This window comes from Streptomyces sp. NPDC043746, from assembly GCF_056436485.1.
Genome location: NZ_JBWKCM010000012.1, coordinates 1 through 55324, shown reverse-complemented (window position 1 = coordinate 55324; position 55324 = coordinate 1). Strand labels below are relative to the sequence as shown.

Sequence of the window (55324 nt, the reverse complement as noted above, 5' to 3'; positions counted from 1 at the left end):
ACGGCTCTCGGTTTGATCAGTTGGTCGGGGTCTCGGCCCCACGAGTTCGCAAGCACGTGATCTGGTCCTTGAAGACAGGGACGCAAGAAGCGGTCGACGCCTACGAGTTCAGCAAGTACAGCGACGGCCACACCTTCGGGACGAATCGTTGGCGGTTCACCGTTGGTGCGCTCAAGGACCAAGACCAGCTAGAGGCCCTTCCCGAGGCCAAGCCGCTGCGGGTGCGAAGCACCTTCATGCTCGGCGTCGGAAACGCCATCCTCTACCCCGTTTGCTACGCCAGTGACTCGACGACGGATGTGCGGGGGATGAAGATCCGGACCTCGCAGATCCGCAGCGAGATGTTCGCCGCCTACGGTCAGCTCGCACCGCAGGTGCAGACCGCGCTTCGCATCAGCGACGGTATCGACGGTCAGGAGTGGGCCTTCGAAGACCTGGAGGAGACACTCGAGGAACTGCCCGAGCAGCCCAAGATGTTGTTGCTCGCCTACGCGAGTAACCGGGAAGGTGGCCTGCTCAACTGCTTCGTCGGGGAAGCCAAACTGGACTTGTCGGGCTCGGTGTCCTGGGAGTGGCTCGAACCTCTGGCCATCACAGACGCTGAAGGCGGTACCGGCGGGATCTCCGTCGTGTCGCCCATCGACCCCTCTACTCCCGGATTCGGTGCCGGCGCGGAGCCCCCCATCAACCTGGAAGACGCGGACGACACCGCGAACGAAAGCAATGAGCACTAAGCGATCTTCACTCTCGGTGGCACCCGTTCTGCCACTCGACCTCTCTGCGTCGGTCGCAGCGGCATTCGATGGCGCTCGACTTACGCAGGCCAGGCGCCTGGCTGGTTGGACCAAGAAAGAGCTGGCGACAAAGATCAACGTAACGCCCGCCGCGGTCGGCCAATATGAAGCAGGAGCTATCCGGCCCCGGCCGGAGCAGGTCCGCCGACTGGCAGAAGCTCTCGGTATGCCAAGCGCCTTCTTCACCGCTGGCAGACCCCGAGCCGGCCTGGATACGGCAGCCGTGCACTTCCGCTCTCTGCGCTCGGCTCCTGCTCGCGAGCGTGAGCGGAGCGTGTCTTTTACCGAGCTGTTGTGGGAGCTGGTGTACGAGCTGGAGAGTTATATCCGGCTGCCGGCGGTTGATCTGCCGGGCTGGGATGGCGGAGAAACTATCCCTGACCTACCCAGCGATCCCCAACAGGCTGCCCGCGCTCTTCGTGCACGCTGGGGCCTGGGGGATGGCCCGATCTCGCACCTGGTTCGATTGCTCGAATCGCGCGGCATCGTCGTGACAGCTCTTCCGTTTCCCAACGCGGACAGCAGGAAGCTGGATGGCTTCTCCACGACTAGGTTGCCTACCCGTCCTGTCGTAGTGCTCAACGACGAGCGCGACGACGTGTATCGCCATCGGTTCAGTTGTGCGCATGAATTGGGTCACCTTTTGCTGCACGGTGAAGCGCACCCCGGAGATGTCCAGCACGAACGTCAGGCAGACGCCTTCGCGGCTGAGTTCCTCACACCAGCGGCACGACTGACGGGTTCGCTTCCGACGCGGGTCGACTTCACGGTCCTAGGGCGGCTACAGCAGACCTGGGGCGTGTCGTTGGATTCTCTCCTGGTCCGCTGCCGAGAGCTCGGCCTCCATACTGAAGCGGTAAGCAGTCGAGGATGGAAGCGCCTCAGAACCCTGCGGGGGCAGGGGCTGTTGCCGCATACGCCGGTGCAGGGCTTTCCGGGAGAGGTTCCCGTTCTCTTGCAGCGAGCCTTCGAGATGGCTGAACGCAAGGGCATCACTGTCCAGCGGCTCGCTGATGAGCTGCGCTGGCCTGCAGACCTGGTACTCAAACTGCTCGCACAAGATCCTCGCCCGGATCTGCACCTCGGTGCAGCTCCGTCTGAGGCCAGACAGCCTTCGGCCGGGGGATAGACGCCGGCATCGGGGCTCACGGGCCCCGATGCCGGTAGCAGATGTCCTCGACCATGCGTTCCTAGAGGTCAGGCGGAACGATTCTGCTGTGCCGCGTCGTCCTTACGCGGCGGCGCCATCCTCGGCAGGCGAGACGAGGGGTCTACCTGCGGCACGACGTCCGGAACAGCCGCCAGCGCCTTACGCGCATGAGGGACGAGCTGCACGACCTTCTCGGCGGCGTCACGCGCCAGGTCGTCGAGGACCGACTGGTAGATGTCCCGAGTGATCCGCGTGTCCGAATGGCCGAGGGTCTCCGAGACGACCTTGATGTCGACGCCCGCCGCGAGCATCAGCGTCGCAGCGACGTGCCGGAGGTCATGAAGGCGGATCGGCGGGAGGCCAGCCGCCTCCACGAGGCGCTCGAACAGATCGCTGACCTTGCCCGGGTGGAGGAGAGAGCCGTCCTCCTGGGTGAAGATCCGACCGGTGTTCTGCCAGCCCTCACCCCATGCCTCGCGCTCGGTCTGCTGGCGCGCCTTGTGCGTGAGGAGGCCCTCGTTGGTCTCGCCGTCCAGGGCGATCAGTCGGAGGCCGCTGTCGGTCTTGGGCGCACCCTCGTGGACCTCCCAGCCGTCTTGGACGAGCTGCGTGGCGATGGCCAGCGAGCAGTGCTTCGCGGAGTAGTCCTCCCAGCGGACACCGCACGCCTCTCCTCGCCGAGTACCGCGAAACGCAATGAGTCGCCAGAGCAAGTACAGCCGGTCTCCCGCGACGAAGTCGAGGAAGACGGCGGTCTGCTCCGGGGTCCAGACCATGACCGGCGACGGCCGCTTACCGGTCTCCTGCCAACGAGCGATGCGCTCTTCGGTCCAGACGAGGGCCTTCGGCTTGGTACCGGGCAGCAGCTCGACGTGAGCGGCCGGGTTGAAGGCGGGCATGACCTGCTGAGCGATGGCGACGTTGAGCGCGGCCCGGAGCGTGTCGCGGATGTGAGGCTGGGTGTTCAGCCCGGTGACTCGACGGAACGGCGGCATCGCGTCGAGCTGTGCGCGGAACCACTTCCGGCGCGCCCGGTTCTCGGCTCCCTTGTTCGGGGTGGCCTTCAGCTCGTCGGCGACCGCGCGTCGCTGGGCGTTCTGCTCCTGGATCTCGATGTTCCGCTCGTTGATGGCGTCGAACATCTTGTCGATGTGGTGGACTCGGAGCTTGTCGAGGCGAAGGTGCCCGAGGTGCGGCTTGAGGTGGACGCGGATGTCGCATTCGTAGCGCGACGCACCGCCACGGCGCAGACGTTTCCGCCCGGCCAGCCAGGTGTCGAGCCACTCCCCGACGGTGGTCTTCGAGTTGAGCGACTGACCCGTCTGGAACCGGCGACGGGTCTCGTCGTAGTCCGGCAGAGGGGTCTTCTCCTTGACGCAGTCCTCCAGCAGGTCGCTGATCTGCGTCCTGCCCCACGCGTCGTCTTCTTCGGGAATCGCCATGAGGGCGCGGACCTTGCCCAGTTCCTCCTGGGCTTTGGTGGAGGTCTCGAAGCCACCACGACGGAACCGCCGTCGTCGGCCGTCCTGGGCGGGGTCCAGCTCCTGGAACACCCCGAAGGTCCCGTGCCGTCGCGACTGGAGCTTCGGGCACGCCGCCCCGAGGTCCTTGCCGGTCTCCGGGTCAGTGCACCGGCACCGCCGCGTGATGGTGCCCTTCTTCATTCACGCTCCCCGGCCTCGGGGTGTATGTCGGGCTCGTCGACAAAGGCGAGTCGGTCAGGAAGGGCCGGAGGAGTGAGGCCGCGCTGACGCATCCGCTCTCGGTACGCGCGCAGCTCTTGGGCGTCCTCGAAGGCGTGCGCCTCGTATCCCTCGGCCCGCTCAAGAAGCGTGGTTCGGCGACTGCGGTCCAGAGTGGTGCTGGCTACTCGTCGCCGCTCCTGCGCCAAGTCGTACGAGGACATCGACGCGGCAACGAGGTCGCCATGGTGTCGGAAGCTGTCGAGCACGTCCCGGGGCGAGCCCTCGGGGGCCGCATCATCCAGAGGTGTCTCACCGGTGAACCACGCGACCGCGTCCCAGGTGGACAGCTCGCGGCCCGGCAGAACCTCGACCGCCGCCGAAGAACCGAGCGGGAACAGCAGGGTGACCGGCGGGACGCCCAGTACGTCGGCAAGCATGACGACGTCCGCCACGCTGACGCTCGTCTTGCGTCCGGACTCCAGGTTCTTGATCGAGTGCTCGGTGATTTCCGGCATGCCGCGGGCCGCGCACTCCTGCGCGACCTCGGCCATCGTGAGGCCGGCGGCCCGGCGCGACTCTCGTAGGCGCTGAGCGATCCGACCGGTGAACGCTGTCGACCATTGATAAGGTGTCATGATGACACCCTAAGAAGCGAAAAGGCGCTGCCGCAACTCCGTGATACATCTTGCGCGTCACTACGGCACGCGTAAACGTCAGGAGAGCGTCATGGCAGCACCTAAGATGGCAGGAGCGGGGCGGGGACTGACGAGCGACGAGCTGCTCGCTCTTCCGGCGGTGATCGATCTCGACACCTCGAACAAGGCGCTGATGATCGGACGGTCCACCGGGTATGGGCTCGCCAAGCAGGGTGAGTACCCGGTCAAGGTGCTGCGCCTCGGCAACGCCTACCGAGTGGTCACGGCCGACCTGCTGAAGTTGCTGGGCCTTGAGCGCCAGCAGCCCGGCGGCAGTCGAGAGCCCGAGGGCAGCGAGCGGCACGACCTCGCCGCGTAGGGGAGTTCCGCGCACCCCTCGGAGGCGAGCTGCGCGGTCCAGTGGGCCGAAGGCCGACGGGTACGTTCGGCCCGGATACGGGCGACCAGCGCTTGTCGACTGCGTCAGCCCTCTGGGTAGGGTCGCGGTACCCGAGCTGGAGAGGTAGCCGCATGGACCCCGAGATCGTGATCGCGCAGACGACGAGTGACGACGAGGAGCAGGCGAAGGCCCTCGCCAGAGGCGCTGTTGAGAGCAAACTGGCGGCGGGCGTCCACATCGATGCGCCCATCACCGCCTTCTACTGGTGGCAGGGGAAGGTCGAGGCGGCTCAGGAGTGGCGGATCTCCTACATGACGTCGTCGGATCGCCTCCCCGCGCTAGAGGCATGGCTGCACGAGAGGCACCCGTACGACGTCCCCCAGTGGGTCACGCTGCCTGTGACCGGAGGGTCGGAGGCGTACCTGTCCTGGGTCGTCGACGAGACGCGCCCGGGGTAGAGGTCTCCACTACAGCGCCTTGCTCTCGCTGAGCCTGTGCGCTTCGACGCTTCACAGCGTCGCGAACGTCAGCAGGTGGCTGGCCAGGTCATGCTCAGTGTCGGGGAGCCCGGCAGCGATGGCCTGAGCCCGCTGCCGGCCCATGGTGTTGGGCTTCGACTCCGCTGCTGCGGCGAACTGGTGCGCTACGTAGGCTCCGCGATCTATGTCGCCGCCGCGCAGAAGGGCGGACGCCAGGTCACCCAGGACGACCACGCCGGACTCGGGTAGTTCGCCGCCGAGGCGCTCGACTGCGGAGTCGGCCGTGGCGGTCAGCTCCTGACGCGCGAGTTCGCCATAGACCGAGAGGGTTAACGAGTCCATGCGGTATGGCGTCACGAAGCGGACCCACGCCTGCTCGCTCGTATGGTCGGCGAAGTCATAAGCGAACTTGGCCTGATCGAGAGCACGAAGGGCGCCAGCGTCATCGCCTGACTGGGCGGCTTCCTCCGCGTACCGGCCCAGCGCCCACGCTGCGGCGGTTGCGTTGCCACGTCCGCGTACGTCCTGAGCTGCCTGCGAAAGCATCTCCAGCGCCTTCGCCGGGCTGGCGGCACCGTAGCTCGCGTAGCCCAGAGCGAGAGCGCGCAGCGGAGGGTGTCCGGCCCTTTTTGCGCACTCCGAGGTCACTCCGTAATAGGAAGTGGCCTTGTCCTGCTGGCCGAGGTCCCAGGCGACCCACCCAGCAAGAGCGGCAGTCTCCCCGGCCGCGATGGTCAGGGCTCGCTCGTGGGCTCCGGCGCGGGGAAGGGCTGCGGTGATCGCGTCCAAGTGCGCCTCGACGCGGGACTGCAGGCTGAGCGCACTCTCGTTCAGCTCGTCCACGTGCAACGTGGCGGCATGATCAATAAGCACCGCCGCGGACTCAGGGTCGATCTTGGAACCCTTGCTGAGTGCGTAGGCCAGTCGGCCCCAGGGCTCGGCAGCCGCAGCCGCACCGACGACTGCGCCTCCCAGCAGCGTTCGGCGTTTCACGTCGTCCAGGTCCTCCGCCTCGGCCTTGTTCTTCTCTCGCCGCCTGGCGCGGGCGGCTTTCGCCTCGCGCAGTAGTGGCTCCAGCGGGACGCCATAGGCCAAAGCGATGTTCCCCAGGGTGTGGTCCGTCGGAACGTTCGCACCGTTCTCGTACCGGTTCACCTCCCGGCGGGTCACCGTTGCCCGGCCGGAGGCGGCGTTGATCGCACCGGCCTGCTCGTCCTGCGTCCGATTCGCGTTACGCCGCAGGTGACGGAGCAACTCGGCAAATGGATCCACCGCCATGAGTCTGACCCCTATCCGTGGGAGAAAGCCAATACTCCCCTCAACTCCCCCCTGGTTTCCCCCCCTTGACAAAGATTTCCCCCCTCCGGTTTCCCCTGTCCCGGATCGCGCAGCCACGGTGCGATGTGCTCATGACCACGCACCGGACAGCAACGCCGCCCCGACCTCGGGGCGACGACGGTGGCGCCCACGCCGTCGGCGCCTCAACCGCTCGGTGTCCGCTGGCCTCTCACGTCTTCGAGATGGCCATGGAGCCGGTAGATGTGCACGTCGCTCAAGCGCGACGAACGACGGCCACCGTGTTGAAGCACTGGTCGTTGCCGGAGACGCCGGCAGAGGACGCTCGGCTCGTCGTCTCGGAGTTGGTGTCCAACGCGATCATTCACGGTTCCGGGGACGTCCGACTGCGACTGCGACACGACGAGCACGAGCTTCGAATCCGAGTCACCGACGACAGCACGGCACCGGCGAGGCGGCGACGTGCGAGTGCCGCCGGCCTCGGCGGTCGAGGGCTGCACCTCGTCGCCTGCTTGTCGCTTCGGTGGGGCGTCGCGGACGGCGGCCGGACGACGTACGCGGTCATCCCCACTCTCACGGAGGCACCCCCATGTCGCCGCACAACGCAGTCAAGCACGGAGCCGACGTGTTGAGCCTCGTCGCCTTTGATCGGGGGCGAGAGAAGCACACGGGCGGTGGGGCGCCGACCGCTGGCCGTGACTACCCGAGCTGGCCTCGCACCTCTGCCCAGGTGAAGCGCCGGTCCCGAGCTGGCCAACTCCGAGGCTTGCGCCAGCACTTCTACCGCCAGACCGTCGGCGCGCAGGCCGATCAGCCGCTGCGCGTGCTGGCGTACAGCCTGGTACCGAGTCCGAGGGCCCGACCTGACGAGGACTGGGGGACGCTACAGGCTGAGGCCGACCAGCTCGGTTACGCGATCACCGCCCGGCTCCACGATGTGGCGGTCCCGGTGACCACGACGTACCTCCCGGCATCCAGTGCGAGCCAGGGCGTCTACACGCCGCCTTGGGATCGACCTGGTTGGCGGGAAGCCGAGCGACAGCTCCGAGAGGGCTTGGCCGACGGCGTGCTCGTCCTCGACCGGCACAACATCAGCTCCGATGACGACGAGTACCACGCCGTGATCAAACACCTGGGCGAGCACTGCCGGGCGTTTCTCCACCTCGTGATCTCCGAGGAGCCCGTCGCGCCGACTTGAAGGCGTCCGCTGCGCTGGATGGACAGGAAGGGCTGGGGCTGGCGGCAGATCAGCGCCCAGATCGCCCTGATCGTCGCCGTGAGCGTCGTGCTCGTCTTCACCTTCAAATACACCTGACCGAGGGCTGACCATGACTTTCGAGGGACACATCGATCGTGCGCCGCGCCTCCTGCCGCACCGCGAGCAGGGCGAAGCGCTCCTCGCCATCAGGGAGGCCGCTCCTTCGGCACCCAGCGAAGTGGGGATCGACCTCTTCGCCGTGCCCGCTGGTGAGGTTCAGGGGCGTGGCTTCGACCTCTCGCGCTTTCACCGGCTCGCACGCCTGCCGGCCGTGCCGGACGGATTGACCTCGGCGTCGGCTGAGGGCCCGCCGGACGCGGCCTGACTCTCCTCAAGCGAACACGACGGCGACCACCACTGCCCCGGATGCCGCCGCCGGTTGCCGCACCGCCCCATCCATCCCCGAGTAAAGGTCGCAGATGAACCGTCCCGTTCTCGCTCTGGCCACCACCATCGCCCTCGCGTCCGCGGTGCACATCGCCCAGCGTCGCCAGCAGCACCGCCAGTCCCTGGAGTTGGCAGTGCACCAGGCTCACGGCCGCATGCTCGAAGTCGCCACCACCCACCCGGACTTGGACCCGATCTGGGTGCGCAACCACCCCGACCATGTCAAGGACGACGAATCGGGTCCGCTCCTGATGTGCCAGTGGTGGCCTGAGTTCTGGCGCACCGGCCTCAATCTCAGGGTGTTCACCCCCGCCATCCTGCGGCAGAACGCGCGGAACTTCATGCAGGACCCGACGGCCCTCAAGGCGTGGGCTTTGACCCGCCACGGGCGTGCTCTGCAGTCCCGAGGGCGATGGGACCGCTTGCACGTGGCGCTGCTCGACGCGGCGTTCGAGGAGGCCGGCGGTCCTGCCCAGTACCCCGAGTTGGAACTTGCCCCGGCTTCGGCCCTCTGAGGCACGACGACACCCTGACGAGAGGATGATCATGACCGTTCCCGCTTGCGGATCGCCACCCGCCCCGGCCGCGCCGAGCGACCACGGGTCGCGCGCTCTTCTCCTCGACCTCGACGGGGTCCTCCTCGACACGCGTCCCGTGATGCGGAGGGCGTGGCAGAGGGTCCAGGAGGTCCATGGCGTCGCGCTCCCGTTCCGTGACTACGAGCGCCACCTGGGTCGCGAGTTCGGGGACATCATGGAGCGCCTGGGCGTGACCGATGCCGAGGCGGTCCGTAGGACGTACGAGGCGGAGTCCGTGGCCACCGCGCACCTCGCGGAGGAGTTCGCCGGCATCGTCGAGACGCTCCACGCCTTCGTGGCCGCCGACTGGCGGCTGGGCGTCGTGACGTCCAAGCACGTCGACCGGGCGGCCCCGCTCCTCGCGCGCCTCGGGTGTCCCTTCGCGACCATCCGCACGCCCGCCGGCGCGGGCCGAACGAAACCGGCCCCGGACCCGCTCCTCCTGGCACTGGTCGACCTGGGAGTCGACCCCGCCTCCGCCGTCTACGTGGGTGACATGGCGGTCGACCAGGAGTCGGCCGCACGCGCCGGCGTCCCTTATGTGCACGCTGGGTGGGGCTACGGGCAGCCGACGGCTCCCGCCCCGGAGACGGTCTGGTCCCCCAGGGAACTGCTGAGCCTCCTCCCCGCCAAGCAGCTCGTCGAGGGGAGCACGGTGTGAGCCCCCGCACCAGTGGTGGCCTCGGCCTGGTCCGCTCCTCCAACGTCGGGAAGCCGACGTGGACTCTCGTCGGAACCGGCGCCCTGGCGCACGCGCGAACCGACCACATCCACACGGCGGAGCTTGATGCGACGGCCGTCGACAAGCAGTTACTGCGCTCCGACGTCGAAGACGTCATGGAGGCCGTCGACCGCTACAGCGCCAAGTGGGCCGCCACCCCGGGCGGAGCCGACTGGCTCCACGTTCAGCACGTCCCCGTGCGACGCTTCGTCGCCGAGATCGTGCGCAAGCTCCTGGCCCTGAACTCCTGGGCACCGTTCGCCTCCGCCCCAGGGCCCCTGATCCTGGCCCCCTACGAAGGTCTCGTGGGACTGCGTTCGAGCAGCTCGCGGGAGTACCTGGCCTACACCGTGACATGGTCCGGCGTCGCGTACGTGCTCGGTGCTGCGGCACCGCACAACCCGACCCGCTCCGCCCAGCTCCGGAACCGCGCCCGGACGAGTACGGCGAACGCGGAGCCGAGGCCGCTCCCCTCGGATCTCGGACGGCAGGACGTTCTGGCGCTGTCGTGGACCTCCCGCCATGCCGCCACGCTGACCCCCGTTCTCGCCGAGCTGGCGCGAGGCGGGCAGAGGAGCCTCCTGCTCGATCTCGCCACTGATGCCGCCGAGCGATGCAGCGCGGGACCGGCAACGGGTTTCGAGCTGCGAGCGGCTCCGAGCGACCTCTTCACCGTCTCGGGCACCGCCGAGGGCCTCCACCGCCCCGACGACGAGCACGTCGTCCAAGTGGAAGGCCACGGAATCCAACTTGCCCGGCTCGTACGGCTCTTGTCCGTTCTCTTGGAGACCATCGGGGGCTGCACCCAACCGTCGTGGCGGACGGTGGTGCGGGCGGAGAGCTGGCTCGACGACATCCTGTCGACCACCCGGCCGCACACCGTCCTGCTGAGCAACGACACCAGCCCGCTGGGCGTGCTGGCCGCGCACGCCGCCGAGCGGCACGGAGCGAACTCGGTGCACGTCCAGCACGGGGCGTGGACGCCGGAATCGGTCGCCTGGCCGGCCCTGCACAGCCGCGACATCATCGTCATGGGCGAGCGGGACCTTGCCCTGGGCCGAGGGTGGGCGCGCCACCCCGAGGCCGAGGTGCACGTCCTCGGGCAGCCCCGCTTCGACGTCCTCACCAGCCTGAGCCGCCAGACACAGCGGCGGTACCTGGAGAACCTGCTCGCTTCGGGGGGCCGACGCGCGCCGACCCGGATCGCGGTGTGGGCCTGCCAGCCCTTCAACCCCGATCACCTCAAGTCCCACGTGGACCTCCTCCTGGACGGGCTTGCCGAGGCGGACGGCGACTGGGGGCTCGTCATCGCTCCACACCCGGCGCAGGGAGCCGACGCCTTCACCGCTCTGGTGAAGCGGGACGCCGGGCCGCCCATCGCGGTGGTCGATCCCCGAGTCGGAGCCCGAGGCTGCCTCGCCGGCGCGGACGTCCTGGTGAGCGCGTACTCGACGTGCGGGATCGAAGCCGCGCTGCTCGGCATCCCGGTCCTCGAAATCGGCCCGCCGGGCGAACGCACCCTGGGCCTGACCAGTCACGGACTGGCGACCCGGTGCGAGGCCGCCGATGAGGTCGCCGAAGCACTTTCCGGCTTGCGCGCGGGCCCTGCGCCGATCCCGCGGGCGGCCCTGGACGCGGTCTGCCGGTGGCGCGGCGACAGCGCCACTCGGATCGCCCGGCTCATCACCGACCGCGCCACCTCCGGCCCGAGGGCCGACGACTCCACCCACCACCACCCGGGCGCCGCTGCGTCGCCCAGGGACGAAGGAGCATCCGCCCGATGACATCCCTCACGGCCGACAGCATCGCCGAGCTGTTCTCCGGCGCCGTCACGCTGGCCAAGTCCGGCGAGAAGATCAGCCCCCGGGGCATGGCCACCCACGAAGTCCGCGATGTGCACCTGCTGCTCACCCAGCCGCGTGCTCGCCTGCTCTACGCCCCGCCCGCCCGCATCGTGAATCCGGCCTTCGCCGTGGCCGAGACGGTCTGGCACCTGTCTGGCTCCGACGCCCCGTGGATCTTCGACTACAACAACCGGCTGCGGCAGTTCGCCGACGAAGGCGTCCTCCTGGGGGCGTACGGCCCCAGGATGCGGAACTGGGGTGGCAAGGTCGACCAGCTCGCCCGCGTCGTCGAGATCCTCCAAGCCGACCCCGACTCCCGGCGAGCCCTGATCCAGCTCTACGACCCGGCCCAGGACGCCGCAGGGCACAAGGACGTGCCGTGCACCCTCGGGTTCCGGTTCCACCTGCGCGCCGGCCGCCTGCACATGGCGACCATGATGCGCGGCCAGGACGTATGGATCGGCATGCCGTACGACGTGTTCTTCTACACCGTGCTGCACGAGCTGGTCGCCGGATGGCTCGACGCCGAACTCGGCGAGTTTCACCTACACATCGGCTCGCTGCACATCTACGACGAGCACATCGAACAGGCCGACACGCTCACCTCGCTCCCGGCAAGCGGGATCATGCCCGACCTGCGAACACCCTGGAACGGCTTCGACGGCCTGCTCGACCAGGTCGAGGCCCGTGACGTGACCGGCCACCCCGGCTGGGACGCGATGGCCGAGACGCTGCGCAGCTACCGGTTGTGGAAGGACGGCAAGCGCGAGCAGGCGTGGCGGGCGGCCGACACGATCGACGGGCCCCTCGGCCAAGCCCTCACCGCCTGGTACGGAGAGCTGGAGCGGCGCTCGACCAATCGCGCCGCGACGGCAGGGGCAAGGTGACCGCCGCCATGAAGCGCACCCCCTCCGTCGTCCTCGGCCTGTGCTCGTACACCCACGACTCCTCGGCCGCCCTTCTCGTCGACGGTGAACTCGTCGGCTTCGTCGAGGAGGAACGCCTCTCCGAGCAGAAGCACACCAAGCTCTACCCGGCTCGCGCCGTGGGCTGGCTCCTCGACCAGGCCAAGCTGAGCGCCAGCGACGTGGACGCCGTCGCTTACAACTTCCAGCCCGCCCGCTACCTCGCCGAGTCGCCCGTCGCCCTGCGCATGGCGCTCTCGTCGGCCACACGCGACCGCAGCCTGGCTCGCGCCCACGGGTTCGCCAAGGTCGCCCTGCGCACCCGGCGGCGGCTGCGCGTCCTCGGCAGCCAGTTCCCCTCGGCCCGCGTCACATCGGTCCTGCACCACCGAGCCCACCAGCTCACGGCCTACGCCGCCTCCGGCTGGGACGAAGCGGCCGTACTCGTCGTCGACAGCCTCGGCGAGCGGCAGACCACCACGATCGCCCACGGCCACGGCGTTCAGCACCCCCGCGTCCACACCCTGGAAGCGATCAACGACCCGGCCTCCCTCGGCTACGTGTACGGCGCCGTCACCGAGCACCTGGGCTGGCGGCGGGGCGACGAGGAAGGCACCGTCATGGCGCTGGCCGCCCTCGGCGACCCAGCCCGCTTCCGGCACCTGTTCACCACGGCCGTCCGCACGACGGCCACGGGCTTTCGCATCCACCCCGGCTACTTCCCGACGCGCACCCTCACCTCGGGATACCCGAGGACATCCCGGCGATTCGTCGCCGAGACCTGCCCCGAGCGGCACCCGAGCGAGCCGCTCACCGACGTCCACCGAGACCTGGCGGCTGCCCTCCAGGAACGGACCGAGCAGGTGATGGTTCACCTTGCCCGCCGCGCCCGTGTGCTCACCGGCTCCCGGCGCCTGTGCGTGGGCGGCGGCGTCGCCACGAACTGCGTCAGCATCGGGAAGATCATCGAGGCTGACATCTTCGACGAGGTGTTCGTCCCGCCGGCGCCCGGAGACGCCGGAACCGCCATCGGGGCCGCCCTCGCCGTGCATGTCGATGGGCGCAGCCCTCGCCCGGTCGCCGGCATCGCCCGCCGCTGTTACCTCGGCCCCTCCTACGAGGACCAGCCCCTCGACCTGACCCCTTGGCCCGGCCTGCGCCAGAAGACCCTCGGCATCGAGACCGCCGAGTTCCTCGCCGACCAGCTCGCCCACGGCATGATCGCCGGACTGTTCCAGGGAGGCGTTGAGGCCGGGCCGCGTGCCCTGGGCAACCGCTCGATCCTCGCCTCCCCGCTGGAGCCCGGCGTCGTCGAGCGGCTCAACGCCACCGTGAAGTTCCGCGAGCCGTTCCGGCCCTTCGCCCCCATGGTCCCGGCCGAGCGCGCCGCCGAGTTCTTCGCTCTCGGCCAGCCGGCCCCGTACATGTCCATGGCCTCCGGGGTGACGGACCTGACGCACGAGCGGGTGCCGGCGATCGTGCACGCCAACGGCACCTCCCGCCTGCAGACCGTCACCCGGTCGCAGAACCCGTTCATACACGCGGTGCTGACCGCCTTCGGCCGCCGAACCGGCATCCCCGTGCTGATCAACACCTCCCTCAACGTCAAGGGCAAGCCGATCTGCGGGACACCCGAGATGGCCCTGGACTGCCTGGCCAACTCCGGCCTCGACGCCCTGCTCCTCGAAGGGCGGTGGATCACGAAATGAAGATCGGGTACAGCTTCTGGGGCTTCCTCGGCAACGGCGTCACCGACACCCCCGACGGAGGCCGCAGCCACCGCCGCCCCTTCATCGACGCCCTCCTTGCCCGCGGTCACGAGATCGTCTTCCTCCAGCCCGACCGCGACCGCCTCGAAGCCGGTGACGACCTCGGCGGCCCGTACACCTTCGACGACGGCTTGCCCGGCATCGACGCCCTGTTCCTGGAGTGGCGCTGGGCCATCCCCGGCCGCAACACCACCGTGTGCGGCAGCGAGGGGCACACCTGCGACCTCCACCGGCAGGCACAGCTCATCGACCACTACACGGTCCGGTCCCAGACGCCCACCGTCATCTGGGACAAGGACCGCACCCTGCGCGCCGAGAGCGTGTGGCGCCGTACGGCCCACACCCGCGTCTGCGAGGCCGCGCTCGCCCCGACGCTCGGCGCGCACTCGCTGCTCTTCCCCGTCGCCGAGGACCTCCTCGCCCAGGCTGATCCCCTCACCCTGGCGGCGCGGCCCCGGGATCTCGCGCTCGGCTACGTGGGCAACCAGTACGACCGCGACGAGCCCTTCGACCGCTTCTTCGCCCCGGCAGCCGCCCGCGTCGAGCACCTGGTCGCCGGGAAGTGGGCGAAGACCGGCCGCTGGCCGCACGTCCGCTTCGCGGGCCGGATCCCGTTCGAGGACGCCGCCGGCGTCTACGGCCGGTCCCTGGCCACGGTGCTCATGCTGCCCGAGCGGTACGCCGCCGTCGGGCAGATGACCCAGCGCATCTTCGAGGCCGTGCTCGCTGGCTGCCTGCCGCTGGCCCCGGCGGACATCCGCTTCGCCGACCGGTTCGTCCCGAAGGAACTGGTCGTGCGCTCCGGCGACGACGTCCTCAAACGCCTCTCCTATCTGAGCGAGATCGCCGGTACCGAGCAGCACGCCGCCCTGATCGCCGCATGTGTGGACCGCCTGCGCCTGTTCGGCCTGTGCAGGCAGGTCAACACCCTGGAGTCCGTCCTGCACGGCCTCCTCCAGACCACGGCGACCGAGCGGGGAGCTGCCTGATGCAGACCGCTCGATCGACCACGGCGCGCGGGTCCTCCGGGCGCGTCCCGGAGGATGGGTCCGCCGGACACCCGAACCTCTCTACGCTGGAGCACCATGAAGAAGGTCGCCATCGTCGGCTGCGGAGGCAGCGGCAAATCCCACGTGGCCCGCGAACTGGGCAGGATCCTCGATGCCCCGGTGACGCACCTGGACGCCGCGTTCTACGACGGCGAGTGGAACCCGTTGCCCATGGACAAGTTCACCGACGTCCAGCGCGAGCTGGTCGCGCAGCCGCGGTGGGTGATCGACGGCAACTACAACTCGACGCTGCAGGTACGGCTCGAAGCCTGCGACACGGTGGTCCTGATGGACGTGTCGACCGTGGCGGCGCTGTACGGGATCTTCTCCCGGCAGATCCGGCACGGGGCCGGGCACAAGGGCAACGGGGTGCACAACCGCATCCACTGGGGCGTGATCAAGTACGTCGCCACGTACCGGCGCAAGATGCGGCCCCGCGTGATGGCGAAGATCGAGGAGTTCGGCGCCGGTGCCGATGTGGTGCTGCTGGCCAATCGGCGTCAGACGCGCCGCTGGCTGCGGAAGGTAGCCGCCGAGCAGTCCTGACCGGTCCGCGCCCCCGGTCAGGGGGTGCGGCATGAACGAGCCCAACCCGTTCCTGGACCCGGCCCGGCAGCGGGAGCTGTACGGGCACGCCTCGCGGCTGGCCGGGCGGACCAGCGCCCTGATGAGTGCCAAGACTGCCGGAAACCCGGTGCCCGAGACGATCGTCAGCCTGGTGCAGACCCACCACGCCCGGCCCGACCGGCTGGGCGTGGTGCTCGACATCGGCTGCGGTCGCGGCACGAGCAGCCTCGTCATCGCCGAGCAGCTCCGGGCCAAGCGCGTCGTAGGCCTTGACGCCGCCCCCTCCCTGCTCGCCCAGGCCCGCGAGCGCGCCAGGGACCTGCCCGACAGCACGGTGGAGTTCGTCGAAGCCGACTTCCACGACCTCCCCCTGCCCGACGGGTCGAGCGACATCGTCGTCGCGGCGTTCTGCCTCTACCACTCGCCGCACCCCGAGGACGTCGTCGGGCAGATCGCCAGGGTCCTCGCGCCCGGAGGTCTGGCCGTGCTCGTCACCAAGGGCCTCGACAGCTACCGAGAGATGGACCAGCTGGTCGCCTCCGCCGGCCTCGATGCTCGTGCCGCCCGGCACGAGAGCCTCTACACGGCAGCCCACAGCGGCAACCTCGCCGACGTGGCCGCCTCCTCTCTCGACGTGATCGCCGTCCTGGACGAGGAACACGTCTTCACCTTCGACGGCCACGACCACACGGCGCAGTACCTGGCCACCAACCCCAAGTACGACTTGGCGCCCGGCCTGTACGGCAACCCCGGTGCCCTGGCGGCGACCCTGCATGAGTTCCTTCCCGACCGGCCGCTGACCACCCGGTCCCTGATCACCTTCGTCGTCGCACAGCCGAAGGAAGAAGGAGAGCCGGCATGAGCCCCGCCCCGTTCACCAAGCACTACGCGGAACCCGAGCGCGCGGCGGGGGCGGTGCGCCACTACCGGTGGCTCACCGCGCACGCCAAGCCGCTGAGGCAGCCGGCTCTCCACACTGCCGGGCCACAGTCCCTGACGTTCGAACGGATCGAGGGCCGCCCCGTACGTCCCGAGGACCTCCCGCGCGTGGCGGAACTGCTCGGCCACGCCCACGGTGCCGCCTGGGCCAGCGACCTGCACTCCGTGTCGCTGGACACCCCGCACCACTTCGAGGACGGCACGCAGTTCGACGACTACCTCGGGCCCCGGAGGATCGCTCTGCGGCGACGCCACGAGCAGGGCTACCTGCCGAACAAGACGGCGTTGCACGCGATGCTCGGCCTGCTGGAAGCGACCGCCGAGGGACTTTGCGCCTTCTACAAGGACAGCAACCCGCGGAACTTCATCATCACCGCGCAAGACATCGTCGCCGTCGACACCGACGACCTGTCCCTCGCCCCGCTGGGCTACGACCTCGCCAAGCTCGTCGCGACGCTCCACCTGACCTACGGGCCGCTCACGGACCAAGCCGTCACCACCGCCCTGCTCGCGTACAACGCGGCAGCCCGACGCTACGACGCCCGGCTGGGCACGACGGACCGGGGCCAGCTCGACAGCTTCCTGGGCCTGCACGCCGTGCTCACCGCACCGTACGTCGGCCGCAACGGCTACCACTACAGCCTGCCCCTCCGCTTCACGCACCGAGGAGCCTCATGATCACCACCGAACTCGTCTTCGTCCGGCACGGCCAAGCCCAGTGCAACGCCGACGGCCTCGTCGGGGGCCCGCGCACCTGCACCGGCCTGACCAACCTCGGGTACGCCCAAGCCGAACAGGCCGCACGCCGCCTGGCCACCGAGCACCTGAAGAAGCCCTTCGACGTCATCTACACCGGCCCGCGGATCCGCCTCGTCCAGACCGGCGAGATCATCGCCCAGACGCTCCAGATCCCTGTGCACCACGACGACCGACTCGACGGACCGGTCCACGGCGACGCCGACGGCAGGCCCTGGGACGCGGTGAAGACGGCCGCCGACGGCGGGCCGCACGCCCACCCCGACACACCCTGGGCCAACGGCTCCGACACCTGGAACGGGTACCTGGAGCGCGCCGGCAGGAACTTGAGCCAGCTCATCAAGGAGAACCACGGCAAGCGCGTCGTCTTCGCCGCCCACGGGGAGACGGTGATCACCGCCCACACCCTGCTGCTCGGCATCCCGATCGGCTCGCCGTCCGGGTTCACCCACAACCACGCCTCCATCACCCGCTGGCAGCACCACCGCAACCGCCTGGGCCAGACCCGCTGGATGCTCGACCGGCACAACGACACCGAGCACCTCAGTCTCCTCACGCCGGAGCCGACTCCGTGATCGCGACCGCGGACGACCCCCGGATACGACTGGCGCACCACCTCCTCGGCGCAGTCGACATCGCAGCGGACCCCGCGCTCCCGCCCCGCGTGGTGCGCCTGGTGGCCGGGGACGGGCGTCAGTTCATCGCGAAGCAGCACGCGGAGCGAGACCGGTACGCCGGAGAACTCCACGCCTATGAGGCGTGGGTCCGCCATCTGACCGGTCACGCGCCGGAGTTGGTCGGCCGGGATGACGCCACCCGCACCCTGCTGCTCACCGCACTCGCAGGCGACCGCGCGGACACCGTCGCTCCCGGCTCGCCCGAGGAGGAACTGGCCCACCACGAGGCCGGGCACGTGCTGGGCAAGCTGCACCGGGCCACCGCCATGCCCCAGGGCGGAGCCGTCGGCGCCTCGCTCGCCGAGCGGTTCCAGCGTTGGATCGACCGGGCCGTCCGAGCCGACCTGCTCGACGCGGCCGAGGAGAACCTGCTGAAGCACCACGCGGCGATCTTGGGCGCCAGCTACATGGACAGTGCGATCTGCCACCTCGACTACCAGCCGCGCAACTGGCTGCTCGGCGACATCTTCGGCATCTACGACTTCGAGCACATGCGACGCGACGCCCGGGTCCGCGACTTCGCCCGGCTCGAATTCCGACGCTGGCAGGCCGCACCCCACCTCCGCACCGCCTTCTTCCACGGCTACGGGCGTCCGCCGAACGACACCGAGCGACGCCTCCTGGAGTCCTTCGGCGCTATCGAGGCGGCCACAGCCCTGGTCAAGGGCCACAAAGAGAACGACGCCGCCCTCAGCGCGCACGGCAGAACCGTCCTGTCCCGGCTCACCTGACCTACCCCTTCGACGACACCTCTCTGGAGATCCCCGTGCCACAGCACGAGCAGCCCCCGACCAATGCTGCCCCCCGACGGGCCGTGGTGACCGGCTCCGCCGGATTCATCGGCTCCCACCTCGCCCACGTCCTCGTCCAGGCCGGCACCACCGTGATCGGCGTGGACCGTCGAGATCCGTCCACCGACCCGACGGCCGCCGCCAACCTCGCCGCGCTGCGAGGACTCCAGGGATACCACCACGTCACGGCCGACCTCCTCCACTGCGCCATCGACCCCCTTCTGATCGACGCCGACGCGGTCTTCCACCTCGCCGGCATCCCCGGCGTGCGGCCCTCCTGGGGACCGCAGTTCGGCGACTACCTCGCGTCCAACGTGCTGGCCACCCACCGCGTCCTCGAAGCCTCCACCCGGATCGGCGTCCCCCGACTGGCCGTCGCCTCCTCCTCCAGCGTCTACGGTCCGACCGACGGCGACGCGAGCCGCGAGACCGACCGCCCCAATCCCGCCTCCCCATACGCCGTGACCAAGCTGGCCGAGGAGCAGCTCTGCCTCGCCTATGCCCAGCGCCCCGGTGGCCCCACCGTCGTCGCCCTGCGGTACTTCACCGTCTACGGCCCCCGGCAGCGCGCCGACATGTTCACCCATCGCGCCCTGTACGCCGCCCTGACCGGACAGCCCCTGCGCCTGTACGGAGACGGTCACCAGCGCCGCGACTTCACCTACATCGACGACGCGGTCGCCGCCACGATCGCCGCCGGCGTCGTCCCGAACGCTCACGGCCCCATCAACGTCGGCGGCGGCTCGAACGCATCGCTGCTGGACGTGATCGACATCGCCAACAGCCTCACCGGCCGCGAGATCCAGCTCCACCAGGACCACGTGCGCAACGGGGACGTCCTGCTCACGCGCGCAGACCCCGGCCGCGCGGGAGAGGTCCTCGGCTGGCAGCCGCGCGTCGACCTCCACAGCGGACTGCGCGCCCACATGCAGGCTCTGGCCGCCCCGGTTCCGGACTACAGCCGGGCCGCGTAGCCCTACGCCTCGGAACCTGAGAGGAATGCTCATGGAAACTCCCGAGCGAGCACGGCTGGACGCCTTCTTCCGGAGGATCACCGCGCAGTTCCCTGCCGGGCAGGCGATCACGACGCTGGTCATCACCCACCTGCTCCCGGAACGCCCCGCGTTCTTGCGCGCTATGACCGCGGTGTCCACGATCGGTGCCGTCCTACCCAAGCCCCGGTCGATCCACCAGCCGACCCTCGACACCGTCCGCCACACCCTGCCGGTCCACAACCTGACCCGGGAGCGGTTCACCGACGAGTCCCAAGCCCTGCACTATCTGGAGGACACGGCCGGCGGCCAAGACGTCGTCCTGGTCGACATCGGCGGGTACTTCGCGCCCAGCCTCGACACCCTCGTGAACAAGTTCTCCGGCCGCATCCTCGGCGTCGTCGAGGACACCGAGAACGGGCACCAGCGGTACGCGGCCCTCGGCTCGCTCCCGTGCCCGGTCGTGTCCGTGGCCCGCTCACCGCTCAAGGACTGCGAGGACCACCTCGTCGGCCGGTCCATCGTGTTCTCTACCGACGCCCTCGTCCGCGCCCGCGGGGACATCCTCACGAGCCGCAGCGCCTGCGTCATCGGCTTCGGCAAGATCGGTCGCTCGATTGCGCAGACCCTGCGTGCCCAGGACCTGCGCGTCACCGTGTACGACAACGACGCGGTCAAGCGGGTACAGGCGCACGCCCTCGGCTTCCACACCAGCGCGTCCACCACCGAGGCCGTCCACGACGCGGATCTCGTCCTGTGCGCCACCGGCAATCTCGCCCTCCGGCACGACGATTTCGCCGCCCTGCGCAACGGCGCGTACCTCGGATCGGTGACCTCCTCCGAGGACGAACTCGAACTGGGCAGCCTCGACGACCTCTACGAACGTCAGTCCGTCGGACCCCAGTTGACCCGGTACGAGGTCACCGGCCACTACTTCTACGTTCTTGCCGACGGCGGTGCCGTCAACTTCGTGCACGGCGCCGCCGTCGGCACCTACATCCACCTCGTCCAGGCCGAGATACTCGCCGCCACCGCCGCACTCAGCCACGCGCGGCTCCAGTCCGGACTGCACGAGATGCCGGCGGCCGACCGCGACACCATCGCCAGAACCTGGCTCCGCCACTTCGAAAGGTGACCTCGTTGCCACCCTCCACCGGACACGTCCGTGCCGTCACCGAGGCGTACCTCGCCCGCCACCCGGACGAGCGCGCCTCCCTGACGATGCTGTTCGACGTACTCGCGGGCGCGGACGATCCCACCAGCCGCAAGACCTTCCCCGCCCACGTGACCTGCAGCGCCATCGTCATCAACGGTGAACGGCACGTGCTCCACATCCTGCACAAGGCGTCCGGGAAACTTTTGGCGCCCGGCGGGCACAACGAACCGTCCGACCAGCGCCTGCGCGACACCGCCCTGCGCGAACTGCACGAGGAGGCCGGCATCCCGCCGAGCGCCGTGGTTCCCCTCGCCGGCTACGAGGACATCCCCCTCGACATCGACGTGCACGCGATCGACGCGAACCCGTCGAAGAACGAGCCGGCCCACCACCACGTGGACTTCCGCTGGGCCTTCCAACTCGCGACCGATCACGCGGTGGTGCTGCAGGAGGAGGAGGTCGACGGCTACCAGTGGCGGCCGTTCGCGACCACTTCCTCACCCACCGTCCGCGCCAAGCTCGCCCAGCTCACCTGAAGCCCTCGAACCCGACCACCAGGAGGACGCCGTGGCCGCCACCACAGCCCGACAGACCGACGCCGAACGGCGCCGGCACATCGCCGTCATACCGTGCCGCTGGGGTGCCTCCCGCTTCCCCGGCAAACCACTGGCCCTCCTCGGCGGCAAGCCGCTGCTCTGGCACGTCCACCAGCGCTGCCTGGAAGCCAAACGCCTCGACGGAGCCATCGTCGCCACGGACGACGAACGCATCGAAGCGGCGTGCCGCGAACTCGGCATCGACTGCATCCGCACCGGGGAGCACCTCACCGGCACCGACCGCGTCGCAGAGGTCGCCGAGCGCCTCCCGGCCGACGGATACATCAACGTCCAGGGCGACGAGCCGTTCATCTCGCCGACCGCCATCAACGACGTCTCCGAGGCCCTGGAATTCACTCCGCCCGGCACCTTCGCCGTGAACGCCTACACCGAGCTGGTCGACGTCGGCGCCGTCCTGGACCACAACGTCGTCAAGGTTGTCGTCACGGCCCGCAGCGAGGCCCTCATGTTCTCGCGCCAGCCCATCCCGTACCCCAGGGGCGACCGGCCGAAGTACCTGCGCCAACTGGGTCTCTACGGCTTCACCGGCCAGGCTCTCCAGCACTTCCGGCGGCTCCAGCAGGGGCCCTTGGAGCGTGCCGAGGGAGTGGAGATGCTGCGCTTCGTCGAACACGGCCACGCCGTGCGGATGGTGCCCGTCCTGGACGACGGGGTGGCAGTAGACACCCCCGAGGATCTAGCGCGCGCCGAGCGACTACTCGACCAGAGCCACTGAGCCGTCGACACGAACTCAACCGTGCCCGCTGAACGGTTCGTTGCCATCTTCGACCATCAACTAGGTGCATTACGGGAGGGGTTACGTGAGCTCGATTCAGACCGACGGCAACACCGTCCTGGTCATCACCGCCCGGAACTCCGATACCGGGGACGCGGTCACCTTGGCCCTCCAGGGCCTCGGTGTCCGCACCGTCCGCTTCGACCTCGCCGATCTGGGCCGCACGGTCAGCGTGAGCGCGCGGTGCGACGCCGGCCAGTGGCAAGGATCGCTCACCGTCAGGTCCCGGGTCACTAAACTGCGCGACGTATGGTCCGTGTTCTGGTGCCACCCGACGCCCCCACGGGTCTGGGGCGACGGCATGACCCAGGCGCAGATGCAGTGGGCCTCCCAGGAGGCGCTTGCCGGATTGGCCGGGGTGCTCGGCACTCTGGACTGCCTCCACGTCAACCGCCCGTCGGACATCCGCCGGGCACAGATCAAGGTTGGTGTGGTCGCTGCCGCTGAACGGGCCGGGCTGACCGTACCGCCCACGTGGATCGGGAGTCTCCCGTCCGGCGCTCGCCGGTTCAACCTCGGCGCCCCGGACGGCATCGTCACCAAGACGCTCACCGTCCCGCAGATCACGGAGGACGACCATCGCGTCCGCCCGCTCTACACGACGCTGGTGGTGGACAGCGACCTGGACGCCGTCGCGACCGGTATCACCCACTTCCAGCACCGCGTCGTCACCGACTACGCCGTGCGCGCCCACGCCATCGGCACCCGGACTATCGCGGTCCGGATCGATGCGCACACCACGGTGGGCCGGACGGACTGGCGAGCCACTCCCGAGTCCCTGACCTCCACGCCGAATACCCTCCCCTCCCCGGTCGCGGACGCCCTGATCGCCTTGGTGCAGTGCTACGGACTCCCCTACGCGGCCAGCGACCTCCTCGTGGACAGCCACGGCAGGTGGTACTTCGTCGACCTCAACCCGGCCGGCCAATACCGGTGGCTGGAGAACGAACTGCCAGACCTTGGCATCACCCAGGCGCTGGCACAGCTCTTGGCCGGAGATTCCGAACGTCCCAGCCGGAACGGCCTTACCGCAGCGGCGTAACAGCTCACCTCCTACCGGACCCATTCCGTACACCGTCTGAAAGGCATTCGATGGCAAAGCTGAGGTTCGTCTGCTGGAACCTGGAGAGAAACGGAGCGGGTGATCCGGAGATTCGGCGGGCCGCCGCCGAGACACTGCGCCGTCTCCAGCCGGACATCGTTCTCCGGCAGGAGATGTTCCGTGCCGACGAGCGCGGACACACGATCTTCAACGAGCAGTGCCGCGAGCTGGACATGCAGGGTGTCCTCGGCCCCGGGGCGTGCACCGCCATCCTCTTCAACCCCCGGCGTCTCAACCTCGTACGCGACTGGTCGGGCGATCGAAGCCCGCACTTCGTGCTTCCGCCTACCGCGATCACTCTGAGCTCCCCGGAGGCCGGACCCGACGCGTCGCCCTTCAACGTGGTCAGCTTTCATTTCGCCTACGCCAGCGCCGAGCAGCGCCAGCTGGAGGCCGAGTGGACGACGACTTGGGCCGACAAGGGCTGGCAGGCTCCTGACGGCAGCCGCCTCGTGCTGCCGGCCATCATCGGCGGCGACGGCAACAGTTACCCGGCGCCGGGTACGGCGGGCGACCTGCCTCTGCCCGACCTCGCCGCCATCCATGACCGGCCTCACCGTCTCCACCGCTCGCGCCGAGGCCCAGGCCTCGATGGTGTCCGGGTCCCTGACACCGAGCCCGACCACACGCTGCGCACTGCGGGCCTCGAAGACGTCGCCCGCCACTGGGCCGAAAAGGGCAATCCTGCCGCACTGGCCCGCACGGTCAACGCCTCCCCGACCCACGGCCCCGACAGCCGGATCGACCGCGTCTATGTCACCACCGGTCTCCTCCCCGCCGTGACCGGCTTCGAGGTGCACGAGGTCCCCCTCGGCGTGTCTGACCACCACATCCCCGTCGTGACCGTCGACAGCAGCGTCTTCGCCGGCCTGCTCACCGGCTACACCCGGACCTTGGCCGGCACTTGACATTCTGAACCCCGCCGTACGCCCCTGCCGATGCAGGCCGTACAGCGGATCAAGCCGGGTTTCCCGGGACGCAGCGTCCGCGTGCTGCACGGTCACGCAGGACCGCGGACTGAGGAAACGTCGCGTCGCCCGCGCCCCGGTTGATGCGGGCTTGAACACCCCGGATCGACGGGCCGGACGCCCGTCTCCGCCCCAGCTGAGGGTCTGGGGCGGAGACGCGCGGGTCCGGCAGCGAAACCCTCCGCCCCTCCTCGGCCGAGGCTCGGCGGCACCATCCACCATCGCCCCCGGCCGCATGGTCCGGTCTTCTTCGCTCGGCGAAGTTTGCGCCTGGTAACAGGTCAAGCGAGGGGTCTTTACCGCGACACGGAGAGGTGGTGCGGCGGATCGACTGACGCGTCCAACCGGATCCTCCATCGAGGTCAAGGAACTGGCTGGATCGCGTCAGTCCGAGCGGTCAGCGCCATTCACACCTTATGTCTGATGGCGGTGCTGTCCGTGCGTGATCGTGTGGTGCATTTGCGCCATTTGTAACCGACCGCATGTCGGGTTTTGCTGTGACGTATCTCGGATTGACAACGGCCTCGCCGTCCGGCGCTCAGGAATGTGGCCATCGCGGCGATTGATGAAATCGCATGTCAGAGCCTTGAGCGACGCGCCCAGATAGGCGTTTTGCGCAGTTTGTGAGGAAGTGGGAGCGCTTCGGCTGAACCGACCGCTGCTGAGTTTTCGGTCAATCTCTGTCTAACCTTTCGCGTACTGTCCAAGAAGTTCCCGAAGGCTCGGCGAGGCGAGTGGTGAAGGCGTTGCTCATTCGCTATAGCGACACATGGACCTCGATGTGGCCCAGGCCCCTGTTGGGCTGCGGCAGTGTCGCGCTGGAGTCAGCTGAAGGGCAACTCCGCGCGCCGGGCCAGAGCGGAGGGAACCGAGAGTCAGCGGCGCGGTCGCGCCTAGCTCGGGGGGCGCTAACCGGTAGAAGGGATTTGTCATGTGGTCTGGGAAGATTCTTCGCACTGAGCCCATGGGCTCGACCCAGGGCGGGGAGTCCCGAAAAGGACTGGGCCGCCGTCGGGCGGTGGAAAAGGATCTGCATCGCTTCCTCCGTCGGGAGCTGCAAGACCTCGGTGTTCATCCCCCGCTGGAGGTGAAGGAGCTGTGCTCGGCGCTCAGCCGTCGGCGCGGGCGGCCCCTCTACCTGCGGGAGGCGCCGCTGCCGAAGCCTGGGCCGACGGGGATGTGGGTCGAGTACGACGACTATGACGTGATCTTGTACCAGCAGGAGACGACGCGTCTGCATCAAGATCACATCAAGCTCCACGAGATAGGGCACATCCTCGTGGCGGAGGCCGAGGACGCCGAGCAGGCGCCGGCCGAAGCGACGGGGCAGACCTCCGCGCTCGACGCCGACGAGGAGTCGGCCGTCTTGGTGGAGGGCTGGGCCGCCATGCTGCCGGTCTTCAATCCCGAGACGATCAAGCGCGTCGCACGCAGGTGCACGTACGACGACGGCGAGGAGTGCTCCGTCGAACTCGCGGCGACGATCATCCTGGAGTGGGCGTCAGTGCTGGACGACGCGACTCCCCTCTCGGAGGACCCGTCTCTGCGGCGTGTGCAGTCGGCCCTCGGAGACCGGCGAGGATGGCTGTAACCCGTGGAACTGCTACTCCTGGGGCTCGTGGGTGCCCTTGCCTGGAAGCTCTACAAGCTGTGGCGAACCCCCCATGACGCGCCTTTGCGATCGGTGACCCTCTGCCTCCTCTGCGCCACGCTTTCCTATCCCATCGCTATGCCGGGAGGCGCGACCGGCGTCGACACGGTTGCGGGGCACGGGGCGGCGAAGTTGGTCCAGAACGTGCTGCTGATCGTCGCGATGTACTTCCTGATGTGCTTCTACCTCTACTCTGCGGCTGATGAGGAAGCGAGCCGTCGCAGGGCGAACAAGGAGGCGGTCGCCGTCGTGGCCGTCGTGGTGGTCATCACCCTGGCTGCCGTGTCGGTGCCGCACGAGGTCTTCGCCGGCAGTTTCAGCACCGCGGACATGACGGTTCCGCAAATCGCTGTCTTCTACGGCGGAGCCGGGTGCTACCTGACGTACGTCCTGGGCCTCGCCGCCCGGTGGACCGGCACCTACGCCCGAATGTCCCGGCGCCCCCATGCAACGGGACTGTGGATGGCGGCCGTTGGCCTGGGCGCAATGGCCGTTGCCTGCGCGATCAGGGCTGTCATCGTGGCCGTCCGCTGGGCGGATATCGACGTACCCCAGCGTCTGATGGCTGCCGTCGCGTTCCTGTTGGTCGCATCCATACTTCTGTTCACGGCTGGCATCACCTACTCGGGGGCCCGCGCCCGAATATCCTCTTCGAAGCTCTGGCTCCAGCACCGACGTGATTACCTCCGCCTCGCCGCCCTCTGGGTCCTGTTGGCTGAGGCGTTCCCCGACAATGTGCTGCCGCCAGCGTCCTCGTCCGCCCACGACCGACGACGTGCTCGGGGAGTCCACCGGCGTTACCACCGCCGCATCGTGGAGATCCGAGACGGCCTGGTCGCCATCAGCCCGTACCTCCTGGTAGACGACACCGGCATCGCAGCGCCCGACGTCGACTCGGATGAGCTGGCATCCCGGCTTCGGCGCGCTTCTGCCCGGATCAAGGATGGAGGCCCCGCACCCCGCCGGGCGGCCCCCCTCGCCATGGCCCTGGGAAGCGATCGAGCGGCGGATGTGAAACAACTGATTGCGGTGTCCGACGCACTGGTGGCAAACCGCGCGACCCCTCTCATGATCAAGGAGACACCATGCTGATTAGCGGAGGACGTGTGCTCGTCGGCACGGGCACGTATCTGGACGACGGCGCTGTCCTGGTCGAGGGCGACTCGATCACGGCTGTGGGGCCGCGCAAGGAGATCGAGGAGCAGGCCGCCGCCGACGTGCCGCGGTCGGTGTTCGACGGCACCCTTCTGCCCGGGTTGATCGACGCTCACGTACACCTCGTTTTCGACGGGAGCCCCGACCCGGTGTCCGCTCTCCAGGACTCGACGGATGAGGCCCTGCTCGCGGACATGCGCCGCCGCGCGGAGGAACTGCTGCTCAGCGGCGTCACCACGGCCCGTGACCTCGGAGACCGGAACGGACTGGCACTTCGCCTAGATGCTGAGATCGCCGATCAGCGCACGCCGGGCCCGAGGATCGTCTCCGCAGGCACGCCCCTGACTACCCCTGGCGGGCACTGCCACTTCCTCGGCGGTGAGGTCTCGGGCGAAGCCGAGATCCGCTCCCTCATCCGCATCAACCTCGAACGAGGCGCTGAGGTCATCAAGTGCATGGTCACTGGCGGCGGCCTCACCCGGGGCGGCCCCGCAAGTCACGAATCCCAGTTCTCCGCAGCGGAACTGCGACTTCTCGTGGATGAGGCTCACGCGGCAGGCGTCCCCGTCGCAGCCCACGCGCACGGAGCCGGCGGCATCGCCGCAGCCGTGGAGGCCGGAGTGGACACCATCGAACACTGCACGTGGATGACCGGCGACGGCCTCGACTTCCGTCGGGACGTGGTGCAGCAGATCATCGACCGTGGCATCACCGTCTGCCCAGCGGTAAGCCCCCACTGGCGGATGCTCCCCGCGATCTTCGGCGAAGAGCGCGCAGCCGGGATGTTCGACCTGGTACGCCAGATGGCAGACGCGGGTGTGAAGCTGATCGCCGGCACGGACGCCGGAGTGCAGCGTGCCACCTTCAACGGCCTGGTACCGGCCCTCTCGTTCTACGCCCACCTCGGCCTGGCGAACGCCGAGATCATCAACATGGCGACGACCGCAGCAGCCACGGCCCTCGGGCTCGGCTCCACAACCGGCCGCATCGCTCCGGGCTACCGCGCGGATCTCATCGTTGTCGAGGGGGACCCGCTCTCGGATCTCGACGCCCTCAAGGACATCAAGGCCGTATTCGCCTCCGGCCGGCGACACGAGCCGAACGCACCAGCTCAGTAATCAGGGCTGACCGAGCCCTGTTCTCCCGGGACCTCCTGAGCCCCGGAGGCAGGGCCTTACCCGTCGTCCTTGGAGCTGACCTCTTTCTCGAACTCGGTCGCCAGGTCCGTCAGGAGCGAGAGAACCTCGGGCGACAGACCCTCCGGGCCGAGACCACGAGCCCGAACCCGTCCGATCTTCCGGTTCCGGGATGCGAGCAACACACGTAGCCCTTGGTACACCTGACGAGCGACGGCCTCGTCCGGCTCGAAGTACATGCGCTCGACGCCGAAGAACTCGGCAAGGCCCTCCAGGACGACGGGGGCCGGGCTGTCGACGTCGCCGGCACCTGTTCGGAGTGCCTCGACCTCATTGGCCGTGACAACCTCTGACCCTGCATGCCGGTTCACCGCCTGCGCAATTTCTCCGTCCCCTGGAGCTGCGCCCGCCGGGTAGGAGTGCTCCAGCAGGAAGCTGATCTTCTCCCCGAGAGCACGGGGATGCTCCTCGGCCTCGGCGGCAGCGACGCTCTCGTCCCCGTCCTCTTCGACGACGTTTCCGAATGAGCGATCCTGAGCTTGCTCCAGCGCCTTCTCTGATACGCCGTACGCCGCTGCCAGCTTCGGCATGTACTTCGGCTTGAGCCGCCGCACGCCGCTCTCGGCCGCAGCCACCGGGCCATCGCTCTTCGTGCCGATGAACTTCGCCACCTCGTACCGGTAGAGGCCCACGTCGCATCGCAAGTCCGTCAGGTCGGGTGAGCCTTCACGGGGGAACAGCTCATCCAGTGGTTTCCCGAGTACACGCGCGATGCCCGGCAGCTTCTCCTGGTCCGGGACGCTTGAGCCCGCCTCCCACCCGGCCACGGTCGACTCCGCAGCCCTGACGGCAGCGCCCACTCCAGCCTGCGAGATCTCGGCAGCCCGTCGTACGGCGCGCACCACTGTTCTGTCGAAGCGGCGAGCTGGCATCGAGACCTCTTTTTCGTACGAGTCGAAGAACTATCGGCTCGTTGACCTTTCGCGCGAACCGGGATAGCTTCAGACTACCGAAAAACGGGGTGCCGTGCATCCCTCCCGGCCAGGCTGCGTGCCTGCCGAGGGCGTGAGACTGAGGAGGAGATCACCTCCTTCGGCGTGCCCGGCAAGAGGGGCTGCCGACCGAACACGGGTCAGGGAGGAGGCGGGGGATGCACGCCAACGGCCCGTAACGCGATGAAGCAACGAAGAACCGGCGCCCGGGAGTTACCAGCTCCCAAGCGCCGGGCCGGCACCCCGAAGGGCGCCGATTCACATCTCGCGGGCGGCGGGGCTTTTGCACGAGAACCACCGCACCGCGCTCCTACAAACCACGGAGTATCGCATGCCTGCCATGCCGAGCGGAACCCCGACCTGCCCGGACGCCAGCCGCCGACACCGCCTCGCCGCCCAACTCGCCGACATGATCCCGGGCGCAGCCACTATCCGGGTCAGCCTCACCGAGCCGACGCAGGTGTGGCCCCACCCGCACACGATCGTGCAGGACAAGGCTGGTCGGTCGATGGAGCTGGGCCGGACGACATCCAGGGTCGCCGCCCGCTGGATCCTGAGGGTCTGGCCGGACGAAGACTGGACCCGCCCGCACACCTTCCGCCTCGCCGACGCCACCCTCACCCGCAGCGACTTGATCGCCGCCGAGCGGGGCCGCTGAGATGGCCCGGATCCGAACCGTCAAGCCGGAGGCGTTCACGTCCGAGTCGCTCGCCGAAGTGACCGTGGCGGCCGAGCGGACCTTCTTCGGCCTGCTCACCCAGGCCGACGACCATGGCCGCCACCGGGACAACGCCGCGATCATCGCGGGGCTTCTCTGGCCCCTGCGCGCCGAGCACACCTCGGTCCACGTCGAAGACGACCTCCACCAGCTCGCGAATGCCGGACTGATCTGCCGATACACCGGATGCGACGGCCGCCTCTACCTCCACATCGTGACCTGGTCCGAGCATCAGAAGATCGACAAGCCGAGCCAGTCGCGCCTGCCCTCGTGCCCGCAGCACCAGGCTGCCGACCGGTGCGCCCCCTGCAAGGGCTCCTGCTCCCGGCGGGGGAACGGCTTGCCCACCACTTCCCGAGGACTCGCTGAGACCTCGGCGAGGGCACCCCGAGCCCTCGATCTGCCCGCCGCACCCTCCTCGACGGTGTCGGAACAGGCAGACGGGCCAAGCGCCGACCGGCAGGACGCCGCCGATGGAGCCAGCAGCGCACCCGGGCGGACCGGAGTTAAAAGTGCAGGTCAGAGGGTTGCATCTGGCGGCTCCCCGAACCTTCCCCGAAGCCTCCCCGAAGGCTCGGCGCCTGGATCTAGGATCTTGGATCCTGGATCTCTTGTCCCTACGGGGCGCACAGCGCCCGCAGCCGGCATCTCCGCCAAGGACCTCGTCGGGGAGTACGTCGCCGGGTGCGACCAGCGCCCCCCGAGCGACGTGATCGGGCAACTCGGCCGGATCATCAAGAAGCTCCTGGACGAGGGCATCGCACCGGCGCACATCCGAGCCGGGCTGGCGAACTTCACGGCCAACCCCAAGCACCCGAGCGTGCTGACCAGCATGGTCAACGAGGCGATGAACGCTCGCCCCGGCGGTTTGGCGCGGCCGGGAATCCGGCCTAACGTGCCCGCCCACCAGGCGTGGACCAACCCGGCCAACGCTTCTGCCGCCTACGCCGAGGAGCTGTGATGCACACCCGTCACCGCGAACCCCAGCTCCTCGGCAACGAAGCCACGCTGGAGCGCATGGCCCGGATCCTGGCCGCCCGCAACATTGACCCGGTGGACGCCGCGCTGCCGGACGACGCCGAGCCCTTCTCACCGCTGGACGCTCTGCTCGCCGGGATGCCCCCGCGCTATCAAGCGGCTGTCGCCGACCACCCCACGGTCCTGGAGTGGGTCCGGAAGGTCACCGACGCGGCCGTCGCCCCCAGCCGAGGAGCCCGACGACAGGTCACCACCGGCCCTAGCTTGCTGATGGCCGGGGTCGTCGGCGCGGGCAAGACGCACCAGGCGTACGGCGCGCTCCGAGCGCTGGTGCAGAGCGGGGTCGGCGCGCGCTGGCGCGCGACCACCGCCGCCGACCTCTACGCCGATCTCCGCCCCCGGCCCGGGGTGGACAGCGAGCGGGAGCTGGCGGCCGTCAGCCGCTGCCCGCTGCTGATCATCGACGACCTCGGCGCGGCCAAGGCGAGCGAGTGGGTCGAGGAGATCACGTACCGGCTGATCAACCGACGGTACAACTACGAACTCCCCACGCTGATCACGACCAACCTGGCGATCAAGGACCTGCGTTCCTACCTCGGGGACCGAGTCGCCAGCAGGCTCGCGCAGATGACCACCCGAGTCGAGTTCGAGGCCGTCGACCGCAGACGCCACAGCGCCGCCGCCTGACCCTCCACAGGCCACCCCGCCGGACCGCGCCCTCGCAGCGCCGTCCCCCCGGGCACCTACCGCCAGCGCACCTCTCCGCCGACGCCTCTGCGCGCGGAGAGCGATCGGAGCACCCCGCATGACCAGCACGATGAACGGCCCCGCCCAGCACCGTCAGCTCGGCGACCAGACCTGGCAGGCCGACGCCGTCTGCCAGAGCACCGAGTACAACCCGGTGGACCCCGAAGTCTTCTTCCCCGAACCCGACGAGACCGCCAAGATCGCCACGGCCAAGGCCCTGTGCGGCCAGTGCCCGGTCCGCCGCACCTGCCTGGACGCCGCTCTGGAAGGGGGTGACACCGACGGGATCCGTGGCGGCCTGACGGAAGAGGAGCGCGGGCCGCTGCACGACAAGCTCGCCAGCCGCCTCGACTACAGCCGCGTCAATGCCACCATCGCCGGACGCGACGTGCACCTCACCCATACGGAGCGCCGCGCGGTCGAGTACGCGGCCTACCGCCACGGGGTGAGCGAGCAGCGCCTGGCCTGGCTTCTGAAGGTCACCGAGGAGCACGCCAAGAAGCGGTACCGCGAGATCCGCCGGGCCGAGCGCAACCGAACCCTGAACCAGCCCACCACGAACACCACACCCCCCGAGACCAGCGGCGAGCGCCTGATCCGCGACGACTTCGGGACGGCGGCATGAACATCGCAAGCGCGTCGAAGACGGCGCACATATCCGGGTGGGACCGCGCGGCTGTCGTGGCCCTCGGGGGCGCGGGATGCGCACTGTCGTACGACGCCCTGCAGCAGATGGCCGTGGCCATCCACATCCGAGGCTTCCTTACCTACCTGTTCCCCCTGGTGATCGACGGGTTCATCGCCTACGGCATCCGCGCCCTCCTGGTCCTGCGCAACGCACCGCTGCGCGCCCGGCTCTACGTCTGGACGCTCTTCGGCACGGCCACCGCCGCCAGCATCTGGGCCAACGCACTCCACGCGGTGCGCATCAACCAGGACACGGTCGCCGGCACCGGCCTCCAACTCAGTGACGCGGTGGTTGCGGTGCTCTCCACCATCGCCCCGCTCGCACTGGCCGGAGCGGTCCACCTCTACATCCTCATTGCCCGGGGCCCGGTCGAGGGCTCTGGCCGGCAGAACCTCGGTCAGCCCGGTCACCTCGGTGAGACCGACCGGAGCGACGCCATCGAGGTCACCCGGACCGACCGAGCCGGTCAGCAGCGGTCAGCGGCCGGTCAGGTCACGTCCGGTCAGTCGGTCACCGCTCTGACCGACCGGCTGCCGCTGTCCCCGACCGACGAGGACACCGCCGCCCGGTCAGTGACCGGAGACTCGACCCCGGCGACCAGCGACCAGTCGGTCACCGACCACCACAACCGCAGCCACGGTGCCCCTGACCTGCCGGGACAGACGGACAAGGGCCGGACGGTCACTGACCGCCCCAGCAGTGCGGCCCCGGTCGGTGATGACCAGGACAGCCCGGCGGCGGTCAGTGCCGCACCGGTCACCTCGCCGCCGGTCACTGACCGGGCCGCTCGGCCGACTGGTGACCGGCGGCCTGACCCGGACACCGAGGAGCTGTTGGCGATCGCCCGGTCGGCGGTCAGGGCCGAGGACAAACTGACCCGCAAGGTGGTCGCCCAGGCGATCCGAGGTCAGCAGATCCCGCTGTCCAGCGACACCCTGACCGCGCTGATGGCTCAGCTGCGCGAGCAGCACCGCCAGCCGGTCACTTCCTCCCGGCCCTGACCGAACCTCCACGGAGTGGGTGACCGAACCGGTCACCCCGGCCGGTCACCCACTCCGCATGTCACCGACACACCCCGCCACAGCAGAAGCGGAGAGCACCCGATGCGTACTCACCCGGCCACGCCCGCCGAAGTCGACTCCTGGCTGACCGTCCTGCACCAGTACGGACACCTCCACCGCGCCCGGTCCGGCCCCGACACCACCTGGATCGTGCAACGCGAGCAGCATGACCGGCCCTGGACCCTGCACCACCCCGTCCTGGCCATGGACTGGATCGAGGAACTCGTCCGCGAAATCCAGCAGCAGGACCCGGAGACGAGCCGGTGAACACCAATGACCCGGCGGCCACCTCCGCTGGACAGCAGCGTGACCCCACCACGGCTCCTGGCGGAGCAAGCTATCGCGTACGACGGTCCTACGGCCCGACGTACGCACTTGCCCCCGCCCAGGAGGGCGGGGGAAGCCCGGCTGGTCCCCGAGCGAGGGCGCACGGGGACCAGCCGGGCAACCGGCACCAGGGGGCGCCGGTCACCGGGGGAGAAGCCGATCGCGACGATCACCGCGAGCAGCCGAGCCCGAGCACGCCCGCCTACCCCGACCGCAAACCGCGCCGCCGCACCCGCAACCCCAGCGAGCGCACCCGCAAGACGACCACCCGTCTCTCCGACACCGAGAAGACCGAGATCGCCGAGGCCGCCACCAAGCGCGGCGTCACCGTCGCTCGCTTCCTCGCCGTCTCCGGCCTGAGCGCCGCCCGCGGATGCGCCGCCGTGCACAGCAACGACCAGCTCGACACCGCCATCGACGAACTCGCCGCTCTGCGCACCGCGCTGGCCCGCATCGGCAACAACATCAATCAGATCGCCTTCGTCCTCAACAGCGGTGGCCAGCCGCGCGCCGGTGAACTCGAACACGCGCTGAGCGCGCTGACCGGACTTCTCGCCCGCGTTGATGACGCGGCGAACGACCTGGTGACCCGGCGGCTGTGATGGTTCCCGACATCGGACGCGGCTCCCGGACCCACGGCCTGCTCGTCTACCTGTACGGCCCCGGGCGGCGCGAGGAGCACACCGACGCACACCTCGTCGGCTCCTGGGACGGCTTCGCGCCCGACCCCGGCCGCGACACCGGCCTCGACCCCGACCCGAAGGTCACCCTCGCCCGGCTCACCGCCGCCCTGGACCTGCGGGTCAAGCAGGCCGGCGACCGCGCGCCCGCCAAGCACGTCTGGCACTGCTCGGTCCGCACCGCCCCCGGGGACCGGCGGCTGGACGACGAGGAGTGGAACGCCGTCGCCCAGCGCATCGTCCACGCCACCGGCATCGCCCCGGACGGTGATCCCGACGGCTGCCGGTGGATCGCCGTCCGCCACGCGGAAGACCACATCCACGTCGTCGCCACCCTCGTACGCGGCGACCTGCGCAACCCGCGCCTGAACTACGACTTCAACAAGGCCCAGGCCGAATGCCGCCGCATCGAGCAGGAGATGGGCCTGCGGCGCCTGAACGCGGGCGACGGAACCGCAGCGAAGAATCCCAGCAGCGCCGAGAAGTTCAAGGCTGAGCGCACCGGCCGCCCGGAGACCTCGCGCGAGACGCTCCGCGAGGCCGTTCGTCGAGCCGTGGCGGGAGCGGATTCGGAAGAGGAGTTCTTCACGCGGCTCCGAGAAGCGGGGGTACGGGTGAAGCTGCGACACGCACCGTCCGGTGACGCGCTCGGCTACAACGTGGCCCTGCCCGGCGACCGCAACCGCGACGGAGCCCCGGTCTGGTACCCCGGCTCCAAACTGGCCCCCGACCTCTCCCTTCCGAAGATCCGCCTACGCCTCACCTACGGGGCCGTCGAGCCGAGCGCGCCCGCGGTCGGCGCTGACCGGACTAACTGGTCACCGCCCGCCCGTCAACGACGCAACGCCACCGTCATCGCAGAGCGCTCAGCCACGCTCCTGGAACGCGACGAGGACGGCGAGGCCGCCCCCCAGCTCGTCGGCGTCGGAGAACTCCTTGACGCAGTGGCCCAGACCTCACCGGCCACCACCCGCACCGAGCTGGCCGCTGCAGCTCGCGCCTTCGAACGGGCGACCCGCAGTCATGTCCGCGCCGAACGCGCCGACACCCGAGCCCTCCGCTCAGCCGCCCGAGGCATTGTCCAGGCCGGCGGAGCGCTCGGCCGAGGCGAGGACGGCGGCACCACCGCCATGCTCGTCTCCACCCTCGTCCTCGTCACCCTCGCCGCCGCCCGCTGGCACTCCGCCCGCGGACACGCCCAGCAGGCCCACGCTTCCCGACAAGCCGCCGCGCACCTACGCACCGCCTACCGCCAGGCCGCCGCCACCCCGATGCGCATGCTGCACGACCAAGGCCGCGCCCTTCCTGACGCCCAGCGCCTCATGCACGAGGCCACCCTTCGCGCAGTCCTGCCCGAGAAGGTCGTACAGGCAGGAGGCACGGAAGCGAGGACCGACGCCTTGGTCGCCACCCTCGCCCAGGCAGAGCGGGCAGGCCATGACTCCGAAGCCCTCCTGCGCCAGGCCATCGACATGCGCGAACTCGACAGCGCCGACGACGTGAACGACGTCCTGGTCTGGCGCCTGCGGCGCATCGCCCAGCTCCCGGCACACCCGGGTGACAGTGCCCGTCGTCCGCAGGCCGCCACCCGCCAGGCCACTACGCCGAGCAGCCGCACCAGTGAACGAAACGCGACGGCAGCCGTACCGCTCGGAACTGCTCAAGACCCCAACCGCCGCTCGCCACGTCGCTGACCACGTCGAACCGGACGGAGACGACCGGCCGAGCGGACGCCGCGAAATGTATGGACAGCCGGTTCCACCGGCTGTTACGGATGAAGACAGGACCGACAACCGGGAGATGACGCTCGTGCTCAGAACCACCACCCGCACCACGGAGCCGGCACCCCTCCTGCCCACTGGTACCGACCCCCTGCTGCAGCTCCAGGCCGAGACGCGGTCGGCCGACGGCCCCGGGGCAATTCGCTGCGTCGGCCACTCACGCGAACTCGCTCTCGGCGGCATGCCCGTGATGTGCTCCGCCTGCCGTGCCCGACGCGACTGGCTGCTCATCAACCACGGGCGCAACGTCTGGGTCCGCTGCCGGTGCGGCAACCAGTGGCTCGAGCCCGAGATCAGGCGCGCCGACTTCGATGCCCTGGTCGGCGGCCCCCAGGGGACGACCTACCCGAGTGTCGAGGCCCAGTTCTCGTATAGCTGCCGCCAGGTGGCGAGTAACTGCGAGTAACTACACGGGGCTGCGGTCGCGTTGCCGAAGAGCGGCGAAGTCGTCGTGCGCCGCCTCAACGGCCTCGGGGTACGCCTGGGCCTTCTCGTGCTCGGCGAGCGCCCGGTAGATGCTGGCCACGGACGGGCTCTGTCCCTTGCGCTTGCCGGTGGGGATGATGAGGTCGGGCTGGATCTGCTCGACGGACTCGCCGAGTGCTTTCCGGCGGAGCACGGTGTGCAGCATGTCGTCGGTGATGACCGGCGGCCGGCCGCCGTACTTGCCCTTGCGGGCTGCGGCGTCGAGCCCTTCGAGCGTCGACTCGCGGATGGTCTCCCGCTCGGTCTCCGCCATCGCGGCGAAGAAGCCGAACAGCAGCTTGCCGGGCCCGGTGGGGTCGTAGATGCCGGGCAGCGGCCCGGCGAGCATCTCCAGCACCAGGCCGTGCTCGGTCAGATGATCCGCGAGGGCGGTGAGCTCTGCCGCGTCCCGTCCCAGCCTCTTCATCTCGTACACCGTGAACAGGACCCGGCAATGCGGGGCGTGCGCCTTGATCTCCCGGGCGGTCTTCAGCGCCTCCTCGAAGGCGGGGCGGACCTTGATGCGGGTGCTGATCTTCTCGCTGAAGATCTTCTCCCGCTCGATGCCGTGCTTGGCGAGCGCGTCCAGCTGCGAATCGAGTTCCTGCCCGAGCGTCGAGCATCTCGCGTACCCGATGCGGATGTCCGCGCTCGGCAGGTCCGGGTCGACGGCCGCGGGCACGGGGGCGCCGGGCCGCCACGGCTGGCCGGGCCCGCGGTCGGCCGGGGTCTGCACCCGCAGTTCCTTCGCGAGCTTGGGCACCTTGGTGAAGCGGCCGGTGTGGTACGCGCTGGCGACCGCCCCGCTGCGTGAGCGGCACGGCGAGCCGGGGGCCGCCTTGCACTTCGGGCACGGATGGCGTTCGACGAGATCGGCTTCCGACTCGGCGGGCGGGGAGGGCTCTTGAGGGTCCGTCATGCCCGGAGTTTCGCACAACTCAAGTCGCAGAACCCTACTCCCGCCACTTTCGAGTGAGAACGGCTTCTGCGACCCGATCGGCTTCTCGGCGGCCTCCGTCCGGCTCTATTTGATCTTGCTCGGGCAAAGGACCGTTTGTGATAGTAGGGCAGGTGCGACGTGGGACCAATTACCGGCTGGGGGTGCTGCTGACTAGATCAGGCCCTCCCCTGCAACTGCACCGTCAAGACCTCGCACGGCGCACCATGGTTGGCGTCGTTGGTGGCAGAGTCCCGTAGCAGCGCCACGCCGTGCCGACCATGGCTGCCGACCACGATCAGGTCGCAGTTCTGCTCCTTGGCCAGTTGGTAGATCTCTTGACGAGGCTCGCCGTAGATCAGGTGCGAATCGCCACGGCTAACCGCCGGGTACTTGTCGAACTGACGATCCATGCGCTTCTTGACCTGGTCGGGCTGCTGCTCCGCCATTTTCGACGGGTCCATCATCACGGCACCACCGAAGGCATGGGCCATCGGCTCGACAGCATGCACGAACGAGACCTTGGTACCGCCGCCGGCGGCGAGTTCCATGGCGCGCTCGATCACCGGTTCGGTTTCTTCGGTGAGGTCCACCGGAACCAGAATGTGTTCGTAGGGCATGAGCAGTTCTCCGCTTCCTGTACGGGTAGGCCCCGTTTCGTGGGAGCCATGAGCCGATCATGAGCCACTACGGGCACGTACAGGACGCGAATCCGCCAGATTCACCGCAAGGTGGCACGGCCTCGGTACTGGAACATCGGTACAGCGGTGGCAGTGAGATTGATCAAGGCCCGAAGGGTATTGGCGGTGCCGTCGCGTTGAGCACCGGCCAAACAGAGTTGGAGCGCACGGGCCGTGACCACTTCCGGGGTGTCACGTTAGGCCAGGCATGATCACCAGACGAGTTCTGCCTGCCACCCTCACCGTCGCTGCCCTGGGCCTTGCGCTCGCCCCGGCGGCCCAGGCCGCGCCCCCCGCGCAGACCGATCGCACAGCCGCAGGGATCAGCGGACTGTTCGCCAATCTGACCAGTTCCGTCGAGGGCATCGGAAACCAGTGGCAGGGCGACGCGGCCACGGCCTCCAACTTCGCGGCCAAGATCGGCCGCTCCCTCCCGGGCATCTAACAACCCACCACTTCTCACGAGAAGGGCCCGTGGGGCAGTGCCGGGGCCGATCCGGCTTGCGGGGAGGTCACTCCTCCCCGCCGTCGTCGAGCTCCGGGCGTCCGGGGCGCGCAGCGGGCGCAGACCCTGGCTGCCGCCAGCTCAGCTCGGAGCGCCGACCGACTCGCCTTGTGGACTGCGCGGACCGGGCACGGTGGCCGCAAGGTCCAGGTCGAGACGACTGTTCATATCCAGTTCGAACCGGCCATACGGATTCACGTGGGTCCAGAACAGCGGCGACAGCCCCCGCCGGTCCGCCTCGGTGAGCGTGTCCGCCCACTTCGGGTCGGCCAAAACCTGCTGTACAAGCAAGGTATTCACATGCACGAGACTGCTCTGCAAAAGGTGCAGGGCGAGCATCGAGACCTCTTGGCTCTCCTTGTCCGCACCCGTCAGGTCGCCGTCCTTGCCGTAGAACAGGTCGGAGTTCGCCGAGTTCCAGTTCTCCACCACCTGCAAGCCCTCGCCGATCTCCTTGCGCATCTCCGCATCCGACAGGTAGTCGCAGATGAACGCCGTACGCACCACGCGCCCCAGCTCCTCGATCGCCTGGTAGGTCGGGTGCTTGGGGCCGCCCTTGGTGAAGCGGCGCAGGACCTGCTCGGCCTCGGCGGTGCCGAGGCGCAGGGCGGTGGTGTACTTCACGATCTGGTCGTACTGCTGGGTGATCAGGTCCCAGTCGATCGTGCGGGTGGAGAGCACCGGGGCCAGGTGCGGCCAGTTCTTGTCCTCGCCCGCCGCCGGCCGGTACAGCCGGGCCCGCCCGATGTTCTTCAGCCGGGGCATCAGCTTGAAGTCCAGCATGTGCGCGAACGCGAACCCGACGATCGAGGCGCCGTGGGTGTCGGTGTACTGCCGGTCGACCTCCATGTCGGTGCAGTGCCGCAGCACGCCCTCGATCATCGAGGCGACCTCGGACGCCGAACAGGACTTCAGCTGGCTGTAGATGCACACCGACTTTCGTTCCACATGCCAATAAATCATGACCCCCGGGCCCCGGTACCGCTGGTGCCACTCCGTCATGAAGTTGGACGACCACGCACCGAACTTGCGGCTGTCGGAGGCGCACGCCGTCCCGCTGCCCCACCACATCTCGTCGCGGGCCGCGAAGGTGGCGTTGACCAGCTTCACCAGGGCCGCGCGTATGTTGGCCCGGTTCACGAACAGGTGCCGCACCCGGCGGAGCGTCGCCTCCGACTCACCGTGCTTGCCGGTCACCGCGACCCGCTTGATCCCCATGTTCGTGCCCAGTCCGAAAAGGACCAGCAGCAGCCTTCTCCGGAGCACCTCCCGGGACAGGTTCTCGCGGGTGGCCACCGTGGTGAACTCGGCGATGAAGTCGGTGTCGAACTCCGCGTACTTCAGGATGTCCAGCAGATCGATGGTGCCCCAGCGCCGTTCGATCTCCCCCTTCACCGCGACCAGGTTCTCCGGCTCCTCCTGCTTGGGCCGCGGCGAGACCTTAATCCACGGCTCGCCGTTCTTCTTGACGATCGCCACCCCGCCCGTGGTGTCGTTGGACAGCGCGGCCTCGAAGCGGTCCAGGGCCTCGCGGTGCATCCTCTGCAACTCCGCGATGAACTTCGCCGGGTCCTGGGGCTTTTGGATCGCGTCGTAGTGCACGTCCCGGTTGTCCTCGAAATCCTGCGGCAGGTCGTCCTCCGGATTGCGCCACCGGTTCGCCCCCACCACCCAGATCTCCCGGCGCCGCAACGCCTCGCGCAGGGACACCAGCACGCACAGCTCGTACGGGATGCGTTCCACGCGGCCCTTGTCGTCCACCACCGCCGCCCGCCACTGATCGGGCACCACACCCTCCAGCGGCACGGCCTCCGCCGCGTCGAAGAACGCACCCTCCTTCGAAGGCTGCTCCAGGTACCGCTGGAGCAGGTCGATAGCGTCCATCACCGGCCGGTAGGCGGTGTTGTTGCACTTGAGCGTCAACGCCTTCAACAGCGGGGTGAGCATCCGCCGCCAGTGCGCCGAGTACGCGGAGCGCAGCACGGTGCGGATACGCGCCTTGTACTTGGCCTCGTTCGCCGCGGCCTCCGCCGCCAGGGCCTTGAGCGTCTTCTCCCCGCCGACCACCGGGTAGATCACCCTGCGGACCGTGCCCGACGGCTCGGACAAGGCCGCCTCGGCGACCCGCAGCATCATCGCCTCCTTGCCCCGCACCTTCTTCAGCTCACCCGTCAGCTCCTTGTCGACCTTCTTCTCCGCCCGCGTGTTGATCTTCAGCACCAGCTGGATGAACAGCTCCACCAGCGAGTCCGTGATCTCGGTGTGCCGCACATGGCACAGCGCGGCCAGCAGCGTCAGGCGCATCGGCGGCTTCATCCGCTCCAGGTTCGCCGGGTACTCCTTCGCCGCCCGCGCCCGCCAGGCGTCCACCTGCTTCTCCGACACGTCCGCGAACAGGTCGGCCGGAAGCTCCAGCTTCCGCACCCGCTGGAGCTTGTCCACCTCCGCGAACAAGCTCTCCAGCCCCGGGGCTCCCGGGTCGGCCTTGAGCTCGGTGAAGAACGACCGCCCGCCCCCGGCCACCGCCTGGTCCTCAGCCGTCTCGTCGCCGTCCTCGCTGCCCGCGACCAGGTCCTCCAGCCGCGAGCGGGTCGCGTGGGACAGCCGGTCCACGGTGGTACGGCAGAACCGCGTATCGAAGTCCCGGACCGCCTTGCCCACCAGGCGCCGGACCTTGGCCGGGGCCGGCGGCTCGACGAAGTCGTTGCGGCAGCGGGCCACGACCGCCTCCGCCAGCCGGTCACGCGACAGTTCCACCCCGCACAGCTCGGCCGTCAGCCACTCGGCCAGCCGCTCCTGGTCCTCCTCCGTACCCGCCCGGAACCCGAAGGCTTTACGGATCTCCTTGCGGTGGCGCTTGATCCGGTCGCCCTGCCAGTCGTATGCCGCCCACGCCTCCGCCGGCACCTTCACCTGCTGGGCCACGTATCCCACCGCGGCGGCCGGGACTTCCCTGTCGGTCTCCGGGAAGCGGGCCTCCACCTCGAAGAACTTCAGCAGCATCGCGAAGCCCAGCCTGTTCGCCCCGGACTTGTTCCGCAGTCGCTTCATATCGTCTTCGAGCAGCGTCCAGACCTCGATGAGGTCCTCCGGCTCCCAGTCCTGCCGCACCCGTGCACCCCTCGCTCCGAATCAGATGATCACCACAGCGTGGCGACCTGCCGGTGGAAGCGAAGCGGATAGATTCAATCCGTTGCCAAAGGGTTACTCAGCGCTACTCGCCACCTGGCGGCAGCTATACGAGAACTGGGCCGGTCGAGGTGGGCTTGACCGCACTCGGGTTCGACGGCGTATTTGCCGGCATCTACCTGGAGTAGGCGAGCACCAGACGGAACGCCGAAGGGCGCCACCGGCATGTCGGTGGCGCCCTTCGGCGTGCAGGTGAGGTTCAGCCGCGTGCGCTGTCCTTCGCCAGCCCACCCCGGAAGTCGCACCCCGGGCATTCGTCTTCACCCTGGACGTGTCCCTCGTACCAGCCGTGGACCGCCGCATGCAGGATGGCCTCCTCCACGGTGGCCTCGCCGCTACGGACTGACTCGATGGCTCCGCCGACGATCAACCCGAGTACGGCGTTGTCGGTCGAGGGGAACGGGGGCGAGGGCATCTGCGAGTCGGGCGTCATGCCCGCAGCCTACGGGCGAGCACCCGCTCGGTCAGTCGGTCGGGGTGGTCTCCTGTCGGGGGAGCTGTGCAGGTCGCTGCGAAATCCCCGGCCGACCGGCCTCCAGTTCTGGAACGTGGACGGCTTCCAGCGGGGACGGTCCGGAACGCTGTCGTCGTCGGGCGAGGGCAGGCTGCCCCGGCTCTTGCGGCTGCGGGTCGCGCCGACGCTGATACCCAGGTGGGCGGCGACCTCCGGGTATCCCCAGAGCCTCTGGTCGTCGGCCATGGTGTCCTCCTTCGTCGGGTCGAGCGTACGGAACGAACGGGTGGACGCACGACGAGGCCGCCCCAGCCTGAGCGGCGTGGGGCGGCCTTCGGCGGTCCTCGGTCAGACTCCGGAGAGCCGGTTGGAGAGTTCGAGGGCGTCGGTCGCGAATGAGAGGGCGGCGCACAGGCCGGTCACCTCGTACAGGGTCGGACGGACCAGGCGCGGCCAGTCGTCCGGGGCGGCGGGCCAGGAACCGAGGAGTACCTCGGCCGTGGTCAGCCCCAGGTAAGCCGTGACGTCCCAGCCGCTGCGCGAGGCGGGCTCCCAGCGCAGCCGGATGCGCCCGAGGGGAAGTTGGGGGGACTTGGCGGCGAGCCAGGTGACGTCGAGGGGGCCGTCGGGGCGGGTGGAGATGCGCTGGAGAAGCGCGCTGTGCACGCCGTCCGGCATGGGGCGCACGGCGACATCGTGCAGCGCGAGACGAGGTGCGGGGCGCGAGAGCGACGAGATGGAAGCCTCCGTGGGGGTAGGGAAGCGATCAAGCCCAGGTGAGGGCATCGCGCGCCCCCACAGGGAGGTAGTCCTCCTGACCGTCATCGGCGATATACGCCTTGCCGTCGCGGACGACGACCTCGGCCCCCACGAAGTGGGCGAAGGGGAAGTCCGGGTTGACGGCGAGACGGACCGGCAGGTTGGGGTCGAGTTCCAGGAGCTGGCGAAGCAGGTGACCGACGGTCAGATACTGGGGCACGGAAACCTCCGAGAGCGGTATGGGCGGACGGGGCAGGACTGGCGGGGACATCGTCAGGGGGCGTCGAGGCGGAGCAGGTCGCGTAGGGCCTTCGGGCCCTCGGTGTGGTCTGCGAGATGCTGCCGACAGTGGAGCCGCTAGGTCAGCCGGTAGCGAGGTGGGAGGGGAACCGCGCCTTCCTCCGAGACGACTAGGCCGTCGGCGTGCAGGCGCTGTAGCGAGCTGGCGACTCGTTCCTGGCTCAGCCCCGTGGCGGCGCTGATCTTGGAGAGGGGCGCGTCGGGGTTACCGGACAGGTAGGCGACGACACGGGTGTCGCGACGGCGGAGGTGGTCCTGGAAGATCCCGGCGGTGTACAGCAGCAGCACCCCGCAGCAGACCTGGGGGATGCCGCGCGAGGCCATGCCGGAACCCGTGATGGCGTCGTAGGCCGCGAACACGGCGGTGCCGGAGCCGACGACGTGGTTCGCGATTCTCACGAGGTCATCGGAGTAGATGGTCATTTCAATGCCTTTCGGTCAGGAAGAAGAGGAGCGGTCGGTCGCCGGGACGGGCGCGGTGAACGGGGCGGGCCGACGTCGGCCCGCCCCGTAGTTCGGCGGTCAGCGCGAGGAGTGAGTGGCGAGGGCGACGAGGAATCCGGCGACGGCCTCGGAGGGGGTGTGGATGCCGAACTCCTGGACCCACACCTCGCCGTCGGCGGGCAGCACCTGGACGCGCCAGACGATCTCGCGCGCCCAGGCGGAGGGGTCTTCGGGGAGCCAGCCGACGTAGACGCCGCCGTCCGGGCTGGTCGCGTGGACGTTGGCCTCCGGGGTCTCGGCGATCGTCCAGCCGAGAGCGTCCAGGAGGTCGAGCACCGGAGCGGCGCAGTAGTCGGAGGAGAGCCAGTAGCGGTCTTCCACGGCGGGGCGGACGACGGCGGGCAGGAGGGTGGCGGAGGTGTTCACGGTTGGACGATCCCTTCGTTGACCTGCGGTTTTCCCGACACCCGTACGTTGGCATGCAGCATGCCGAAGTGCGTAGTCGTTTCTCGGGGATGCCGTCTGCCGTGGGCGAACTGGAGACCACCAGCGAGCGGTCGGCGGGACGGGAATGGATCGGCGACCGCGGTTGTCGTACCTGGGTTGCGGGACCGCACGTCGGTGAAGGGGAGCAGGGGATGGCCGAGGCGAGCAGACACTGGGACGGCGCCGGACTGGAATGCAAGATCCGCGCCGCCGGACGGCCCTGGACCGTGGGCGACATCGCGATGGTCGCCGACGGCCAGTGGGGAGTCGGCGCACAGCCCGACCGGTGGCCGGAGGAGGAGACGGTGGAGCGCCGGGTCGCCGAAGGCCGGCGCGTGGAGCTGACGGTGGAGGAGCTGGCCCGCGCGGTGGGCCCCCGGGCCGAAGAGGGCCCCCGCGACGAGAATCGGAGCTAAGCGTTCAACGTCGGGGCCCCGTTGTGGGCGCTGACGGCCCTACGACCGCCGCCGGAGAGGGCGGTTCGGGCACGGCCCCCGGGGCGTGCCGCGTCTGCCCGGAGCGGGCGACAGCGGCCTGAGCCAGCCGAACCGCCGGTGCCGCAACCTCGGGTGCGGCGGCCTCCCGGGCCTCCACCACGCGCCGGATCGCCTGGAGGTACGCACGGCTCTCCGCGTGGGCGACGCGGAGCTTGACCGCCGTTTCGGTGATCCGGTCGAGTTCGTAGAAGTCAGGCACGTACCCACGCCGGGACAGGGCGTGAAGACGGTCCTGGTGAACGGTTACCGCGTTGTCCGTGATGGCCAGGGCCGCGCGGGTGTGCATGGCGCAGCGCAGGAGCGGGTCCTCGTTGGGGCGGCGGACCCCTAGGACCTCAAGAGCTTCGATGGGTTGGCCCCAGGCGTTCTCGATCATGGCCGTGGCCTGGTCGAGCATGGTGGTGGTGGGCATGGTGGAACTCCTGTTGGGCGGGGACGGTCGCGAGTGGAGTGCGGCCTGGGGTGGGAGTCAGCGTCCGCGCAGGGGCGTCGGCGAGCTGGCCGGCAGCCGAGCAGAGGGCGCGGTCGCCGAGTGTCCCGTCCGTTTCTGCGCCGCCCCCGTGGAGCGGCTCTGCGCGGCCGTCACCCGGAGGTCGGCTGCCGTGCGTGGTGCCCGCGCGGCACGGTGTACGGCCTGGGTGACCGCGGTGCGGCGTACGTCCAGCGGAGTCGGAGCGCGCCGGACCTGAGCCTCGGCGATCGGCGTGGCTGAAGCGACCGGGGTCATGGTGACCAAGTGCTGCATCCGCCAGTCGACTTGGTGGCGCTCGCGGACCACCGGGGTCGACTTCGCCATCACAGCGGCGGTTGCGGCGATCAAGTGGGACGGGGTGCGGGCCGTGAACGTCGCTTCGGCACGAGTGCCCCAGCCCGGCGGGCCAGCCCACAGCTCGACGGTCGTGCGGTCGGAGCCGTATCCGCGCCGATCGATAAGGATGCCCGCTTGGTCGTCAGGAGCGATGATCTCGACGGTGCCGAGTTCAGCAGCTCCGTCAAGGTTCCAGCCGCCATCGGTCAGCGGCCGGATGGTGTCCCTCCAGGGGACGGTTGGTCCTGTCAAGAAGCGGCCGGGGGTGTCGGAGGCGATGGCTGCGTCGTAGTCCTGGACCAGTGCGGCGGTGAGGCCGGCGACCATCTCGGCCGGGGTGACGTGGTTGAACGTCGCCGTCCAGCGAGGCGCCGAGAAGGCGTCCTCGGCTGCGCTGATCTTCCACAGTTCGAAGTCGTCGCCGAACCAGCCGATCCGAATCCGTTGGTCGGGAGAGGTCACGAGGAGCTGGCAGGGGCCCTCATCGAGGTACTGATGGGGCCAGTGGGCGACGGGCTCGAAGCCAGCCTCGCCGGTCCCGTTGGAACCAGCCAGATACATGGGGCTGACCAGTACCTCTTGGTACCGGGTCGGGTCATCAGGGGCGTACATGGTCGAGTCTCCGGAAGCGAAGGAGGAGAACGGATCCGCGTATGCAGCGGCGGGAGCCGCCGGAGCGCACGCGGATGCCGTAGTGGCGGCGAGTGGCCTCTCGTTCTCACCCCCATCACCGGCCCCGGCCCGGTGCCGACTGAGCGGTCACGGCCGCCGGCACCCGCGGTTCCGGCTGAGGCGCGTGGCTGAACATGACGTTCGACGCGGCGGCGCTCCGTCGAAGGGCCGCCGCAGTCCGGGCGCTCTCGGCTCCCGCCCCCAGCGGAATGCCGACGTGGGTCCGCGTGGCTGCCGCTGCCTGAAGCGGTGCCGCCGTTCCACCCCGCAGCGAGAAGGGCTGACTCCAGTGCTCGACACTCGCGTAGACGGCCCCCAACGCCTGGCCGGCATCGGTGAGCACGTACGGGTCTCCGTGCCGGGAGCCCGTCCGCGTGACCAGGCCATCGGCCTGGAGCCGGACAAGTCGCTGCCGTGCGAGGCCGTAGTCCAGACCGGCCGACTCGGCGATGTGAACGAACCGCATCTGGCCGTCAGCCGAATCGAGGGCCTGAATCACGGCAGTTGAGTGCCGAAGATGCAGGCGGCGCAGCGCGTCCTCGACACGCTCGGCTTCGGCCATCGGTACTTGTGACAGGTGGGTGCGGGACCAGTCCGAGACCGTGCGGAGGACGGGGGCCAGAGACGTGCCGAGCGCGCTGAGCCGGTACGGCGCACCCTGCCGGTCGTCATCCCGGATCACCAGTCCGTCAGCGTGCATCGTGGCCAGCCGTTTGCCGACGAACTGCTCACTGACGAAGGGGAGCTGCGCAGCAACGTCGCGGACGCGCACGGGGCCCTTCACCTGGGCCAGGGTCATCGCGGCCCAGGTGGTCCACTTGGGCCCGATCCGGGCGAGAGCCTCATCGACGCGCTGGGCGTCGATGGAAGCGATGGAGAAGGTGGGAGGCAGGCCGGGCGTAGCCATGGTGGGGTCCTTATCGGGATGAGGTCAGCGTGAGCGGGGGGTTGCGAGGGAGGTCCTGGCGACGGGCACGGCGGCCGGGCCGGAGAGCGCGCCTGACGTGGTCCGCGTGGTGGTGCGGCCGAGGGCGGCGGACACCCGGGAGGCCGTCGCACGACCATCACGCAGGGCGGCTTCCCCCTGCGCAGTGAGCGAGAGGAGCTGGCCGGGCCGGTACACGTTCTCGGTGATGTCCGGATGCAGTAGCCCGTCGGCGACCAGCCGCTGCACGGTCTGTGGGAAGACAGCCGGGTCCTGCCACTGGGCCTTCTCCCGCGAGATGTACGGGTCCTCGCCGATCGCGTTGCGGCGAAAGCGAACACCTCCGGCCGCAACCGCTTCGAGGGCTACCAGCCCGCGCTCCCCGGCGACGGCCCAGTCGTCGTCCCGGTGGGGCCTCGTCTTCTGGCCCGGCCCGTGGCTCTTGTTGCTCGCGTGTTGAGCAGGCTCGGGCGAGGAAAGAAGCTGGCGGTAGGCGGACAGGGACTCGACGAGCTGGCTGTATGCCCGGTCCTGCTGGGCCAGGCCGTCTCCGAGATCCGGGAGAGCTGTCCGCAGCAGCGCGTACGAGACCTGGGCTCGGCCGACTTCACCGCGACCAGTGCCTTCGAGTAGGCGCTGAGCGCGCTGGACCGCGTTGAGTACGCTCTCGTGTCGTTCGTCCAGCGCCGCTGCGGCTTCGATGACGCGTGCAGCGGCCTGGTGCAGCGGCCCCTCCGGACCATGTGCGAGGGCGTGCACGCTGACATCCCCGACACCGAGCACTTCGACGACGAGATAAGGCCCAGGGTGTGTGTCTGCGTCGTACGGGTTCACTCCGTCGTCTCCATCCGGGCGAGCAGGGAGCGGACCAGAGCGGGCAGGCTCCCGGGATCGTTGTCGAGCCGAGGGCGGTCGCTCACTTCGCTGAGGAGATCGGCGTCATCGAGCAGGCCAGTGGAGATCTCCAAGCAGGCGTCGGTGATCCGGGCGGCGGCGAGCAGCGACTGGGAGAGAACCTCGACGTAGTCGTCCGGCGCGAGGCCGGCGGCCTCGGCTGCGTTGCGGACCGCCTCCAACTCAAGCGCGTTGAAGGCGAAGTCGAACTCGTCGTCCCGCTCAGTACCACCGGGCGCGGCGACGATCGGGGCGCGTGGCTCCGTGGGTATGCCCACGCGGGTACAGATCTCATCGACCGAGGAGGTCAGCTCGGCGAACGACTCGGTGAGCCACCCCAGCGCAGAGGCGTAGGAGGCCAGAGCGAACAGGCCCGCCGAACCAGCAGGGCGGGGCTCGCTGGCCACGAAGCCCTCGAACCGGTCGTTCAGCTCGGTGATCACGCGGGGCCCAGCGGCCAGCGGACCCAAGACGGGATGCAGGTAGGAGCGGGCGGCGGCCGTCGGGTACTCGGCGGCAGGGATGCCGCCGACGTTCTGAGCGGCCTCGGTGAGGAGATCCGCCAGCTCTGAACGGGTGAGCGCAGTACGGTCGTTGGTCATCGCTGGGCGACCTTTCGAGAAGCAGTGGCCGAGGGCGGCGCTGGTGACGGGGCAGCCGCGCGGCCCGTTGCCGGCCGTTCGGTGGTGAGCGTCGAGCGAGACCGGGCGGCCTGCACGCGGGCCTCCGTGGCGGAGTCCGGGCCGATCCCTTGCTGGGGCTCGGTCCGTAGGTGGGCCGCGCGGTAGACCGCGTAGTCCTTCCGGCTGCCAGCCGCCACGAGGTAGATCTCGCGCTTGTGGGTCGAGGTCGGTGGCGCTTGGCGGAACTGGATGACCAGCCGGTAAGAGACCTCCGGGTCGACGTACACCTTGTGGAAGCCGGCGAGGCGGCCCTTCAACGGCAAGCAGTCGTCGCTTCCGTGCACCAGGTTCTGCAGCTCCAGCAAGGCCAAATCGCGTATCTCAGAGGGGAGTTCCCGCAGGTCGGCGATGGCGTCAGGGTGCGCGGCGAAGGCGAAGCGGGCGCGGCTCACAGCAGCCTCCCCTGGGCCGCGCGCTGGACCGGTACCGCCGCTGACGCGCGGGGCGCGTCGAGCCCGGTCTGCGGTGTCGGAGAGGTTCCGGCGGACCGGGAGAGGGCGATGCGGGCGATGCGGGCCCGGACGACAGCACCGTTGTGGTCGCTGTACTCCGGAGGCTCGGGCAGCGGTTCGCTGCGCTCGTCCAGCCAGGTCTGGGCGACGCCGACGTCGGGGAAGGCGCCCTCGCGCATCGTGTAAGTGCCGGCATCGTGGTTCCACTCCTCGTAGAAGAGGCGAACCGGTGCCTGGGTGGCCTGGGAGTCGTTGACGAGTGTCCACGCCTCGCTGGGGTTGTCGTCAGAGGTGTAGGTGTCGAGGACCTCGTAGCGGGCGCCCGACTTCTGGATCTGCTGTTCCATCTGGAGGGTGAGGTCGTCGGCGGGCTCGATGTAGTCGCCACCGTGCAGTGCGATCCGTTCGAGCGGGCAGCCGCGTTCTGCCAGCCAGTTCTGTGCGAAGGACGCCGTGGCGTGGTGACTAGTCTCGAACGTGAACGTGGACTGCCGCAGATCCCGAGCGACGGCGATCGCAACGAGCTGTGGCTCGCCGGGTATCCCCCAGGTGACCGATCGGTCGTGGGCGAGGACGAAGCTGTGCGAACCGTTGGGCGTGGTGTGGTGCTGGGACAGCACCGTCAGGTCGCCAGTCCAGAGGGCCTCCATCGCCTCCTCGGAGTCGTCGTCGACCGGCGAGAGATCGTCGAGGCCGAAGTCGAGAATGTCGTTCACGCCGCCGCCCCCGCCTGCTCGGGCGCCGGGGTGGCCAGCACCCGGTGATTGGGGCGAGTTGCGCTGGTCGTGCAGGCCGCGAACGGTCCGTCGGGCGCACGCAGGTGCGCCAAGGTTTGGTCCAGGTGGTCGCGGTGCCAGGTCGAGGGGCCGGACAGGCCGGCCTCCGTGTCGGTGAACTGCTGCCAGGCGAGCCAGAGTGCGTGGAGCCGGGCGACGGCCTCGGGGTGTTCGTGCCAGTGCGCGCACCAGGGACGGCTCGTGCTGATCTCCCGGCCGTACACCGGCAGGAAGAGGTAGTTCACCCAGTCGCTGAGAGCAGCGAGTTCGACGGCATACTCCTTGCCGCCCAGGGCGAGGATGAACACCGAGGCGGGGCCGTCGGGCTTCTTCCCGTCAGCCGCCTCGGCTTCCGGAGCGCCGTCCGGCGGCTGGATGGCGTCGGATTCGGGCTCGGAGCCGAGGCGGTCGAGGATGACGCCGTGCTGCCTGACCTCGGCCATGGTCTTGGCGAGCGTGCTGGCGAGGTCGTCGAGGTCTGCGTCGGGGACGCGGTACGGCTCGGGGCCGGGGGAGGTCGGGCTGGTGTCGGCCATGGGGGTGTGCTCCATCTGTGAGACGGCGACATGCCCGAGAGGATCCGGAGAATCAGCGATTTGGTCCGGCCGGAAGAACGCGGTAGTGGAGCGCTATCGGTCGGCGCAGCGGGGACAGCGGGGAAAGGGCGGGGCCAGCAACTGCAAGGCACGCGCAGCCTGTTGCGGGACGACGCCGTTGCCGAGCGCGGTGAGCTGCGCTGGACGGCCGAGCCCCGGAGTCGCGGTGACCCAGCCGGTGTCGAGGCCCTGCATCCACTCCACGAAGTCCGAGCGGAGCCGACCGGCCGCGTCCGTGGGAGCCGGGGCAGGACGGGTGAGCCTCTCCCATCGGGTGATGGCGGATCCGTACGCTCCCCATCGCCGGTCCGCGCCCCCGCCTCCGGCGTCTCCTCCGCCCAGAGGGGCAGGACCACCGCCGACAAGGGAGGCCGCCATCCCTTCCCGGGGCGGCGGCCCGGGGTGCCCGTGTCGCTGGCCCTCGGCGTCGGCAACAACGACGCAGCCGCACTGGGCAGGGTCATGTCGCCATTGCCGTGCCGCTGGTTCGGCGAGCCCTTGATTCCGTCCGACGCCTTCGGTGTCGGCAGCAGCAGCCACTCGACCTCGTCGGCCAGGTTCGGGCCGTGCCCCCCGCTCTTCCGCTTCGATGGATGCTGGCTGCCGCCGTTCTTTCCGATGTTGCTGGTCGGCGTCTTCAGCAGGGTGCCCGGCGGGCCATGCGGCGAGGAAGGTCCGCTCGCGGCGGTGCGGGGCCCCGACGTCGGAGGCGCGAAGCACGAGCCACTTCGCGTCGTACCCGAGGTCGGCCAGGGATCCGAGTACGGCACCGAGTGCCCGCAGAGCAGGCTGACCTGCGGTGTCTCCCAGACACCACGGGCAGGGTTCCACGTCGCCAGGGGAACCGGCGGGGGAGGTGAGGAGGCCGCGCACATTCTCGATCACAACCAGGCAGGGTCGGAGGGCTGAGACCGCACGGGCGACGTGCAGCCAGAGCCCGGAGCGGGTCTGGGCGTTGAGTCCGGCCCGGCGGCCGGCGACCGAGACGTCTTTGACAGGGGAAGCCGGCCGTCAGGACGCACACCCGGGGGACGGTGCACCAGTCGACGGCGGTGATATCGCCCAGGTTCGGGACGCCAGGCCAGTGGCGGGCCAGGATGCGTGAGGCGTTCGGGTCGACCTCGGCGTGCCAGGCCAGCGTGCCGCCGAGCGCGGACTGCACGCCCAGATCGAGGCCGCCGTACCCCGAGCAGAGAGACCCGATCAACGGGGCGGCGAGGCTCGGGGCCGTGGCGCGTAGGTCCGGCGCGGGTGCGGAGGTGGAGTAGATCAAGGCGAGTTCCAGGGGCAGAAGAGGCTGGTGGGGAGGGGATCTCACGGGTGGCCGCGCGAGGGTGGTCGGGCTGCTGACAGCGTGGGGAGACGGCTGGCCGGGGCTGGAGGTGACGCGCCTGGGCGTGGTGTGCTGCGGGCGCGGGCGGCCTTCACTCGGTCGGGCGGCGGCTCGGCCACCGACGGAGCGGATGCCGTGGTCTTCGGAGCCGGACTGCTGTTCGCGGTGGCCCAGCGGGCACGTACCTCGTCGAGCGGACCGAGTTCGTGCAGGGCGTGGTTGATCAGCCGGCCGGGCCCCAGAACCTCGTCCTGGGCCAGGGTCCGGATGGCTCGCGCGGAGGCGGCGGCGGTGCGGGTGACGGAGGAGCGCATCACCCGCTGTCCGAACCAGTCAGCGCCGCCGGGGACCATGCCTTCGCAGACGGCGGTCAGCTGCTCGCTCGACACAGTGCCGTCGGCCAGCAGGCCGCGTCGCTGGGCCTCCCAGAGCAGGGTGATCCGGTCGATGGGTTCGCCTCGGTGGTGCAGCGCGCCCAGGCACCGGTAGAGCTGCCCGTGGGTCGGGTCGGCGAAGTCTCCCGGCCGCAGCCAGGCCACCACCTCGCCCATGGCCCCCGGCTGTTCGGCGAGGACGGCCAGGAGGAACCGCTCGTCCTCGGCGACCTGGCCGCTCTGCGCCGGAGGCGGGATGTCCGTGGCGGCAGAGGGCCCAGCGGTGGGTGGGATCGGTCGAGGATCGGTTCCCCAGCGTCGCGCAAGGTCGGTGAGTACGCCGGTCAGGACGTCCGCCGTGCGCAACGCTCCCTCGACCTCGCCCTGGACGGCGTCGGCCCGAGCCGCCTGGTGGAGACGGATCGCGTGCTGGGCGACGGTGCGGTGAATCGCCCCCTCCAGCACCATGCGTCCGTACACCGGGGCGTGCTCGGTTCGGGGACACGCCTGGATCAGGGTGTGGGCGTACGCCGCGGTCAGCCCGCGCACGTGCTGTCCGGCCTCCTCGACCGCGTCGGTCACCCACGACAGCGGCAACGGACCAGCGGCCGAGAGCGCGGGATGCCCGTCGTTGCGCAGCTTGCGGAGCGCGGCGAACAGCGCCTGGTGGACGGGCCGATAGAAGTGGTCCGCAGCGAGCCACTCCAGGTGCGTGAGCTGCTCGGGGTCGAGGAGTGCGGCACCGAGGACCGCCTGCTCGGCACTCATCAGCGGGTTCACCGCCGGCCTCCGGGATCAACGCAGGACGCCTCGTCCTGCCGGATGAGGAGGTTGGCGACTGCCTGGTCGGCAGCGGCCATCGACAGCGCGAAGTCGTCCAGGACGGCGGTGAAGGCGGGATCGGAGGCGGGAACCGAGCCGGCCCCGCCGTCGAGCCACCACCGGCCACCGCGCAGGACGACCGGAGCGTGGGCCAACCGCCTCTGCTGTGGTGTGGGCGCGCTCATGCCGACAGTCCAAGATCGTCCTGGCCGATGCTCTTCGCGAGGGCACGCTCGGTGATGGCCTTCGTTGCGCGAGCGGAAGCCGGGCCGACCACCTTGGCGGAGGGCTCCTTGTACCAGGGCTTGAGGTTGAGCATGGCGACCCGGATGCCGGTGGCCAGCAGCAGAACCTTGCCCTTGGGCAGGGCGCGGATGGCGTCCGGCGGAAGGATCCGCTCCGTGCGCATGCTCACCGAGGTGGACTTGCCGCCCTCGCTGGTCGACACCGAGGTGGTCTGAACGTCATGGTCACCGACCTGTCGGCTGAGGCGGTCCGCGAAGTCGGCGTCGTCGATGCCCGAGCCGATGATCTTGACGGTGGCGGCGGAGTACAGGGCGTCCATACCGGCCTCGCCCCAGCACCGCTGGCCCTGACGGTAGGACTGCAGGATCGTCATCGGGATGACGCCTCGGCTGCCCAAGTGGCTGTAGAGATCAGGGAGGTCCGAGATGCGGCAGACGTTCGCCGCCTCGTCGAGGACGCACAGGGCGGGCGGGTCGAGTCGCCCGCCGGAGCGCTCGGCGACGATCACGGCCGCGCGCATCACGGCGTCGGCCGCCGCCGCGATGATCGCGGACGCACTGCCGCCGCCGTCCTTGCTCAGCAGATAAAGGGTGTCGCGGGAGGTGGCGAAGGCGAACGGCTGGAACTCGGGGAGGTCCTCGTTCGGGGTGACCCAGGCGGCGACGTCCGGGTCGAGCAGGCAGCTCGCGTACTGCCTCGCCGTCTCATAGATGCCGTCGCGCGTTTCGGTCGCGCCGGAGACGGTGCCCTGGAGCTGGGCGGCGACGGCATGGTGGCCGGCGTCGGTGAGCAGGTCCACCGGGGTGCGGTCGGCCGGCATCGCGAGCCAGGCCAGGACGTCGGTGATCGGCCGCCGGTGGGACGCGGCGGCGAGGAAGAGGGCGCCGAGGGTGTTGCTCGCGGCGGTTGACCAGAAGTCGGAGCCGCTGGACTCGTCCACGCTCGCCGTCACGAAGTGCCCCGCCAACCTCTTCGCCCCGGCGAGATCGCGGGCGTCGGCGAGGATGTCCCACCACATCTCGCGCGGGTGGTGGGCGATCTGCTGCGGATCGAGGGTCCAGATCGTGCCGACCTCGGCGCGGGCGTCCAGCGTGGTGGTGAAGGCGTCGTTCGCGGCTTTGTTGCTGGTCAGTAGGACCGGGCCCGGTGCCGAGAGGATCGCGGGGATCGCCAGCCCGGACGTCTTGCCGGAACGCGGAGCCATGATCGCGACGATCACGTCCTCCCAGGACGCGCGGACCTCCGCACGACCGGGATCGAGGGTGCCGAGCAGGATGCCGCGGTCAGCGGGCAGGACCTCTTTTACTCTCCCGGCCGCCCAGGCTCGGGCGGAGGCTCTTCGCTTTGGCGACGATCTCCTTGTCCAGTAGCGGCGCCAGGTCCGCCTTGCGGGCGAGGCCGGACTTGGACCCGGCACGCCAGCGCATCCACAGCACCGCAGCGGTGACGACCAGGGCAACGGTGAGCAAGCCGGGGACGACGCGGGCACCGACCATCAGCATGCTGGTGCTCAAGGTCGGCCACAGCACCTCCGGGTGCAGCAGCGCGTCCGTGACGCGGAAGGGGGCCCATGTCCCGCTCCCGACGAAGGTATTGGTGAGATTTCCGGTTAGCCAGGCCAGGGAGCCGAAGGCCATGGCGGCGCCGAGGATGCCGAACAGGAGGTAGAGGAGCGCGTCCGACCCGGTGGTGGTCGAGGGCGCGCTGGTGCGCGGGGAGGGCACGGCGGTCCTACCTTTCAAGACGTGGGTCCGCTCCGGTCATTCGTAAGATCGGAGGGCCCGGGGGTTCTGGGTATGGCTGGCATGGCGGAGACCGCTCGA

General features: G+C 69.5%; 63 protein-coding genes and 3 pseudogenes. 39 read left to right on the top strand and 27 right to left on the bottom strand.

Features of this window, described 5'->3' with window-relative positions; translation table 11 throughout:
- The first annotated feature begins 56 nt into the window (after positions 1–56).
- The 3 genes and pseudogenes from AC0682_RS15450 (at position 57) to AC0682_RS15440 (ending at position 1923) form a co-directional block, all read left to right on the top strand.
- Positions 57–734: a hypothetical protein gene (locus AC0682_RS15450; RefSeq protein WP_382791142.1), complete on the top strand. Its 678-nt coding sequence runs from the start codon at positions 57–59 to the stop codon at positions 732–734.
- A pseudogene (locus tag AC0682_RS15445) lies at positions 724–960 on the top strand (helix-turn-helix domain-containing protein); the annotation flags it as partial. The gene AC0682_RS15450 and the pseudogene AC0682_RS15445, both read left to right, overlap by 11 nt.
- A gap of 108 nt (positions 961–1068) precedes the next feature.
- On the top strand, positions 1069–1923 hold the full coding sequence (locus AC0682_RS15440) for an ImmA/IrrE family metallo-endopeptidase (RefSeq protein ID WP_397772117.1): 855 nt from the start codon (positions 1069–1071) through the stop codon (positions 1921–1923).
- A 68-nt stretch (positions 1924–1991) separates the two neighbouring features.
- On the opposite strand, the gene AC0682_RS15435 is transcribed toward AC0682_RS15440, so the two are convergent.
- Together AC0682_RS15435 and AC0682_RS15430 are read right to left on the bottom strand one after the other, a co-directional pair.
- On the bottom strand, positions 1992–3608 hold the full coding sequence (locus AC0682_RS15435) for a tyrosine-type recombinase/integrase (RefSeq protein ID WP_478533277.1): 1617 nt from the start codon (positions 3606–3608) through the stop codon (positions 1992–1994).
- The gene (locus AC0682_RS15430) at positions 3605–4264 is read right to left on the bottom strand and encodes a helix-turn-helix domain-containing protein (protein ID WP_478533275.1); all 660 of its coding nucleotides are present in this window, start codon (positions 4262–4264) and stop codon (positions 3605–3607) included. The genes AC0682_RS15435 and AC0682_RS15430 overlap by 4 nt, the downstream gene beginning before the upstream one ends.
- A gap of 91 nt (positions 4265–4355) precedes the next feature.
- Here AC0682_RS15430 and AC0682_RS15425 point away from each other — a divergent pair, with 91 nt between their 5' ends.
- A complete protein-coding gene (locus AC0682_RS15425) occupies positions 4356–4643 on the top strand; it encodes a hypothetical protein (RefSeq protein ID WP_478533273.1) in 288 nt (95 codons plus the stop codon).
- A gap of 152 nt (positions 4644–4795) precedes the next feature.
- A complete protein-coding gene (cutA, locus tag AC0682_RS15420) occupies positions 4796–5122 on the top strand; it encodes a divalent-cation tolerance protein CutA (protein WP_478533271.1) in 327 nt (108 codons plus the stop codon).
- Between the two features lie 51 nt (positions 5123–5173).
- On the opposite strand, the gene AC0682_RS15415 is transcribed toward cutA, so the two are convergent.
- Complete coding sequence (locus AC0682_RS15415) at positions 5174–6421, bottom strand: helix-turn-helix domain-containing protein (RefSeq protein ID WP_478533270.1); 1248 nt, start codon at positions 6419–6421, stop codon at positions 5174–5176.
- A gap of 131 nt (positions 6422–6552) precedes the next feature.
- Between AC0682_RS15415 and AC0682_RS15410 the strand changes: the two genes are divergently transcribed.
- The 23 genes from AC0682_RS15410 (at position 6553) to AC0682_RS15300 (ending at position 28214) form a co-directional block, all read left to right on the top strand.
- Entirely contained in the window at positions 6553–7071 is a 519-nt protein-coding gene (locus AC0682_RS15410; protein WP_478533269.1) for an ATP-binding protein, read from the top strand.
- A gap of 134 nt (positions 7072–7205) precedes the next feature.
- Positions 7206–7637 (top strand): hypothetical protein, encoded by a 432-nt coding sequence (locus AC0682_RS15405; RefSeq protein ID WP_224354190.1) that lies wholly within the window; start codon positions 7206–7208, stop codon positions 7635–7637.
- A gap of 130 nt (positions 7638–7767) precedes the next feature.
- Positions 7768–8022: a hypothetical protein gene (locus tag AC0682_RS15400; RefSeq protein WP_478533267.1), complete on the top strand. Its 255-nt coding sequence runs from the start codon at positions 7768–7770 to the stop codon at positions 8020–8022.
- Between the two features lie 94 nt (positions 8023–8116).
- Positions 8117–8599: a DUF6082 family protein gene (locus tag AC0682_RS15395; RefSeq protein WP_478533266.1), complete on the top strand. Its 483-nt coding sequence runs from the start codon at positions 8117–8119 to the stop codon at positions 8597–8599.
- A gap of 31 nt (positions 8600–8630) precedes the next feature.
- Entirely contained in the window at positions 8631–9323 is a 693-nt protein-coding gene (locus AC0682_RS15390; protein WP_236073047.1) for an HAD family hydrolase, read from the top strand.
- The gene (locus AC0682_RS15385; RefSeq protein ID WP_478533264.1) at positions 9320–11167 is read left to right on the top strand and encodes a glycosyltransferase family protein; all 1848 of its coding nucleotides are present in this window, start codon (positions 9320–9322) and stop codon (positions 11165–11167) included. The genes AC0682_RS15390 and AC0682_RS15385 overlap by 4 nt, the downstream gene beginning before the upstream one ends.
- Entirely contained in the window at positions 11164–12114 is a 951-nt protein-coding gene (locus AC0682_RS15380; protein ID WP_096624679.1) for a thymidylate synthase, read from the top strand. Before AC0682_RS15385 ends, AC0682_RS15380 begins: the two co-directional genes overlap by 4 nt.
- A gap of 8 nt (positions 12115–12122) precedes the next feature.
- On the top strand, positions 12123–13841 hold the full coding sequence (locus AC0682_RS15375; protein ID WP_478533262.1) for a carbamoyltransferase family protein: 1719 nt from the start codon (positions 12123–12125) through the stop codon (positions 13839–13841).
- On the top strand, positions 13838–14890 hold the full coding sequence (locus tag AC0682_RS15370; protein ID WP_478533261.1) for a glycosyltransferase family protein: 1053 nt from the start codon (positions 13838–13840) through the stop codon (positions 14888–14890). The genes AC0682_RS15375 and AC0682_RS15370 overlap by 4 nt, the downstream gene beginning before the upstream one ends.
- A gap of 96 nt (positions 14891–14986) precedes the next feature.
- Positions 14987–15496 (top strand): P-loop NTPase family protein, encoded by a 510-nt coding sequence (locus AC0682_RS15365; protein ID WP_381011027.1) that lies wholly within the window; start codon positions 14987–14989, stop codon positions 15494–15496.
- 31 nt (positions 15497–15527) lie between these two features.
- Positions 15528–16379, top strand: coding sequence for a class I SAM-dependent methyltransferase (locus AC0682_RS15360; RefSeq protein WP_381011029.1), 852 nt, complete (start codon positions 15528–15530; stop codon positions 16377–16379).
- Positions 16376–17134: a phosphotransferase gene (locus tag AC0682_RS15355; RefSeq protein WP_381011032.1), complete on the top strand. Its 759-nt coding sequence runs from the start codon at positions 16376–16378 to the stop codon at positions 17132–17134. Before AC0682_RS15360 ends, AC0682_RS15355 begins: the two co-directional genes overlap by 4 nt.
- Positions 17131–17787: a histidine phosphatase family protein gene (locus AC0682_RS15350; RefSeq protein ID WP_381011035.1), complete on the top strand. Its 657-nt coding sequence runs from the start codon at positions 17131–17133 to the stop codon at positions 17785–17787. The genes AC0682_RS15355 and AC0682_RS15350 overlap by 4 nt, the downstream gene beginning before the upstream one ends.
- Complete coding sequence (locus AC0682_RS15345; RefSeq protein ID WP_478533259.1) at positions 17784–18620, top strand: aminoglycoside phosphotransferase/kinase family protein; 837 nt, start codon at positions 17784–17786, stop codon at positions 18618–18620. Before AC0682_RS15350 ends, AC0682_RS15345 begins: the two co-directional genes overlap by 4 nt.
- 35 nt (positions 18621–18655) lie before the next feature.
- Positions 18656–19654 (top strand): NAD-dependent epimerase/dehydratase family protein, encoded by a 999-nt coding sequence (locus AC0682_RS15340; protein ID WP_478533258.1) that lies wholly within the window; start codon positions 18656–18658, stop codon positions 19652–19654.
- Between the two features lie 31 nt (positions 19655–19685).
- On the top strand, positions 19686–20807 hold the full coding sequence (locus AC0682_RS15335) for an adenosylhomocysteinase (protein ID WP_478533257.1): 1122 nt from the start codon (positions 19686–19688) through the stop codon (positions 20805–20807).
- Positions 20804–21364, top strand: coding sequence for an NUDIX hydrolase (locus AC0682_RS15330; RefSeq protein ID WP_478533256.1), 561 nt, complete (start codon positions 20804–20806; stop codon positions 21362–21364). The genes AC0682_RS15335 and AC0682_RS15330 overlap by 4 nt, the downstream gene beginning before the upstream one ends.
- Before the next feature lie 31 nt (positions 21365–21395).
- A complete protein-coding gene (locus tag AC0682_RS15325; RefSeq protein ID WP_381011050.1) occupies positions 21396–22160 on the top strand; it encodes a 3-deoxy-manno-octulosonate cytidylyltransferase in 765 nt (254 codons plus the stop codon).
- Between the two features lie 85 nt (positions 22161–22245).
- Positions 22246–23262 carry an MvdC/MvdD family ATP grasp protein gene (locus tag AC0682_RS15320; protein ID WP_478533255.1) on the top strand — a complete coding sequence of 339 codons (1017 nt, stop codon included), beginning with the start codon at positions 22246–22248 and terminating at the stop codon, positions 23260–23262.
- Positions 23263–23312: 50 nt separating this feature from the next.
- Positions 23313–24230 carry an exonuclease/endonuclease/phosphatase family protein gene (locus tag AC0682_RS15315; protein ID WP_478533254.1) on the top strand — a complete coding sequence of 306 codons (918 nt, stop codon included), beginning with the start codon at positions 23313–23315 and terminating at the stop codon, positions 24228–24230.
- A gap of 1024 nt (positions 24231–25254) precedes the next feature.
- Positions 25255–25881 (top strand): hypothetical protein, encoded by a 627-nt coding sequence (locus tag AC0682_RS15310; protein WP_478533253.1) that lies wholly within the window; start codon positions 25255–25257, stop codon positions 25879–25881.
- A 3-nt stretch (positions 25882–25884) separates the two neighbouring features.
- The gene (locus AC0682_RS15305) at positions 25885–27033 is read left to right on the top strand and encodes an MAB_1171c family putative transporter (protein ID WP_478533252.1); all 1149 of its coding nucleotides are present in this window, start codon (positions 25885–25887) and stop codon (positions 27031–27033) included.
- Entirely contained in the window at positions 27027–28214 is a 1188-nt protein-coding gene (locus AC0682_RS15300; protein WP_478533250.1) for an amidohydrolase family protein, read from the top strand. The genes AC0682_RS15305 and AC0682_RS15300 overlap by 7 nt, the downstream gene beginning before the upstream one ends.
- Before the next feature lie 56 nt (positions 28215–28270).
- Here the strand turns inward: AC0682_RS15300 and AC0682_RS15295 are convergent, their stop codons facing one another.
- On the bottom strand, positions 28271–29164 hold the full coding sequence (locus tag AC0682_RS15295; RefSeq protein WP_478533249.1) for a helix-turn-helix domain-containing protein: 894 nt from the start codon (positions 29162–29164) through the stop codon (positions 28271–28273).
- Positions 29165–29555: 391 nt separating this feature from the next.
- Here AC0682_RS15295 and AC0682_RS15290 point away from each other — a divergent pair, with 391 nt between their 5' ends.
- The 9 genes from AC0682_RS15290 to AC0682_RS15250 all read left to right on the top strand — a co-directional run bounded on the left by AC0682_RS15290 (position 29556) and on the right by AC0682_RS15250 (position 36610).
- Positions 29556–29882 carry a transcriptional regulator gene (locus AC0682_RS15290; protein WP_478533248.1) on the top strand — a complete coding sequence of 109 codons (327 nt, stop codon included), beginning with the start codon at positions 29556–29558 and terminating at the stop codon, positions 29880–29882.
- Between the two features lies 1 nt (position 29883).
- A complete protein-coding gene (locus AC0682_RS15285) occupies positions 29884–30903 on the top strand; it encodes a hypothetical protein (protein ID WP_478533247.1) in 1020 nt (339 codons plus the stop codon).
- Entirely contained in the window at positions 30903–31607 is a 705-nt protein-coding gene (locus AC0682_RS15280; RefSeq protein WP_478533245.1) for an ATP-binding protein, read from the top strand. The genes AC0682_RS15285 and AC0682_RS15280 overlap by 1 nt, the downstream gene beginning before the upstream one ends.
- A 118-nt stretch (positions 31608–31725) precedes the next feature.
- Complete coding sequence (locus AC0682_RS15275) at positions 31726–32292, top strand: WhiB family transcriptional regulator (protein ID WP_109180474.1); 567 nt, start codon at positions 31726–31728, stop codon at positions 32290–32292.
- Positions 32289–33356 (top strand): DUF2637 domain-containing protein, encoded by a 1068-nt coding sequence (locus AC0682_RS15270; protein ID WP_478533244.1) that lies wholly within the window; start codon positions 32289–32291, stop codon positions 33354–33356. Before AC0682_RS15275 ends, AC0682_RS15270 begins: the two co-directional genes overlap by 4 nt.
- A gap of 102 nt (positions 33357–33458) precedes the next feature.
- Positions 33459–33683, top strand: a complete 225-nt coding sequence (locus AC0682_RS15265; protein ID WP_478533243.1) for a hypothetical protein — start codon at positions 33459–33461, stop codon at positions 33681–33683.
- Entirely contained in the window at positions 33680–34345 is a 666-nt protein-coding gene (locus AC0682_RS15260) for a MobC family plasmid mobilization relaxosome protein (RefSeq protein WP_478533242.1), read from the top strand. Before AC0682_RS15265 ends, AC0682_RS15260 begins: the two co-directional genes overlap by 4 nt.
- The gene (locus AC0682_RS15255) at positions 34345–36117 is read left to right on the top strand and encodes a relaxase/mobilization nuclease domain-containing protein (protein ID WP_478533241.1); all 1773 of its coding nucleotides are present in this window, start codon (positions 34345–34347) and stop codon (positions 36115–36117) included. Before AC0682_RS15260 ends, AC0682_RS15255 begins: the two co-directional genes overlap by 1 nt.
- Positions 36118–36223: 106 nt before the next feature.
- The gene (locus AC0682_RS15250; RefSeq protein ID WP_478533240.1) at positions 36224–36610 is read left to right on the top strand and encodes a hypothetical protein; all 387 of its coding nucleotides are present in this window, start codon (positions 36224–36226) and stop codon (positions 36608–36610) included.
- Here the strand turns inward: AC0682_RS15250 and AC0682_RS15245 are convergent, their stop codons facing one another.
- Together AC0682_RS15245 and AC0682_RS15240 are read right to left on the bottom strand one after the other, a co-directional pair.
- Positions 36611–37588 carry a recombinase family protein gene (locus tag AC0682_RS15245; protein WP_478533239.1) on the bottom strand — a complete coding sequence of 326 codons (978 nt, stop codon included), beginning with the start codon at positions 37586–37588 and terminating at the stop codon, positions 36611–36613. It abuts the gene before it with no gap.
- Between the two features lie 197 nt (positions 37589–37785).
- Positions 37786–38226 carry a universal stress protein gene (locus tag AC0682_RS15240; RefSeq protein WP_478533238.1) on the bottom strand — a complete coding sequence of 147 codons (441 nt, stop codon included), beginning with the start codon at positions 38224–38226 and terminating at the stop codon, positions 37786–37788.
- Positions 38227–38494: 268 nt separating this feature from the next.
- On the opposite strand from AC0682_RS15240, the gene AC0682_RS15235 reads away from it, so the two are divergent.
- A complete protein-coding gene (locus AC0682_RS15235) occupies positions 38495–38731 on the top strand; it encodes a WXG100 family type VII secretion target (protein WP_478533237.1) in 237 nt (78 codons plus the stop codon).
- Positions 38732–38872: 141 nt separating this feature from the next.
- Here AC0682_RS15235 and AC0682_RS15230 read toward each other — a convergent pair whose 3' ends face one another.
- From AC0682_RS15230 to AC0682_RS15200, 7 genes are all read right to left on the bottom strand, one after another.
- Entirely contained in the window at positions 38873–41902 is a 3030-nt protein-coding gene (locus AC0682_RS15230; protein ID WP_478533236.1) for a Tn3 family transposase, read from the bottom strand.
- A gap of 277 nt (positions 41903–42179) precedes the next feature.
- Entirely contained in the window at positions 42180–42413 is a 234-nt protein-coding gene (locus AC0682_RS15225) for a hypothetical protein (protein WP_056704973.1), read from the bottom strand.
- Positions 42414–42422: 9 nt separating this feature from the next.
- The gene (locus AC0682_RS15220; RefSeq protein WP_478533235.1) at positions 42423–42680 is read right to left on the bottom strand and encodes a MarR family transcriptional regulator; all 258 of its coding nucleotides are present in this window, start codon (positions 42678–42680) and stop codon (positions 42423–42425) included.
- A 102-nt stretch (positions 42681–42782) separates the two neighbouring features.
- Complete coding sequence (locus tag AC0682_RS15215) at positions 42783–43112, bottom strand: esterase (RefSeq protein ID WP_478533382.1); 330 nt, start codon at positions 43110–43112, stop codon at positions 42783–42785.
- Positions 43113–43200: 88 nt separating this feature from the next.
- Entirely contained in the window at positions 43201–43413 is a 213-nt protein-coding gene (locus AC0682_RS15210) for a hypothetical protein (RefSeq protein WP_093761009.1), read from the bottom strand.
- Positions 43414–43550: 137 nt separating this feature from the next.
- Entirely contained in the window at positions 43551–43892 is a 342-nt protein-coding gene (locus AC0682_RS15205; RefSeq protein WP_307781635.1) for a winged helix-turn-helix transcriptional regulator, read from the bottom strand.
- Positions 43893–44015: 123 nt separating this feature from the next.
- Positions 44016–44363 (bottom strand): SPDY domain-containing protein, encoded by a 348-nt coding sequence (locus AC0682_RS15200; protein WP_478533233.1) that lies wholly within the window; start codon positions 44361–44363, stop codon positions 44016–44018.
- Between the two features lie 89 nt (positions 44364–44452).
- Here AC0682_RS15200 and AC0682_RS15195 point away from each other — a divergent pair, with 89 nt between their 5' ends.
- The gene (locus AC0682_RS15195; RefSeq protein ID WP_478533232.1) at positions 44453–44839 is read left to right on the top strand and encodes a hypothetical protein; all 387 of its coding nucleotides are present in this window, start codon (positions 44453–44455) and stop codon (positions 44837–44839) included.
- A gap of 4 nt (positions 44840–44843) precedes the next feature.
- On the opposite strand, the gene AC0682_RS15190 is transcribed toward AC0682_RS15195, so the two are convergent.
- From AC0682_RS15190 to AC0682_RS15125, 14 genes and pseudogenes are all read right to left on the bottom strand, one after another.
- Positions 44844–45332, bottom strand: a complete 489-nt coding sequence (locus tag AC0682_RS15190; RefSeq protein WP_478533230.1) for a hypothetical protein — start codon at positions 45330–45332, stop codon at positions 44844–44846.
- A gap of 57 nt (positions 45333–45389) precedes the next feature.
- A complete protein-coding gene (locus tag AC0682_RS15185) occupies positions 45390–46340 on the bottom strand; it encodes an SPDY domain-containing protein (protein ID WP_478533228.1) in 951 nt (316 codons plus the stop codon).
- Positions 46341–46455: 115 nt separating this feature from the next.
- Positions 46456–47307 (bottom strand): winged helix-turn-helix transcriptional regulator, encoded by an 852-nt coding sequence (locus AC0682_RS15180; protein WP_478533227.1) that lies wholly within the window; start codon positions 47305–47307, stop codon positions 46456–46458.
- Positions 47308–47331: 24 nt separating this feature from the next.
- A complete protein-coding gene (locus AC0682_RS15175) occupies positions 47332–48084 on the bottom strand; it encodes a large ATP-binding protein (protein ID WP_478533226.1) in 753 nt (250 codons plus the stop codon).
- 71 nt (positions 48085–48155) lie between these two features.
- Positions 48156–48821: a hypothetical protein gene (locus AC0682_RS15170; protein WP_030804568.1), complete on the bottom strand. Its 666-nt coding sequence runs from the start codon at positions 48819–48821 to the stop codon at positions 48156–48158.
- Positions 48818–49294 carry a hypothetical protein gene (locus AC0682_RS15165; RefSeq protein WP_088576577.1) on the bottom strand — a complete coding sequence of 159 codons (477 nt, stop codon included), beginning with the start codon at positions 49292–49294 and terminating at the stop codon, positions 48818–48820. Before AC0682_RS15165 ends, AC0682_RS15170 begins: the two co-directional genes overlap by 4 nt.
- Complete coding sequence (locus AC0682_RS15160) at positions 49291–50070, bottom strand: glycosyl hydrolase (RefSeq protein WP_478533224.1); 780 nt, start codon at positions 50068–50070, stop codon at positions 49291–49293. The genes AC0682_RS15165 and AC0682_RS15160 overlap by 4 nt, the downstream gene beginning before the upstream one ends.
- Entirely contained in the window at positions 50067–50666 is a 600-nt protein-coding gene (locus AC0682_RS15155) for a DUF4913 domain-containing protein (protein ID WP_478533223.1), read from the bottom strand. The genes AC0682_RS15160 and AC0682_RS15155 overlap by 4 nt, the downstream gene beginning before the upstream one ends.
- 93 nt (positions 50667–50759) lie before the next feature.
- Positions 50760–51665: pseudogene (locus AC0682_RS15150) on the bottom strand (DNA cytosine methyltransferase); the annotation flags it as partial.
- 121 nt (positions 51666–51786) lie between these two features.
- A pseudogene (locus AC0682_RS15145) lies at positions 51787–51888 on the bottom strand (DNA cytosine methyltransferase); the annotation flags it as partial.
- A 152-nt stretch (positions 51889–52040) separates the two neighbouring features.
- On the bottom strand, positions 52041–53213 hold the full coding sequence (locus tag AC0682_RS15140; RefSeq protein WP_478533222.1) for a DnaB-like helicase N-terminal domain-containing protein: 1173 nt from the start codon (positions 53211–53213) through the stop codon (positions 52041–52043).
- A complete protein-coding gene (locus AC0682_RS15135) occupies positions 53210–53440 on the bottom strand; it encodes a hypothetical protein (RefSeq protein ID WP_478533221.1) in 231 nt (76 codons plus the stop codon). Before AC0682_RS15135 ends, AC0682_RS15140 begins: the two co-directional genes overlap by 4 nt.
- The gene (locus AC0682_RS15130; RefSeq protein ID WP_478533219.1) at positions 53437–54705 is read right to left on the bottom strand and encodes a type IV secretory system conjugative DNA transfer family protein; all 1269 of its coding nucleotides are present in this window, start codon (positions 54703–54705) and stop codon (positions 53437–53439) included. Before AC0682_RS15130 ends, AC0682_RS15135 begins: the two co-directional genes overlap by 4 nt.
- Positions 54706–54784: 79 nt before the next feature.
- Positions 54785–55225: a hypothetical protein gene (locus AC0682_RS15125; protein WP_478533218.1), complete on the bottom strand. Its 441-nt coding sequence runs from the start codon at positions 55223–55225 to the stop codon at positions 54785–54787.
- Positions 55226–55324 lie beyond the last annotated feature (99 nt).

Coding starts and splice junctions, on each gene's coding strand:
- AC0682_RS15390 (WP_236073047.1), top strand. CDS start 8,631: ATGACCGTTCCCGCTTGCGGATCGCCACCCGCCCCGGCCGCGCCGAGC.
- AC0682_RS15370 (WP_478533261.1), top strand. CDS start 13,838: ATGAAGATCGGGTACAGCTTCTGGGGCTTCCTCGGCAACGGCGTCACC.
- AC0682_RS15135 (WP_478533221.1), bottom strand. CDS start 53,440: ATGAGCGCGCCCACACCACAGCAGAGGCGGTTGGCCCACGCTCCGGTC.
- AC0682_RS15235 (WP_478533237.1), top strand. CDS start 38,495: ATGATCACCAGACGAGTTCTGCCTGCCACCCTCACCGTCGCTGCCCTG.
- AC0682_RS15415 (WP_478533270.1), bottom strand. CDS start 6,421: ATGGCGGTGGATCCATTTGCCGAGTTGCTCCGTCACCTGCGGCGTAAC.
- AC0682_RS15380 (WP_096624679.1), top strand. CDS start 11,164: ATGACATCCCTCACGGCCGACAGCATCGCCGAGCTGTTCTCCGGCGCC.
- AC0682_RS15395 (WP_478533266.1), top strand. CDS start 8,117: ATGAACCGTCCCGTTCTCGCTCTGGCCACCACCATCGCCCTCGCGTCC.
- AC0682_RS15265 (WP_478533243.1), top strand. CDS start 33,459: ATGCGTACTCACCCGGCCACGCCCGCCGAAGTCGACTCCTGGCTGACC.
- AC0682_RS15255 (WP_478533241.1), top strand. CDS start 34,345: ATGGTTCCCGACATCGGACGCGGCTCCCGGACCCACGGCCTGCTCGTC.
- AC0682_RS15430 (WP_478533275.1), bottom strand. CDS start 4,264: ATGACACCTTATCAATGGTCGACAGCGTTCACCGGTCGGATCGCTCAG.
- AC0682_RS15290 (WP_478533248.1), top strand. CDS start 29,556: ATGCCTGCCATGCCGAGCGGAACCCCGACCTGCCCGGACGCCAGCCGC.
- AC0682_RS15435 (WP_478533277.1), bottom strand. CDS start 3,608: ATGAAGAAGGGCACCATCACGCGGCGGTGCCGGTGCACTGACCCGGAG.
- AC0682_RS15285 (WP_478533247.1), top strand. CDS start 29,884: ATGGCCCGGATCCGAACCGTCAAGCCGGAGGCGTTCACGTCCGAGTCG.
- AC0682_RS15275 (WP_109180474.1), top strand. CDS start 31,726: ATGACCAGCACGATGAACGGCCCCGCCCAGCACCGTCAGCTCGGCGAC.
- AC0682_RS15335 (WP_478533257.1), top strand. CDS start 19,686: ATGGAAACTCCCGAGCGAGCACGGCTGGACGCCTTCTTCCGGAGGATC.
- AC0682_RS15355 (WP_381011032.1), top strand. CDS start 16,376: ATGAGCCCCGCCCCGTTCACCAAGCACTACGCGGAACCCGAGCGCGCG.
- AC0682_RS15375 (WP_478533262.1), top strand. CDS start 12,123: ATGAAGCGCACCCCCTCCGTCGTCCTCGGCCTGTGCTCGTACACCCAC.
- AC0682_RS15185 (WP_478533228.1), bottom strand. CDS start 46,340: ATGTACGCCCCTGATGACCCGACCCGGTACCAAGAGGTACTGGTCAGC.
- AC0682_RS15280 (WP_478533245.1), top strand. CDS start 30,903: ATGCACACCCGTCACCGCGAACCCCAGCTCCTCGGCAACGAAGCCACG.
- AC0682_RS15190 (WP_478533230.1), bottom strand. CDS start 45,332: ATGCCCACCACCACCATGCTCGACCAGGCCACGGCCATGATCGAGAAC.
- AC0682_RS15170 (WP_030804568.1), bottom strand. CDS start 48,821: ATGACCAACGACCGTACTGCGCTCACCCGTTCAGAGCTGGCGGATCTC.
- AC0682_RS15425 (WP_478533273.1), top strand. CDS start 4,356: ATGGCAGCACCTAAGATGGCAGGAGCGGGGCGGGGACTGACGAGCGAC.
- AC0682_RS15245 (WP_478533239.1), bottom strand. CDS start 37,588: ATGACGGACCCTCAAGAGCCCTCCCCGCCCGCCGAGTCGGAAGCCGAT.
- AC0682_RS15225 (WP_056704973.1), bottom strand. CDS start 42,413: ATGACGCCCGACTCGCAGATGCCCTCGCCCCCGTTCCCCTCGACCGAC.
- AC0682_RS15220 (WP_478533235.1), bottom strand. CDS start 42,680: ATGGCCGACGACCAGAGGCTCTGGGGATACCCGGAGGTCGCCGCCCAC.
- AC0682_RS15215 (WP_478533382.1), bottom strand. CDS start 43,112: ATGCCGGACGGCGTGCACAGCGCGCTTCTCCAGCGCATCTCCACCCGC.
- AC0682_RS15310 (WP_478533253.1), top strand. CDS start 25,255: ATGGGCTCGACCCAGGGCGGGGAGTCCCGAAAAGGACTGGGCCGCCGT.
- AC0682_RS15180 (WP_478533227.1), bottom strand. CDS start 47,307: ATGGCTACGCCCGGCCTGCCTCCCACCTTCTCCATCGCTTCCATCGAC.
- AC0682_RS15315 (WP_478533254.1), top strand. CDS start 23,313: ATGGCAAAGCTGAGGTTCGTCTGCTGGAACCTGGAGAGAAACGGAGCG.
- AC0682_RS15155 (WP_478533223.1), bottom strand. CDS start 50,666: ATGGCCGACACCAGCCCGACCTCCCCCGGCCCCGAGCCGTACCGCGTC.
- AC0682_RS15350 (WP_381011035.1), top strand. CDS start 17,131: ATGATCACCACCGAACTCGTCTTCGTCCGGCACGGCCAAGCCCAGTGC.
- AC0682_RS15195 (WP_478533232.1), top strand. CDS start 44,453: ATGCCGTCTGCCGTGGGCGAACTGGAGACCACCAGCGAGCGGTCGGCG.
- AC0682_RS15270 (WP_478533244.1), top strand. CDS start 32,289: ATGAACATCGCAAGCGCGTCGAAGACGGCGCACATATCCGGGTGGGAC.
- AC0682_RS15240 (WP_478533238.1), bottom strand. CDS start 38,226: ATGCCCTACGAACACATTCTGGTTCCGGTGGACCTCACCGAAGAAACC.
- AC0682_RS15410 (WP_478533269.1), top strand. CDS start 6,553: ATGACCACGCACCGGACAGCAACGCCGCCCCGACCTCGGGGCGACGAC.
- AC0682_RS15400 (WP_478533267.1), top strand. CDS start 7,768: ATGACTTTCGAGGGACACATCGATCGTGCGCCGCGCCTCCTGCCGCAC.
- AC0682_RS15295 (WP_478533249.1), bottom strand. CDS start 29,164: ATGCCAGCTCGCCGCTTCGACAGAACAGTGGTGCGCGCCGTACGACGG.
- AC0682_RS15365 (WP_381011027.1), top strand. CDS start 14,987: ATGAAGAAGGTCGCCATCGTCGGCTGCGGAGGCAGCGGCAAATCCCAC.
- AC0682_RS15250 (WP_478533240.1), top strand. CDS start 36,224: ATGACGCTCGTGCTCAGAACCACCACCCGCACCACGGAGCCGGCACCC.
- AC0682_RS15130 (WP_478533219.1), bottom strand. CDS start 54,705: ATGGCTCCGCGTTCCGGCAAGACGTCCGGGCTGGCGATCCCCGCGATC.
- cutA (WP_478533271.1), top strand. CDS start 4,796: ATGGACCCCGAGATCGTGATCGCGCAGACGACGAGTGACGACGAGGAG.
- AC0682_RS15360 (WP_381011029.1), top strand. CDS start 15,528: ATGAACGAGCCCAACCCGTTCCTGGACCCGGCCCGGCAGCGGGAGCTG.
- AC0682_RS15300 (WP_478533250.1), top strand. CDS start 27,027: ATGCTGATTAGCGGAGGACGTGTGCTCGTCGGCACGGGCACGTATCTG.